The 49,899-nt window shown below is 60.9% G+C and carries 42 protein-coding genes, 8 tRNA genes and 1 pseudogene; 28 read left to right on the top strand and 23 right to left on the bottom strand.

Annotation, left to right across the window (positions count from 1 at the left end):
• Positions 1 to 315: pseudogene (locus GIW02_RS16580) on the bottom strand (hypothetical protein); the annotation flags it as partial.
• 371 nt (positions 316 to 686) lie between these two features.
• Here GIW02_RS16580 and GIW02_RS16575 point away from each other — a divergent pair.
• The 4 genes from GIW02_RS16575 to GIW02_RS16560 all read left to right on the top strand — a co-directional run bounded on the left by GIW02_RS16575 (position 687) and on the right by GIW02_RS16560 (position 1,101).
• Positions 687 to 762 (top strand) — tRNA-Glu (locus GIW02_RS16575).
• Between the two features lie 4 nt (positions 763 to 766).
• Positions 767 to 842: transfer RNA gene (locus GIW02_RS16570), tRNA-Gly, on the top strand.
• Positions 843 to 946: 104 nt separating this feature from the next.
• Positions 947 to 1,022, top strand: a tRNA-Glu gene (locus GIW02_RS16565).
• A 3-nt stretch (positions 1,023 to 1,025) separates the two neighbouring features.
• A tRNA-Gly gene (locus GIW02_RS16560) sits at positions 1,026 to 1,101 on the top strand.
• A gap of 91 nt (positions 1,102 to 1,192) precedes the next feature.
• On the opposite strand, the gene GIW02_RS16555 is transcribed toward GIW02_RS16560, so the two are convergent.
• Positions 1,193 to 1,984 (bottom strand): LuxR C-terminal-related transcriptional regulator, encoded by a 792-nt coding sequence (locus tag GIW02_RS16555; protein ID WP_236417336.1) that lies wholly within the window; start codon positions 1,982 to 1,984, stop codon positions 1,193 to 1,195.
• A gap of 138 nt (positions 1,985 to 2,122) precedes the next feature.
• Between GIW02_RS16555 and GIW02_RS16550 the strand changes: the two genes are divergently transcribed.
• A complete protein-coding gene (locus tag GIW02_RS16550) occupies positions 2,123 to 3,226 on the top strand; it encodes a polyamine ABC transporter substrate-binding protein (protein ID WP_236417338.1) in 1,104 nt (367 codons plus the stop codon).
• A gap of 54 nt (positions 3,227 to 3,280) precedes the next feature.
• Positions 3,281 to 3,526 (top strand): hypothetical protein, encoded by a 246-nt coding sequence (locus tag GIW02_RS16545; RefSeq protein ID WP_236417340.1) that lies wholly within the window; start codon positions 3,281 to 3,283, stop codon positions 3,524 to 3,526.
• Positions 3,527 to 3,573: 47 nt separating this feature from the next.
• Here GIW02_RS16545 and GIW02_RS16540 read toward each other — a convergent pair whose 3' ends face one another.
• Together GIW02_RS16540 and GIW02_RS16535 are read right to left on the bottom strand one after the other, a co-directional pair.
• Complete coding sequence (locus GIW02_RS16540; protein WP_236417342.1) at positions 3,574 to 5,313, bottom strand: dipeptidase; 1,740 nt, start codon at positions 5,311 to 5,313, stop codon at positions 3,574 to 3,576.
• A gap of 157 nt (positions 5,314 to 5,470) precedes the next feature.
• Positions 5,471 to 6,097: an alanyl-tRNA editing protein gene (locus GIW02_RS16535; RefSeq protein WP_236417353.1), complete on the bottom strand. Its 627-nt coding sequence runs from the start codon at positions 6,095 to 6,097 to the stop codon at positions 5,471 to 5,473.
• 89 nt (positions 6,098 to 6,186) lie between these two features.
• Between GIW02_RS16535 and GIW02_RS16530 the strand changes: the two genes are divergently transcribed.
• Positions 6,187 to 7,119 carry a LysR family transcriptional regulator gene (locus GIW02_RS16530; RefSeq protein ID WP_236417355.1) on the top strand — a complete coding sequence of 311 codons (933 nt, stop codon included), beginning with the start codon at positions 6,187 to 6,189 and terminating at the stop codon, positions 7,117 to 7,119.
• 129 nt (positions 7,120 to 7,248) lie between these two features.
• Here the strand turns inward: GIW02_RS16530 and GIW02_RS16525 are convergent, their stop codons facing one another.
• Both GIW02_RS16525 and GIW02_RS16520 read right to left on the bottom strand, forming a co-directional pair.
• Positions 7,249 to 7,656 carry a PA2817 family protein gene (locus GIW02_RS16525; RefSeq protein ID WP_236417357.1) on the bottom strand — a complete coding sequence of 136 codons (408 nt, stop codon included), beginning with the start codon at positions 7,654 to 7,656 and terminating at the stop codon, positions 7,249 to 7,251.
• Positions 7,657 to 7,730: 74 nt separating this feature from the next.
• Positions 7,731 to 10,178 carry an acyl-CoA dehydrogenase gene (locus GIW02_RS16520; RefSeq protein ID WP_236417359.1) on the bottom strand — a complete coding sequence of 816 codons (2,448 nt, stop codon included), beginning with the start codon at positions 10,176 to 10,178 and terminating at the stop codon, positions 7,731 to 7,733.
• Between the two features lie 191 nt (positions 10,179 to 10,369).
• Here GIW02_RS16520 and GIW02_RS16515 point away from each other — a divergent pair, with 191 nt between their 5' ends.
• The 4 genes from GIW02_RS16515 to GIW02_RS16500 all read left to right on the top strand — a co-directional run bounded on the left by GIW02_RS16515 (position 10,370) and on the right by GIW02_RS16500 (position 13,546).
• Positions 10,370 to 11,029, top strand: a complete 660-nt coding sequence (locus GIW02_RS16515; protein ID WP_236417361.1) for a transglutaminase-like domain-containing protein — start codon at positions 10,370 to 10,372, stop codon at positions 11,027 to 11,029.
• Positions 11,030 to 11,085: 56 nt separating this feature from the next.
• Positions 11,086 to 11,703, top strand: coding sequence for a glutathione S-transferase (locus GIW02_RS16510; protein WP_236417371.1), 618 nt, complete (start codon positions 11,086 to 11,088; stop codon positions 11,701 to 11,703).
• A gap of 134 nt (positions 11,704 to 11,837) precedes the next feature.
• Complete coding sequence (locus GIW02_RS16505) at positions 11,838 to 12,770, top strand: ABC transporter ATP-binding protein (protein ID WP_236417373.1); 933 nt, start codon at positions 11,838 to 11,840, stop codon at positions 12,768 to 12,770.
• The gene (locus GIW02_RS16500; RefSeq protein ID WP_236417375.1) at positions 12,767 to 13,546 is read left to right on the top strand and encodes an ABC transporter permease; all 780 of its coding nucleotides are present in this window, start codon (positions 12,767 to 12,769) and stop codon (positions 13,544 to 13,546) included. The genes GIW02_RS16505 and GIW02_RS16500 overlap by 4 nt, the downstream gene beginning before the upstream one ends.
• Positions 13,547 to 13,677: 131 nt before the next feature.
• On the opposite strand, the gene GIW02_RS16495 is transcribed toward GIW02_RS16500, so the two are convergent.
• The gene (locus tag GIW02_RS16495; protein WP_236417385.1) at positions 13,678 to 14,217 is read right to left on the bottom strand and encodes a TetR/AcrR family transcriptional regulator; all 540 of its coding nucleotides are present in this window, start codon (positions 14,215 to 14,217) and stop codon (positions 13,678 to 13,680) included.
• Positions 14,218 to 14,308: 91 nt separating this feature from the next.
• Here GIW02_RS16495 and GIW02_RS16490 point away from each other — a divergent pair, with 91 nt between their 5' ends.
• The 3 genes from GIW02_RS16490 (at position 14,309) to GIW02_RS16480 (ending at position 18,674) form a co-directional block, all read left to right on the top strand.
• A complete protein-coding gene (locus tag GIW02_RS16490; protein ID WP_236421946.1) occupies positions 14,309 to 15,508 on the top strand; it encodes an MFS transporter in 1,200 nt (399 codons plus the stop codon).
• A gap of 77 nt (positions 15,509 to 15,585) precedes the next feature.
• On the top strand, positions 15,586 to 16,734 hold the full coding sequence (locus tag GIW02_RS16485; protein WP_236412638.1) for a TDT family transporter: 1,149 nt from the start codon (positions 15,586 to 15,588) through the stop codon (positions 16,732 to 16,734).
• Between the two features lie 65 nt (positions 16,735 to 16,799).
• Positions 16,800 to 18,674 (top strand): MFS transporter, encoded by a 1,875-nt coding sequence (locus GIW02_RS16480; RefSeq protein ID WP_236412636.1) that lies wholly within the window; start codon positions 16,800 to 16,802, stop codon positions 18,672 to 18,674.
• Positions 18,675 to 18,783: 109 nt separating this feature from the next.
• On the opposite strand, the gene sugE is transcribed toward GIW02_RS16480, so the two are convergent.
• The 3 genes from sugE to rdgC all read right to left on the bottom strand — a co-directional run bounded on the left by sugE (position 18,784) and on the right by rdgC (position 21,246).
• A complete protein-coding gene (sugE, locus tag GIW02_RS16475) occupies positions 18,784 to 19,098 on the bottom strand; it encodes a quaternary ammonium compound efflux SMR transporter SugE (RefSeq protein WP_003237114.1) in 315 nt (104 codons plus the stop codon).
• 107 nt (positions 19,099 to 19,205) lie between these two features.
• Complete coding sequence (locus tag GIW02_RS16470; protein WP_236412634.1) at positions 19,206 to 20,171, bottom strand: bile acid:sodium symporter family protein; 966 nt, start codon at positions 20,169 to 20,171, stop codon at positions 19,206 to 19,208.
• Between the two features lie 154 nt (positions 20,172 to 20,325).
• Positions 20,326 to 21,246, bottom strand: coding sequence for a recombination-associated protein RdgC (gene rdgC, locus GIW02_RS16465; RefSeq protein ID WP_027607105.1), 921 nt, complete (start codon positions 21,244 to 21,246; stop codon positions 20,326 to 20,328).
• Positions 21,247 to 21,405: 159 nt separating this feature from the next.
• Between rdgC and GIW02_RS16460 the strand changes: the two genes are divergently transcribed.
• Both GIW02_RS16460 and GIW02_RS16455 read left to right on the top strand, forming a co-directional pair.
• Positions 21,406 to 21,481 (top strand) — tRNA-Val (locus GIW02_RS16460).
• A gap of 19 nt (positions 21,482 to 21,500) precedes the next feature.
• Positions 21,501 to 21,577 (top strand) — tRNA-Asp (locus GIW02_RS16455).
• A gap of 144 nt (positions 21,578 to 21,721) precedes the next feature.
• Here GIW02_RS16455 and GIW02_RS16450 read toward each other — a convergent pair.
• From GIW02_RS16450 to GIW02_RS16440, 3 genes are all read right to left on the bottom strand, one after another.
• Complete coding sequence (locus GIW02_RS16450; RefSeq protein ID WP_456361646.1) at positions 21,722 to 24,154, bottom strand: TonB-dependent siderophore receptor; 2,433 nt, start codon at positions 24,152 to 24,154, stop codon at positions 21,722 to 21,724.
• A gap of 78 nt (positions 24,155 to 24,232) precedes the next feature.
• A complete protein-coding gene (locus GIW02_RS16445) occupies positions 24,233 to 25,216 on the bottom strand; it encodes a FecR domain-containing protein (RefSeq protein ID WP_236412632.1) in 984 nt (327 codons plus the stop codon).
• A 6-nt stretch (positions 25,217 to 25,222) separates the two neighbouring features.
• Entirely contained in the window at positions 25,223 to 25,741 is a 519-nt protein-coding gene (locus GIW02_RS16440) for a sigma-70 family RNA polymerase sigma factor (protein ID WP_236412629.1), read from the bottom strand.
• A gap of 202 nt (positions 25,742 to 25,943) precedes the next feature.
• Between GIW02_RS16440 and GIW02_RS16435 the strand changes: the two genes are divergently transcribed.
• The 6 genes from GIW02_RS16435 (at position 25,944) to GIW02_RS16410 (ending at position 32,432) form a co-directional block, all read left to right on the top strand.
• Positions 25,944 to 26,019: transfer RNA gene (locus GIW02_RS16435), tRNA-Val, on the top strand.
• A 19-nt stretch (positions 26,020 to 26,038) separates the two neighbouring features.
• A tRNA-Asp gene (locus GIW02_RS16430) sits at positions 26,039 to 26,115 on the top strand.
• A gap of 323 nt (positions 26,116 to 26,438) precedes the next feature.
• A complete protein-coding gene (locus tag GIW02_RS16425; protein WP_236412612.1) occupies positions 26,439 to 28,022 on the top strand; it encodes a BCCT family transporter in 1,584 nt (527 codons plus the stop codon).
• Positions 28,023 to 28,108: 86 nt separating this feature from the next.
• Positions 28,109 to 30,118, top strand: coding sequence for a CocE/NonD family hydrolase (locus GIW02_RS16420; RefSeq protein WP_236412610.1), 2,010 nt, complete (start codon positions 28,109 to 28,111; stop codon positions 30,116 to 30,118).
• Positions 30,119 to 30,201: 83 nt separating this feature from the next.
• The gene (locus GIW02_RS16415; RefSeq protein WP_236412608.1) at positions 30,202 to 31,122 is read left to right on the top strand and encodes a LysR substrate-binding domain-containing protein; all 921 of its coding nucleotides are present in this window, start codon (positions 30,202 to 30,204) and stop codon (positions 31,120 to 31,122) included.
• A 29-nt stretch (positions 31,123 to 31,151) separates the two neighbouring features.
• Positions 31,152 to 32,432, top strand: coding sequence for an MFS transporter (locus tag GIW02_RS16410; RefSeq protein WP_236412606.1), 1,281 nt, complete (start codon positions 31,152 to 31,154; stop codon positions 32,430 to 32,432).
• 197 nt (positions 32,433 to 32,629) lie between these two features.
• Here the strand turns inward: GIW02_RS16410 and GIW02_RS16405 are convergent, their stop codons facing one another.
• Positions 32,630 to 34,141, bottom strand: coding sequence for an MFS transporter (locus GIW02_RS16405; RefSeq protein ID WP_236412604.1), 1,512 nt, complete (start codon positions 34,139 to 34,141; stop codon positions 32,630 to 32,632).
• 105 nt (positions 34,142 to 34,246) lie between these two features.
• On the opposite strand from GIW02_RS16405, the gene GIW02_RS16400 reads away from it, so the two are divergent.
• Positions 34,247 to 35,152 (top strand): LysR family transcriptional regulator, encoded by a 906-nt coding sequence (locus GIW02_RS16400; RefSeq protein WP_236412603.1) that lies wholly within the window; start codon positions 34,247 to 34,249, stop codon positions 35,150 to 35,152.
• On the opposite strand, the gene GIW02_RS16395 is transcribed toward GIW02_RS16400, so the two are convergent.
• Positions 35,149 to 36,315, bottom strand: coding sequence for a catalase family protein (locus tag GIW02_RS16395; RefSeq protein WP_236412601.1), 1,167 nt, complete (start codon positions 36,313 to 36,315; stop codon positions 35,149 to 35,151). The two genes, GIW02_RS16400 and GIW02_RS16395, sit on opposite strands and share 4 nt — an antisense overlap.
• Positions 36,312 to 38,120, bottom strand: a complete 1,809-nt coding sequence (locus tag GIW02_RS16390; protein ID WP_236412599.1) for a di-heme-cytochrome C peroxidase — start codon at positions 38,118 to 38,120, stop codon at positions 36,312 to 36,314. The genes GIW02_RS16395 and GIW02_RS16390 overlap by 4 nt, the downstream gene beginning before the upstream one ends.
• A gap of 246 nt (positions 38,121 to 38,366) precedes the next feature.
• Between GIW02_RS16390 and GIW02_RS16385 the strand changes: the two genes are divergently transcribed.
• The 4 genes from GIW02_RS16385 (at position 38,367) to GIW02_RS16370 (ending at position 40,725) form a co-directional block, all read left to right on the top strand.
• Positions 38,367 to 39,107, top strand: a complete 741-nt coding sequence (locus GIW02_RS16385) for an FKBP-type peptidyl-prolyl cis-trans isomerase (protein ID WP_236412597.1) — start codon at positions 38,367 to 38,369, stop codon at positions 39,105 to 39,107.
• A 360-nt stretch (positions 39,108 to 39,467) separates the two neighbouring features.
• Complete coding sequence (locus GIW02_RS16380) at positions 39,468 to 39,926, top strand: YkvA family protein (RefSeq protein ID WP_236412595.1); 459 nt, start codon at positions 39,468 to 39,470, stop codon at positions 39,924 to 39,926.
• Positions 39,927 to 40,018: 92 nt separating this feature from the next.
• Complete coding sequence (locus tag GIW02_RS16375) at positions 40,019 to 40,357, top strand: helix-turn-helix domain-containing protein (protein WP_236412593.1); 339 nt, start codon at positions 40,019 to 40,021, stop codon at positions 40,355 to 40,357.
• On the top strand, positions 40,354 to 40,725 hold the full coding sequence (locus GIW02_RS16370; RefSeq protein ID WP_005786715.1) for a hypothetical protein: 372 nt from the start codon (positions 40,354 to 40,356) through the stop codon (positions 40,723 to 40,725). Before GIW02_RS16375 ends, GIW02_RS16370 begins: the two co-directional genes overlap by 4 nt.
• Here the strand turns inward: GIW02_RS16370 and GIW02_RS16365 are convergent.
• A complete protein-coding gene (locus GIW02_RS16365) occupies positions 40,722 to 42,491 on the bottom strand; it encodes a bifunctional diguanylate cyclase/phosphodiesterase (protein WP_236412583.1) in 1,770 nt (589 codons plus the stop codon). The two genes, GIW02_RS16370 and GIW02_RS16365, sit on opposite strands and share 4 nt — an antisense overlap.
• 118 nt (positions 42,492 to 42,609) lie before the next feature.
• Entirely contained in the window at positions 42,610 to 44,691 is a 2,082-nt protein-coding gene (locus GIW02_RS16360) for a carboxy terminal-processing peptidase (protein WP_236412581.1), read from the bottom strand.
• A gap of 138 nt (positions 44,692 to 44,829) precedes the next feature.
• Between GIW02_RS16360 and GIW02_RS16355 the strand changes: the two genes are divergently transcribed.
• Positions 44,830 to 45,792 (top strand): zinc-binding dehydrogenase, encoded by a 963-nt coding sequence (locus tag GIW02_RS16355; protein ID WP_236412579.1) that lies wholly within the window; start codon positions 44,830 to 44,832, stop codon positions 45,790 to 45,792.
• Between the two features lie 134 nt (positions 45,793 to 45,926).
• On the opposite strand, the gene GIW02_RS16350 is transcribed toward GIW02_RS16355, so the two are convergent.
• The 5 genes from GIW02_RS16350 to GIW02_RS16330 all read right to left on the bottom strand — a co-directional run.
• Positions 45,927 to 46,580 carry an HAD family hydrolase gene (locus GIW02_RS16350; protein WP_236412577.1) on the bottom strand — a complete coding sequence of 218 codons (654 nt, stop codon included), beginning with the start codon at positions 46,578 to 46,580 and terminating at the stop codon, positions 45,927 to 45,929.
• A gap of 29 nt (positions 46,581 to 46,609) precedes the next feature.
• Positions 46,610 to 47,599: an ABC transporter ATP-binding protein gene (locus GIW02_RS16345; RefSeq protein ID WP_236412567.1), complete on the bottom strand. Its 990-nt coding sequence runs from the start codon at positions 47,597 to 47,599 to the stop codon at positions 46,610 to 46,612.
• Entirely contained in the window at positions 47,596 to 48,396 is an 801-nt protein-coding gene (locus GIW02_RS16340; RefSeq protein ID WP_236412565.1) for an ABC transporter permease, read from the bottom strand. Before GIW02_RS16340 ends, GIW02_RS16345 begins: the two co-directional genes overlap by 4 nt.
• On the bottom strand, positions 48,383 to 49,219 hold the full coding sequence (locus tag GIW02_RS16335) for an ABC transporter permease (protein ID WP_236412648.1): 837 nt from the start codon (positions 49,217 to 49,219) through the stop codon (positions 48,383 to 48,385). The genes GIW02_RS16340 and GIW02_RS16335 overlap by 14 nt, the downstream gene beginning before the upstream one ends.
• A gap of 5 nt (positions 49,220 to 49,224) precedes the next feature.
• On the bottom strand, positions 49,225 to 49,899 hold a 675-nt coding region (locus GIW02_RS16330; RefSeq protein ID WP_236421945.1), incomplete at its 5' end, for an alkaline phosphatase family protein.

Below are 49,899 nucleotides of genomic sequence, written 5' to 3'. Positions count from 1 at the left end.
GTTCACCGGGATCGACTCGCCCTGGGCTACCAGTGCAGTCAGCTCGGTGATGCGCGCTTTGATGGGGGCGCTGGTCTTGTTGAGGTTCAACAGGCGCTGGTTGACGTTGAGTTCCAGACGCGTCAGCAAGAGCTTGAGCGCCGGGGTCATCAATTGGCCGGGAAATGTCTCGGTGATTTCACCGCAACGGCGCAGGCGATCATTAAGCTCGATCTCGGTGCGCTTCTTTTCCAGCTTGTTGTTTTCCACCACGTGGTTCATGTAGCCAATGGCGATCAGTATTACGATCCCGGCTATTACCAGCAGGGTGATCATGAGTGGTGTCACCGGTGTGACCTCTTTATAGGGTTTACAGTGGAGTGTAGTGACTGGGCCATTCGGCGGATAGCGTTGATCGACCAGTTGCCCAGGTAGTTTCTTCTATATAGGTAAGGCGCTCCCTGCGTGGATGCACATTGCCATCATTTGCTACTGCGAACTATAGCGTCTTGTCAGACGCCAGAATATAGGCGCCAAAGCTCGGACGGGCAGAATCCGTGCCAGGGCCCGGAAACAGGGTCGAAGTCATTGATTTAAATAAATTTATCCTTGGGGGTTGACGACCTTTCAATCCATCCATAGAATGCGCGCCACTTACAGCGTAAAGCACACAGCGAAACGCGGTAGGGAGTGAATGTTGTACGTGTGTCCCCTTCGTCTAGTGGCCTAGGACACCGCCCTTTCACGGCGGTAACAGGGGTTCGAGTCCCCTAGGGGACGCCATATTGCGGGAATAGCTCAGTTGGTAGAGCACGACCTTGCCAAGGTCGGGGTCGCGAGTTCGAGTCTCGTTTCCCGCTCCAAATTTAAGCAGTGTTGCCCTCGGGCGGCACTGAGTGAAACCAGGGCGTAATCTTAGGATTTAATCTCTGGGCACTGAAATACACACCATGTGTTTCAGTAGCGTGTCCCCTTCGTCTAGTGGCCTAGGACACCGCCCTTTCACGGCGGTAACAGGGGTTCGAGTCCCCTAGGGGACGCCATTTGCGGGAATAGCTCAGTTGGTAGAGCACGACCTTGCCAAGGTCGGGGTCGCGAGTTCGAGTCTCGTTTCCCGCTCCATATTCAACGAAAACGCCGATCAGTGATGATCGGCGTTTTTGTTTGTGCGGGTTTTTATCCCGGGCCATGTTCCTGGGCATGCCACGCGCCTTCAGCTCAGCGCGTGGGCTTCCTGTTTCAGCATGAAAAATCGCGCAAACAGTTCGGATTGCGACTTGATGTTCAGCTTGTTGTAAATATTGCGCCGGTGCACCTTGATGGTTTCTGTCGAAAGCGACAATTTGCCGGCGATCTCTTTGTTGGAAAAACCACTCAGCAGCAGTTTCAGCACGTCCTTTTCGCGGGTGGTTATCTGTGTGCCCAACTGAATGATTGCTTCAGACCATGGTGGTGGCTCGCTGAGATTCTTGTCCAGGTCGTTCTCATAGCTCATGCGCTGATGCATCAGCGCCATCACCCAGGGCTTGATGATTTCAAGCGTGGTGATCTGCTCCGGGCTGAAGCGGACATTACTGCCGAAAGACATGCACAGTGTTCTGTCCGCGTCGAGTTGAACGTTGTACTGAACCTCGTCGGCGGTGATGTATTGGGCGAAATACTGATGGTAGTACTCCGTGGTCAGAAAATGCTCCGGCGCGATGTCTGACAAATGGAAAAAGCCACTCTGCGGGTTTTCACGGTTGGCGATATAAAACGGGTCGAGCAGATAAAGGCCTTTTACGTAGCGTTGCGTCAGTGCATCGACTTCCTCCGCATCCGCCACCTCGGTCACGCAGAGGACGTTCACGTGTTGATCGCTGAACACCAGAACCACCCAGTTATCGATCTGCACATATTCATTGACGACGCGTACCAGTGAACTCCAGAACGCTGGGCGATTGAGCTCCATGATCAGTTTGCCGACTGACCGATGCCAGGCCAGGTTGTGAAGATCGAGTGACATGTTCTACCCCTTTAGGGTTAGGGATTCTTGGCGCGGAGCTAAGTACTTGTAGGTATTTACTATTCAGCGATGCCGGGTATATTCACCCCCCAGTGAATGCAGGCCATGAGGGCCTGTTGTTTTGACAAGGATAGCTAGATGAGTCAATCACATTTGCGCGCCATTTTTTTTGCCGCGTTTGTCTGTGCAGGTGCAAGCCTGCCCGTTGAGGCCGCGCAACCACGGGTTAATCTGTACAACTGGTTCGGCTTGATCGCGCCAGAAACCCCCAAGGAATTCCAGCAGGCAACCGGCACCCGAATCCACATCGATGCCTTTGACAGTGCCGAGATCATGCAGAGCAAGGTCATGGCGGGGCGCACCGGGTATGACGTGGTGGTCGCCACCTCAAATGTCCTGCCCAGCCTGATCCAGGCGGGCGTCCTTGCACCGTTGGACCGCAGCCAACTGAGCAATTTTGCCCATATCGACCCCGACATGCTCGAACTGCTCGCGGCCAATGACCCGGGTAATCGCTATGCCGTCCCCTATTTGTGGGGCACGACCGGCATTGGTTATGACGTGGACAAAGTCAAAGCGGCATTGGGGGATGACGCCCCCGTGAACAGCTGGGACTTGATCTTCAAGGAAGAGAACATCAGCAAGCTCAAGTCGTGCGGCGTAGCGATGCTCGACTCTCCGAGTGAAATCATCTCGATCGCGCTGCATTATCTCGGGCTGCCAAGCAACAGCCAGAACCCTGAGGACTACCAGAAGGCCCAGGCGCTGCTGCTGAAAATCCGCCCTTACGTGCTGTATTTCGATTCATCCAGAACCGACGCCGACTTTGCCGACGGCAATATCTGTGTGGTCGTCGGGTGGGCGAGCGGGGCGCTGATGGCCAAGGCCATCAATGAGAAAAACAACACCGGACGCAAGATTGCTTACAGCTTGCCGCGCGAAGGCGGGCTGGTGTGGTCGGAAAATTTTGTGCTGCTCAAAGACGCGCCCCATGCAAAGCAAGGGCTGGCGTTCATCAACTACATGCTTGAGCCGCAGGTGATCGCCAAGACCTCCAACCACACGCTTTATCCGAATGCCAACAAGGACGCCACTGAACTTGTCGAGCAGACACTGCGAGACAACCCCTGGATCTACCCTGACAAGAAAACCCTTGCCACCCTGGTACCGCTTGAGCCGCTGCCGTTGAAGCTGGAGCGAATTCGCACACGTGTCTGGACCAAAGTGAAAAGTGGTACCTGACAGTTGTTTGCGCACCGTTCCGGCTTCATGACGTCCCAGACGAGGAGAAAAATCATGTGCCCAGACACTTACCCCTACCGCTCGGGGTTGGACGAAGACAAGGCGTACCAGGAGATTGAGGAACAGATCGGCCACTGTACGCCAGAGCAGGCCTGGGCCATGTATTTCGTTTCGACCGGGACGGTGCGTGAACACATTACGTTGGCGGTGATGGAGCATATCGGCAGGGGCAACAAGGCGCTCCTGTTTGAGTTCCCCGAGCTGGCCATGGTTGAACGCGGCGAGCGCCTTTCGGGCTGACCGCGCGCACACTTTGAGCCCGCCATTGCGGCGGGCTCAAGCGTCAATCAGAGCTTGGGCAGTTGCCCGATGCGGCTCATCATTTCCGTGACGATCTGCAGGTCCAGCAAGAACTGGTCAACGGTCTTGAACTCATTGTCAGTGTGCCCGGTGTACTTCACCTCCGGACGCGCCAGGCCAAATTGCACGCCATTGGGCAGTTCATGCACCGACGTCGCACCGGCCGAGGTACCGAACGTGTGTTCCATACCCAGGTTTTCGCTGGCCACGGCCAACAACGCCTTCACCCATTCACCTTCCGGGTTGCGGTACATCGGTTCGGCGATCGAGTAGGTAAAGCTCACGTTGACCTTGGTCTGCTTGTCCCAGGCGTTCAACTTGTCGGCAATTTCGGCCTTGAGCTTTTCCGGCGACTTGCCCTTGGGCACGCGCAGGTTTACCGCCAGTTTGAACGCTGTGTCATCCAGCCCGACAAAGGTCAGCGAGGTGGTCAGCGGCCCCATGAAATCATCGGAGAACCCGACGCCCAACTTGCCGCCCAGGTAATCCAGGCCCCAGTTGTCCGCCGCATAACGCGCGGCATCGGTGATGTGGTTGTGCTTGAGGGCGATCTTGCCGTCGACGCTGTGGATCAACCCAAGCATGCGCGCCACCGGGTTGATACCGGATTCCGGTTCAGAGGAGTGCGCCGACACGCCCGTCACCGTCAGCTTGACCTCTTTACCGTCGACCTTGGCCGCTACTTGGAAATCGCCGCCATTGCGCTTGGCGTACTCCGCACCGGCTGTTTGCAGGCTGGCGGCCAGCTCGGCCGGCTTGTCGCTGACAAACGTGGCAACGGAGGCCGATGGAATCTGATTGGTCGCCATGCCGCCGGTCATCGCGATGATTTCCGCCCCTTTGCCTTCACCCTTGCGGCGCGGGAAGGTGGCCATGACCGTGCCGTAGCCTTTCTCGGCAATCACTACCGGGTAGCCACCATCCAACGCCAGGTTGTACTGCGGCGTCGGGTTTTTTTCGAAGTAATAGGGGATTGCGTCGCCGGAGGTTTCTTCGGTGGTGTCCACCAGCAGCTTGAAGTTGCGCGCCAGCGGCAGCTTCTCTTCCTTGATGACTTTCATGGCATACAGTGCGACGACGATACCGTTTTTGTCGTCTTCGGTGCCACGGCCATACATGCGGTCGCCGATCAGTGTGACCTTGAACGGATCGAGCTTGGTGCCGTCTTTCAGGACCCAGTTTTCCGGCGTCACGGGCACCACGTCAGCGTGGGCGTGAATGCCGACCACTTCGTCGCTGCTGCCTTCCAGGGAAATCTCGTACACGCGGTTGTCGACGTTACGGAAGTTCAGGTTGAAGTCTTTCGCCAGGGCCTGGATCTTGCCCGCGATCTTGATGAACTCCGGGTTGTTGTACTGCGCCAATCCGTCCACGTTGAAGGTCGGGATTTCTACCAGCTCACGCAACGTTTCGAGCGCGGCCTTGCCGTATTTCACCCGCGTGTAGATGCCCAGCAGGCGATGGATTTCATTCTGTTGGTCGGCGCTCAGGGTTTTATTGTCGAGGAAGGCGCTGATCGCCGGGCCCACGTCGTGGGTTTTGCTCAGGTCGCCCTTGGCCAGGGTGCCGAGGAAACCGCGAAAGTCAGTGACGGTGCTTTGATTGAAGTGCTTGATGATTGCCGCGCTTTGGTCGGCAGTGATGTTGGCCAAGGCTGGTGTGGCAATGGCCGAAAGGCTGGCCGCGAACAGGGTGGCAGCCGCCAATTGCTTGAGTGGAAAGTGCATTGCTGAAGGCATTCCTTTGCAGGTGATGAGGAGGTGGTTTCTGACCGATGTGTCAGAAACATTTTCACACACTACCATCACCTTGCTTAGAAATGGGAGAGCCGAGAGTAGGAAATATCGCCACCAACACCCGCGGCGCTGAGCGCCCGCCCACTGTTTAGTCGAGGGTGTAACGCACCGACAGCGCGCCCTTTTTCTCCGACAGGCTGAGGATCGTCACCGCGCCCAGTTCGCTCAACGCCTGCACATGGGTGCCACCGCAGGCATACGCGGGCAGCGTGCCGAAGCCCACCGTGCGGGTGCCGTCTGCCAGCGCCATGTGGCGAGGATAGTCTGCCGCGATCCATTGGTTGACCTGCTGTTGAATGGCTTGGGCCTCCATCGCTTGTGCGGCTTCGCCACGGATGAAGGTGATCTTGCCTTCACCCGGCCAGTGGTGCGCCTTGATCGGCATCCAGCCCAGGCTTTCACCGACGTTGCCAATCAGGTGGCCGGCCGAATGCAAACGCGTGTGCAGGGCGCGGCGCGGTTCGTCGACGCACGCGCTGATCGGGCCGAGCGCTACCGGCTGTTGGACGTAGTGCACCACGCGATCGGCTTCCTGGGTGACACGCAATACTTTGCTGTCGCCGAGCCAGCCGGTGTCGAACGGCTGCCCGCCACCCTGGGGGTGGAAAATCGTCGACTGCAGGATTACCGCGTAGTGCTCTTCGTGGGCGGTACAGCTCAGTACGTCAAGCTCGGCGGTCAGGTGGTCGTGGGTGAAAAACAGGCGCTCGGTCATCATTTGCATCCGCATCAAAGTTCTGCGAGCAGTATAAATAGTGCGCTGTTGGGTGATAATCCACTCAGTTATCAATGGACCTGTGCGCTATGAGCATCAATCTTCCTTTGTCGCTGCTGGGCGAAATGGCGATTTTCGTCAACGTGGTGGAAGCCGGCAGTTTTTCCGCAGCGGCGCGGCAATTAAGCGTTTCGCCCTCGGCGGTGAGCCGAAGTATTTCGCGTCTGGAGCAGGCGTTGGCGATACGTCTGCTGCAACGCACCACACGCAAATTGCGCCTCAGCGAGGGCGGCGAAGAGGTGTTCAAGCGCTGCCAGGAGATGGTCAACGCGGCGCGTTCGGTGATGGACATCAGCGGCCATTTCACCCATGAGGCCGAGGGCCTGGTGCGGGTCAGCGTGCCCAAGGCGGTAGGGCGGTTTGTGGTGCATCCGCATATGCCGGAGTTCCTGCGGCGGTACCCCAAAGTGGATGTGCAACTGATTCTTGAGGACCGCCACGTAGACCTGATCGATGACAACGTCGATCTGAGTATTCGCATTACCGACAACCCGCCGCCAGGGCTGATCGGGCGACAGTTATTGCCTATCGAGCATCTGCTGTGTGCAACGCCGCAGTACCTCGCCGAGCACGGCACACCGGATCATCCCCATGATTTGCTGGAACACAGTTGCATCTACCTTGGCGAAACCCCAGGGGACTCGCGCTGGAAATTTCGCCAGGCCGGCAAGACGGTGACGGTGGGTGTGCGCGGGCGGTATGCGGCGAACCACACCGGCGTGCGCCTGGATGCGGTAGAGCAGCATGTGGGCATTGGCAGCTTGCCGTATTTCACGGCGCGGCATGCGCTGGAGGAGGGGCGGTTGGTGCAGGTGTTGCCAGCGTGGGACTTTATAGCGTCCTACCATGGCGAGGCATGGCTGCTGCACTCGCCGACGCGGTACCTGTCGCCCAAGTTGCGGGTGTTTATCGATTATCTGGTGGCGTGTATGGCGAAGGAGCCGACATTGCGTCGGCGCTAGGAATGCAGACCACTTGTGGGAGGGGGCTTGCCCGCGATTACGGTGTATCAGCTGAAAATGAGCTGACTCTCGCACCGCTACCGGGGGGGCAAGTCCCCTCCCACATTGTGTTTTGTAGTGTTCTGAAAATCAGTGCTTGCTTTGATCCTGGGGCATGGCCAGCAGCTGCTTTTCCTGGTTCCAGTCGAACGGTTCGTCGTTCAGTTCGGCTTCATGGCGACGCTCTTCCAGGGCCTGGTACAGGTCCAGTTCTTCGTCGGGCATGAAGTGCAGGCAGTCACCGCCGAAGAACCACAGCAGGTCGCGTGGCACCAAGTGGGCAATCTGTGGGTAGCGCAGGATGACCTGGCTCATCAGGTCCTGGCCCAGGTACTGGCTTTCGATCGGGTCTATCGGCAGCAGGGCGCGCAATTCGTCGAAGCGCTCCAGGAACAGGACGTGGCTTTCCTCGGGCACCTGTTCGGCTTCGCCGACGGCAACCAGGATGCTGCGCAGGTGGTCGAGCAAGACGAGGTGATCGGCAACGACGTTGGACACGAGATAAGTCCTCAAAGCAAAAACGGGCGCGAGAGTATATAGCTCAAGCGCCCGTAATTATAGGGTTGCCGGGATCAGCGCACCGTGCCCTCAGCCTGCAGCAGCTCTTCCTTGCTGAAATCATCCACGTCGATCACCTTGCGTCGCGCCGCTTCGGCGTCGCGCAGGGTTTGCGCTTCGGCCGGTTGCAGCACGCCGGCGTGCAGCGCCGCATCAATGGCATGCTCGCCGGCAGCCGGCTTGACCTGGCCGCTTTTGAGCGCACTGTGGAGTTTTTTCTGCAAAGGGTGGCTGGCGCCAAGCAGGTCGTAGGCCTGTTGCAGGGCCCCGACCGGATCTTCTGCCGATTGCGGGCGATAGCAGCCGGCCAGCAACTCTTCCAGAGTCGGATCGCCCTTGGCACGCCCGATTACCGCAGCCACTTGCGCATCCAGCGCGTCGGACGGCCCGGTGTGGCGACGGCCGAACGGGAACACGATCACCCGCAGCAGGCAGCCCAGCACTTTGTTCGGGAAATTGCTGAGCAGTTCATCCAGCGCACGCTCCGACTCGCCAAGGCTTTCTTCCATGGCCCAGGCGAACAGCGGTTCCAGATGGTCCGGCGAATCCAGGTCGTGATAACGCTTGAGTGCCGCCGATGCCAGGTACATGTGGCTCAGCACATCCCCCAGGCGCGCCGACAGGCGTTCGCGACGTTTCAACTCACCGCCCAGCAGCATCATGCTCAGGTCGGCGAGCAGGGCGAAAGCGGCGGCCTGGCGGTTCAGTGCGCGGAAGTAACCTTGGCTCAAGCGGTTGCCAGGGGCCTTCTCGAAGTGGCCGACGCCGAGGTTCAACACCAGGGTGCTGGCGGCATTGCTTACGGCAAAACCGATGTGTTGCATCAGCAGGCCGTCGAACTCCTTCAGTGCCTGGTCATGGTCCTCGCGACCGGCGAGGGCCATTTCCTTGAGCACGAATGGATGGCAGCGAATCGCGCCCTGGCCGAAGATCATCAAGTTGCGCGAGAGGATATTCGCGCCTTCCACGGTGATGAAAATCGGCGCGCCCTGCCAGCTGCGGCCCAGGTAGTTGTTCGGGCCCATGATGATGCCCTTGCCACCGTGCACGTCCATGGCGTGGCTGATGCACTCACGGCCGCGTTCGGTCAGGTGGTACTTGAGGATCGCCGACAGCACCGAGGGTTTTTCCCCAAGGTCGACCGCATTGGCGGTGAGCATGCGCGCGCTGTCCATCAGCCAGGCGTTGCCGCCGATGCGGGCCAGGGCTTCCTGGATGCCTTCGAAGGCCGACAGCGGCACGTTGAATTGCTCGCGCACCTGGGCGTACTGACCGGTTACCAGGCTGGTGAACTTGGCCGCGCCGGTGCCGACTGCCGGCAGGGAAATCGAGCGGCCGACCGACAGGCAGTTCATCAACATCATCCAGCCCTTGCCGAGCATCTCCTGGCCGCCGATGAGGAATTCCAGCGGGATAAACACATCCTTGCCGGAGTTGGGGCCGTTCATGAAGGCGGCGCCGAGGGGCAGGTGGCGGCGGCCGATTTCCACGCCGGGAGTGTCAGTTGGAATCAAGGCCAGGCTGATGCCCAGGTCTTCCTCTTCGCCCAGCAGGTGGTCCGGGTCATGCGCCTTGAAGGCCAGGCCCAGCAGGGTCGCGACCGGGCCGAGGGTGATGTAGCGTTTTTCCCAGTTCAGGCGCAGACCGAGGGTTTCCTTGCCTTCCCATTCACCTTTGCAGATCACCCCGGTGTCGGGCATGGCGCCGGCGTCGGAACCGGCCAGCGGGCCGGTGAGGGCAAAGCAGGGGATGTCATCGCCACGCGCCAGGCGCGGCAGGTAGTGGTTGCGCTGCTCGTCGGTGCCGTAATGCAGCAGCAGTTCGGCCGGGCCGAGGGAGTTGGGCACCATCACGGTGGAGGCCAGGTCGCCGCTGCGGGTCGCGAGTTTCATCGCAACCTGGGAGTGGGCATAGGCAGAGAAGCCCTTGCCGCCGTACTCCTTGGGAATGATCAGGGCGAAGAAACCGTGCGTCTTGATGTGTTCCCAGGCGGCGGGCGGCAGTTCCATCGCCTGACCGATTTCCCAGTCGCTGACCATGGCGCAGAGTTCTTCGGTAGGGCCGTCAATGAAAGCTTGTTCTTCCTCGGTCAGTTGGACCTTGGGGTAGGCCAGCAACTTGTCCCAGTCGGGGCGCCCACTGAACAGTTCGCCGTCCCACCACACGGTGCCGGCGTCGATGGCATCGCGTTCGGTTTCGGACATGGGCGGCAGGACTTTCTGAAACCAGCTGAACAGCGGCTTGGTGAAGTATTGGCGGCGCAGGTCCGGCAGCAGCAGCGGCGCGGCCACCACGGCGATCAACACCCAGAAGATCAGCAGCAGCCAACCCGGTGCGTGGCTCCAGGCGCCCATCGCCAGCAGGTAGACGGCGACCACACCCAGCGCGGGCAGGGGGGCGACGCGGCGGTGCGCGAGGTAGGCAATGCCGACCACCAGAACCAGTATCCACAACAACAGCATATTCAATCCTCCGTGAAACCAGGGGCGAAACCACCAGGGAGCTTAGTCGGCATCCGAACAAGCAGGGTGATCAGGGTGTTACAAGTTGTACTGGGAGCATCTGGCAGCAGGCGCCGACATTTGGCCGAATCGTCGTTATCTCCGTGGCAGACCTGTCGTTAAACTCCAGGCTCACCCCAGAGATCACGCTCATGGATACGTACCTGAGTCCCAGCCGCTTCATCGATAGTGACCACCCTGCGGTGGTGGAGTTCGCCGAAAAACATCGTGGAACCCGCGCGGATTTAAGTGACCAGGCAGTCAGTCTTTATTACGCCGTGCGTGAGGCGATTCGCTACAACCCCTACACGTTCAGCCGTGACCCAGACACCTTGAGCGCCAGCTTCGCCCTGGCCACCCGCGAGAGTTACTGCGTGCCCAAGGCCACCTTGCTTGCCGCGTGTGCGCGGCACTGCGGCATCCCCGCGCGTATCGGCTTGGCAGATGTGCGTAATCACCTGTCGACGCCCCGCCTGCTCGCATTGCTCAAGAGCGATGTGTTCGCCATGCATGGTTACACCGAGCTGTTTTTGCAGGGGCGTTGGGTCAAGGCCACCCCGGCGTTCAACCAGCAACTGTGCGAGCTGTTCGATGTGCCGCCGTTGGAGTTCGATGGGGTCAACGACAGTGTCTTTCACGCGTTCAATCGCCAGGGCCAGCGTTCGATGGAGTACGTGGTGGACCACGGGCAATTTTGCGACGTGCCCGAGGGATTTTTTTTCGCTCACATTCAGCGCTGTTACCCGCACCTGTTTGCCGAGGGCATGCCGCAATTGCTGGGCGATATGCACAGCGATTCAAGCCGCGGATGAACCGGCGTATGCTGCTGCCTTCATCAAGCCATGTACATCAACAATAAGGCGCGGTCATGCTGAAAATCTGGGGTCGTAAAAATTCATCAAACGTCAGGAAGGCACTGTGGTGCGCCGAGGAACTCGGCCTGGACTATGAGGCAATTGATGCGGGCGGGGCTTTTGGTGTGGTCGACACGCCGCAATACCGGGCGTTGAACCCCAATGGCCGGGTGCCGATGATCGAAGACGGCGACTTTGTGTTGTGGGAATCCAACACCATCGTGCGTTACCTCTGCGCCAAGCATGCGTCGGCTTTGTACCCGAGCGACCTGCAAACCCGCGCTAACGCGGAGAAGTGGATGGACTGGACCACCTCGACCATCGCCGAGCCGTTCAAGGCGGTGTTCTGGGGCATCGTGCGTACGCCTGCCGAAAAACAGAACTGGGACAGCATCAATGCTGGGCGTCAGGCCTGCATCGATGCATTCCGTACCGTCGACAAGGCGCTGGCCGAGCAGCCGTATCTGTCCGGCAGCGCGTTCGGCATGGGTGATATCCCCTTGGGCTGCTTTATCTACGCCTGGTTCGAAATGCCCATCGAACGGCCGGCAATGCCCCATCTGGAGGCCTGGTACCAGCGCCTGCAGCAACGCCCGGCGTACCGCAAAGCCGTGATGACCGCGTTGACTTAATACTGACTATTAATACGAGCGACTGTACTTGTGCGGCGCAGGCAAGCACCATGCTTGCCTTGCGCAGCCGTTGAACTATGCGCGCTGCGCCCTCATCTATTCTTTCTGTTCCCTTCTTTGGTGCGTATTCCGATATGAGTTCCGCTCTGTCCATCCGGCAGCTAACCAAAACCTACGGCAACGGTTTCCAGGCCCTGAGTGGTATCGATCTGGACGTTGCCGAAGGTGACTTCTTCGCCTTGCTCGGCCCCAACGGTGCCGGCAAATCCACCACCATCGGCATTCTCTCGACCCTGGTCAACAAGACCAGCGGCACGGTGAATATCTTCGGTCACGACCTGGACAAATCCCCGGCGGCGCTCAAGCGTTCCATCGGTGTGGTGCCCCAGGAGTTCAACTTCAACCAGTTTGAAAAGACATTCGACATCGTCGTGACCCAGGCCGGCTACTACGGCATCCCGGCAAAAATCGCCAAGGAACGTGCCGAGCAGTACCTGACCCAATTGGGCCTGTGGGACAAGCGCGATGTGCCGTCGCGTTCGCTGTCCGGCGGTATGAAGCGTCGCTTGATGATTGCCCGCGCGCTCGTCCATGAGCCGCGCCTGCTGATCCTCGATGAGCCCACCGCCGGTGTGGATATCGAGTTGCGTCGTTCGATGTGGACCTTCCTCACCGAGCTGAACGAGAAGGGCATCACCATCATTCTCACCACCCACTACCTGGAGGAGGCTGAGCAGCTGTGCCGCAATATCGGCATCATCGACCATGGCACCATCGTCGAGAACACCAGCATGCGTAACCTGCTGGGTCAGTTGCACGTGGAGACCTTCCTGCTCGACCTGAAAAACAACCTGTCGGTGCCGCCGCAATTGCTCGGCTACCCCAGCCGTCTGGTGGACAGCCATACCCTGGAAATCCAGGTGGACAAAGCCATGGGCATTACCGCGCTGTTCACTCAGTTGGCGGCCCAGAACATCGAAGTGCTGAGCCTGCGCAACAAAACCAATCGCCTTGAGGAGTTGTTCGTGTCCCTGGTGGAGAAAAATCTGGCGAAGGTGGCGTTATGAGTTCCGAACTGCAACCCAACCTCGTCGCGCTACAAACCATCGTTTATCGCGAAGTGAAGCGCTTTACCCGGATCTGGCCGCAGACCCTGCTGCCGCCGGCGATCACCATGGTCCTGTATTTCGTGATCTTCGGTAACCTGATCGGCCGGCAGATTGGCGATATGGGTGGTTTCACCTACATGGAATACATCGTGCCGGGCCTGATCATGATGTCGGTGATCACCAACTCCTACGGCAACGTGGTGTCCAGCTTCTTCGGCAGCAAGTTCCAGCGCTCCATCGAAGAACTGATGGTGTCGCCGGTGTCGCCGCACACCATTCTGATCGGCTACACCCTGGGCGGCGTACTGCGCGGCCTGATGGTGGGCGTGATCGTGACCTTGCTGTCGCTGTTCTTCACGCACCTGCAAGTGCATCACCTCGGCCTGACGATTCTGGTGGTCGTACTGACGGCGACGATTTTTTCGCTGCTGGGGTTCATCAACGCAGTGTTTGCGCGCAACTTCGATGACATTTCGATCATCCCGACGTTCGTGCTCACGCCGCTGACCTACCTGGGCGGGGTGTTCTACTCCATCACCTTGCTGCCGCCGTTCTGGCAGACCGTGTCGTTGGCCAACCCGGTGCTGCACATGGTCAACGCCTTCCGCTACGGCATCCTCGGCGTGTCGGATATCAAGATCAGCGTGGCGATCACCTTCATGATCGTGGCGACCGTGGTGCTGTACATCGGCTGTGCGAAGCTGCTGGTGAGCGGGCGCGGGATGCGTACCTGACTCAACGGATGTACGCGGTCAAAAATGTGGGAGGGGGCTTGCCCCCGATAGCGATCTGTCAGTCACTCATGCACTGACTGATCCACTGCTATCGGGAGCGAGCCCCCTCCCACATTTGTATTGGCGTAACGTCAGGAATTGAGTGCCAGTTCGATCAGCCCATGCAGCGCTTCCACCGTCAGCGGCTCGGTCGAGAACAGAATGCGAAACACTGTGGGCGCTGCGATCAGGTTGATCAAATGGTCCACGCTCGGTGGCACCGGGTCCGGATAGCGATCGACAATCGCCTGCAGCTGTCCACTCAAGATGCTCACGCAGTACCCCGGCGTGACCATGCACTGCAGGTCGCGCATCATGTTGCGACCCGGCTCGGAACTCATCTCATCCAGATACTGCTCGGCCCAAGCCTGCAAGTCGCCGCGCAGGCTGCCGGTGTTGGCTGGCTCACTGTCCGGGCGCATGCGTGCCAGGGCCACATCCGCGAGCAGCACACCAAGGTCGCCCCAGCGCCGGTAGATGGTGGAGGGCGTAACCCCTGCGCGTGCGGCAATCATCGGCACGGTAACGCTGGAGCGCTCATGAGTTTCCAGCAAATCACGTACGGCCGAATGAACGGATTCTTGTACCCGGGCACTACGGCCCCCCGGGCGGAGGCCTTCTTTTATCGCCATGTTTGCGACCTTAACACAAAGAATTTGCTTTAAGCGCTGGCCGGTAGCACACTCCGCAAAAGCAAAATATTAGCTTTAGCAGAGCGTGCCCATGTCCAGCCTCACTTCACATCGTTCCAGCCTGGTGTTCCTGGCGATCACCTTGCTCACGTTTCTTGCGGCCTCCAGTGCGCCAACGCCCTTGTATCACCTGTATCAGGAAGGCCTGCATTTTTCCGCCGGCATGCTGACGCTGATCTTCGGCGTCTACGCCTTGAGCCTGTTGGCGGCGCTGTTGACCGTCGGCTCGCTGTCGGACCACCTGGGCCGCAAGCCGGTGATTTTTGCTGCATTGGCCCTGAATATGTTGGCGATGTTGCTGTTTATCAATGAGAGCAGCGTGGCCTGGCTGCTCGCCGCGCGCACCGTGCAAGGGTTTGCCACCGGCATGGCCACCGCCGTGTTGGGCGCAGCACTGCTCGACACCGACCGCCAGCAAGGCCCGCTGGTCAACAGCGTGGCGCCGTTGCTGGGCATGGCGTGCGGCGCGATGGGCAGCAGCTTGCTGGTGGAGTTTGCGCCGCTGCCGACCCAATTGATCTACTGGACCTTGCTGCTGCTGATGCTGTTGCAGGCCTTGTACGTATGGCGCCTGCCGGAAACCGTCAGCCGTATGCCTGGCGCGCTGGCGTCGCTGCGTCCGACCTTGCACGTGCCTCCTCAGGCGCGGCGGGCTTTGTGGCTGGCGTTGCCGGTGGACGTGGCGGTGTGGGCGATGGGTGGGTTTTACCTGTCCCTCGCGCCTTCGCTGGTACGCGCAGCCACCGGTTCGACCTCCAACCTGATCGGCGGTGGCCTGGTAGCGGTGCTGACCGTGAGTGGGGCGCTGATGATTTTCACCCTGCGCAATCGCCCGGCCGACAAGGTGTTGCGCCTGGGTGCCGGGTTGCTGGCCCTCGGTGTGGCGTTGATCCTGACCGCTGTACACAGCGCCAGCCTGCCGTTGTTTTTCATCGCCACGTTGATCGCCGGCAGCGGCTTTGGTGCAGGTTTTCTCGGTGCGTTACGCAGCGTGGTGCCACTGGCATTGCCCCATGAGCGCGCGGGCTTGATGTCGGCCTTCTATGTGCTGAGCTACCTGGCGTTCTGCCTGCCGTCGTTGCTGGCGGGCAATTTGATTCGCAGCGTGGGTTTGATCGCCACCACCGATGGTTACGGCGCGGTGCTGATCCTGTTGGCCTTGGGTGCCCTGGCTGGGCTGCTGTGGAAAGAGCGGCGCCTGGCTTATATTGGTAAAACAGATAACAGTTAGAGATATTACCCGTTATATAGATATTCGATCAGGTTCTACCATGGGCTCAACCTCATGCGAGGAAGAGGATTGCCATCATGACCTGCTCGACTACCATCAGCTACAGACCCCTGAGCCACCTGACCCGTCCCCGGGAAGTGATTCGCCAGTTCACCCCCAACTGGTTTGCCGCGACCATGGGCACCGGCGTGCTGGCCCTGGCCCTAGCGCAATTGCCGGTCAACCTGCCCGTGCTGCACACCCTTGCCGAAGGCTTGTGGCTGTTCACCATTGGCTTGTTCATTCTGTTCAGCGCCTTGTATGCCGCGCGTTGGGTGATGTTTTTTCACGAAGCGCGGCGGATTTTCGGGCACTCCACCGTGTCGATGTTTTTCGGCACCATCCCCATGGGCCTGGCCACGATTCTCAACGGTTTATTGCTGTTCGGCCTGCCCCGCTGGGGCGACGACGTGATCGCGCTGGCCCAGGCCGTGTGGTGGCTGGATGTGGCAATGGCCCTGGCCTGCGGTGTGTTGATCCCGTTCATGATGTTCACCCGCCAGGAACACAGCATCGACCAAATGACCGCCGTTTGGCTGTTGCCGGTGGTGGCTGCCGAAGTCGCGGCGGCCAGCGGTGGTTTGCTCGCGCCCCATCTGGCCGACGCCCATTCACAGCTGGTGATGCTGGTGACCAGCTATGTGTTGTGGGCGTTTTCGCTGCCGGTGGCGTTCAGCATCCTGACCATTCTGATGCTGCGCATGGCTTTGCATAAACTGCCCCACGCCAACATGGCCGCCTCGAGCTGGCTGGCCCTCGGCCCCATCGGCACCGGTGCCCTTGGCATGTTGCTGCTCGGCGGCGACGCACCGGCGATTTTTGCCGCCAACGGCCTGCCGGGTGTCGGTGAAATGGCCAACGGCCTGGGCCTGGTGGCGGGCATTACGCTGTGGGGGTTTGGCCTGTGGTGGATGCTGATCGCGGTGTTGATCACCCTGCGTTACCTGCGCGCGGGTATCCCGTTCAACCTTGGCTGGTGGGGCTTCACCTTCCCACTGGGGGTTTACGCCCTGGCCACATTGAAACTGGCGAGCCTGCTGCACCTGGGGTTCTTCAGCGTATTCGGCAGCGTGTTGGTGATGGCATTGGCGCTGATGTGGCTGATCGTGGCCAAGCGCACGCTGCAGGGCGCCTATAAAGGTGAGCTTTTTGTTTCGCCGTGCATTGCGGGGCTAGCGAATAAGTAAGCAGGATTAGGTAAAGTCGTGGCCTGACTCTCTATAAGCCTTCAGGCCACGCAGGAACACGGACGATGAGCCACCCCTCACAATTCACCTTGCTGCGCACACGGCGCTTCCTGCCGTTTTTCATCACCCAGTTGCTGGGCGCGTTCAACGACAACATCTTCAAGCAATCGCTGATTCTGGCGATTCTCTACAAGCTCAGCATCGACGGTGACCGCGCCATCTGGGTCAACCTGTGCGCGTTGCTGTTTATCCTGCCGTTCTTCCTGTTTTCGGCACTCGCCGGGCAGTTTGGCGAGAAGTTCAACAAGGACGCCTTGATCCGCGCGATCAAGGTCGGCGAAATCGTGATCATGGCCGTCGGCGCCACGGGGTTTCTGTTCAACCACCTGGAGCTGATGCTGCTGGCGCTGTTTGCCATGGGCACACACTCGGCGCTGTTCGGCCCGGTGAAGTACTCGATCATGCCGCAGGCCCTGCACGACGATGAGCTGGTGGGCGGTAATGGCCTGGTGGAAATGGGCACGTTCCTGGCGATCCTGGCCGGCACTATTGGCGCCGGGATCATGATGTCGTCCACCCATTACGCACCGGTGGTGGCGGTGGCGATTATCGGCGTGGCGGTGTTGGGTTACCTGGCCAGCCGCAGTATTCCGCGCGCGGCGGCGTCTACGCCGCAGCTGCGCTTGAACTGGAACATCTTCAGCGAGTCCTGGGCCACATTGCGCCTGGGCCTGGGGCAGACCCCGGCGGTGTCGCGCTCTATCGTCGGCAACTCGTGGTTCTGGTTTGTCGGCGCGATCTACCTGACACAGATTCCGGCCTACGCCAAGGAGTGGCTGTACGGCGATGAAACCGTGGTGACGCTGATTCTCACCGTGTTCTCGGTGGGGATCGCCCTCGGTTCGATGCTCTGCGAAAAACTCTCCGGGCGTAAGGTGGAAATCGGGCTGGTGCCTTTCGGTTCCTTTGGCCTGACCGTATTCGGCCTGTTGCTGTGGTGGCACTCCGGCGGCTTCCCGCAGAATGTGCAGGCCAACGACTGGCTGGCGGTGCTCGGTTACGGCCAGGCCTGGTGGGTGTTGTTCGATATTCTCGGCCTGGGCGTGTTCGGCGGCTTTTATATTGTGCCGCTGTACGCCCTGATCCAGTCGCGCACCGCCGAGAACGAGCGGGCGCGGGTGATTGCCGCCAACAACATCCTCAATGCGCTGTTCATGGTGGTGTCGGCGATCGTGTCGATCCTGTTGCTGAGCGTCGCCAAGCTGTCGATCCCCGAGTTGTTCCTGGTGGTCTCGCTGCTGAATATCGCGGTGAACACCTACATCTTCAAAATCGTCCCCGAGTTCACCATGCGCTTTATGATCTGGCTGCTCAGCCATTCCATGTACCGCGTGGAGCATAAAAACCTCGACCTGATCCCGGATGAGGGCGCGGCGCTGTTGGTGTGCAACCACGTGTCGTTTGTCGATGCACTGCTGATTGGTGGCGCGGTGCGTCGGCCGATTCGCTTTGTCATGTACTACAAGATCTACCGCTTGCCGGTGTTGAATTTTATCTTCCGTACCGCCGGGGCGATTCCGATTGCCGGGCGTAACGAGGATATCCAGATCTACGAAAAGGCCTTCACGCGGATCGCCCATTACCTCAAGGAAGGCGAGCTGGTGTGCATCTTCCCGGAAGGCAAGCTGACGGCTGACGGCGAGATGAACGAGTTTCGCGGCGGCGTGACGCGCATTCTGGAAGAGACGCCGGTGCCGGTGATTCCGCTGGCGTTGCAGGGGTTGTGGGGGAGTTTCTTCAGCCGGGACCCGAACAAGGGCTTCTTTCACCGGATCTGGTCGCGGGTGGTGTTGGTGGCGGGGGAGCCGGTGTCTGTTGACTTGGCGACACCTGCGCAGTTGCAGGAGCGGGTAGGGGGGTTGCGCGGGGGTGTCAGGTAGCCAGGTGTTGAATGTGCTGGCCTCATCGGGGGCAAGCCCCCTCCCACATGTTGATTTGTGAACACCTTCAAAATGTGTGAGGGGGCTTGCCCCCGATGGCGGTAGTGGCCTAGGTGCTGATCTTGAGCCCAATGAGCCCGCAAATGATCAACGCCACACTGGCCAACCGAAACAGCGCCATGGATTCCCCAAACAGGATAATCCCGGCGATCACCGTGCCCACGGCACCCACGCCGGTCCAGATGGCATAGGCGGTGCCCAGCGGCAGTTCCTTCATGGCCAGCCCGAGCAGGCCGAGGCTGATGGCCATGGCGGCAATCGTCAGGGCGGTGGGCAGGGGTTTGCTGAAACCGTCGGTGTACTTCAGGCCGACGGCCCAGCCGACTTCAAACAACCCGGCAAAAAACAGAATGATCCAGGACATGCTGACCTCGCTTCTTCAGGCGGGGTCGTCCCCGGATTGTGCGCCTCGACAGCGTCGCGGGGTCGTCCCCGCGAAGCTCGGTAGAGTGCCTAAAACGGCTCGAACGATCAAGTTTGCGCGGTGTTCTCCACAGCGCGGCGGTCTTCCTTCTCGCTCATGCGGCGGAAGTAGGTCGACAGCAGTGCCCCGGAAATATTGTGCCAAACGCTGAACAGCGCGCTCGGCACCGCCGCCAACGGCGAGAAGTGCGCGCTGGCCAGTGCCGCGCCCAGCCCGGAGTTCTGCATGCCCACTTCCAGCGCCAGCGACTTGCGCTGGGCCAATGGCAGCTTGAACACGCGGCCGGTGAAGTAGCCCAGCAGGTAACCGAAGCTGTTGTGCAGCATCACCACGGCCATGATCAACAGGCCGGACTCGGCGATCTTCGCCTGGCTGGCGGCAACCACCGCCGCGACGATGATCACAATGCTGACCACCGACACCAGCGGCAACACCTCCACCGCATGCCGCACCCGCTCGCCGAGCACGCGTTGCGCGACCACGCCGAGCACGATAGGCAGCAGCACCACCTGCAGGATCGACCAGAACAACTCCATGAACGACACCGGCAACCAGGCCGACGCCAGCAACCAGATCAGTGCCGGCGTGAGCAGCGGGGCGAGGAGGGTGGTGACGGCGGCGATGGCCACCGACAGCGCCAGGTCGCCACGGGCCAGCCAGGTCATCACGTTGGACGAGGTGCCGCTTGGGCAGCAGCCGACCAGGATCACGCCGACGGCAATTTCCGGCGGCAGGTGAAACGCCTGGCACAGCAGCCAGGCCACGCCCGGCATGATCACAAAGTGCGCAACCACGCCCAGGGCCACACGCCATGGGTGGCGGGCGACCTCGGCGAAGTCTTCGAGTTTGAGGGTCAGCCCCATGCCGAACATCACCAGGCCCAGCAGCGGGACGATGGCGCTTTTCAGGCCGATGAACCAGCTCGGTTCAAGGAAGGCGACGACGGCGAAAATCAACACCCAGTAGGCGAAGGTATTGCCGACGAAGCGGCTCAAGGCGGCGAGTGCGCGCATGGGGATGTCCTTGTTATTAGGTTCTTGAAGTGCAAATGCAATCAAATGTGGGAGGGGGCTTGCCCCCGATGACGGTGTGTCAGCCCCTGCAGAGTTGGCTGATCCACTGCAATCGGGAGCAAGCCCCCTCCCACCTTTTGATCTTCGCAGGGCTTTAGATGCCTTGTGGGGTTTCTTCACCACCCAACGCTTCGATCAGCGCCGGCAGGAAGTCGCCGAAGGTCAGCATCATCAGGGTAAAGCTGGCGTCCAGTTGGCCCAGGGCCTCTTCGCCGCCGTCCTGTTCTGCCTGGTCTTGCAGCAGGTCTTCGAACTTGAGGCGCTTGACGGTCATCTTGTCGTCGAGCATGAAGGACAGCTTGTCCTGCCAGGCCAGCGACAGTTGGGTCACGACTTTGCCGGTGGTCAGGTGCAGTTGGATCTCTTCGCCGGTCAGGTCCTGGCGCTTGCAGCGCACAATCCCGCCATCTTCGTGGGTGTCGCGCAGTTCGCATTCGTCGAGGACGAAGAAGTCATCGGCCGGCTTCTGAGTGGTGACCCAGTCGGTCATGATTGCGGTTGGCGCGGTTTTCACCGTCAGTGGGCGTACCGGCAGGGTGCCGATCACTTCACGCAGGGTCGACAGCAAGTCTTCGGCGCGCTTGGGGCTGGCCGAGTTGACGAGGATCAGGCCCTGTTTCGGCGCGATGGCGGCGAAGGTCGACGAGCGACGGATAAAGGCGCGGGGCAGGAAGGCCTGGATGATTTCATCCTTGATCTGGTCGCGTTCCTTCTTATAGACCTTGCGCATTTGCTCCGCTTCGATCTCTTCGACTTTCTCTTTGAGTGCATCGCGCACCACGCTACCCGGCAGGATGCGTTCTTCCTTGCGCGCAGCGATCAGCAGGAAGTCACCGCTGACGTGAACCAGGGGAGCGTCTTCACCTTTACCGAAAGGTGCGACGAAACCGTAAGTGGTCAACTCCTGGCTTGCACACGGGCGTGCCAGTTTGGTGGCCATGGCCGCTTCCAACGCCTCGGCATCAACAGGCAGATCTTGGGTCAGGCGATAGATAAGCAGGTTCTTGAACCACATGGGGTGAGTCTCTCCTTTATACAAAGGGGGGCATTATTCTCTTGATAGCGCCTCAGGCCAACCCTGCCTAAGCCATTGGAAGCTATCAAAAAAAAGATTTAAGAAAGTGCTTGCCAGACCCAGGGTCGCTCCGTAGAATGCGCGCCACACCGAAGCGAAGGGTGATTAGCTCAGCTGGGAGAGCGTCTGCCTTACAAGCAGAATGTCGGCGGTTCGATCCCGTCATCACCCACCATTCGCTTTATGTGTTACGCGCAGCGGTAGTTCAGTCGGTTAGAATACCGGCCTGTCACGCCGGGGGTCGCGGGTTCGAGTCCCGTCCGCTGCGCCATATTCGGTAACCTGGAACACTGAACGCCAGGTCACCACAAGAAGCCCGCTCATTGAGCGGGCTTTTTACTGTCTGGGGTGTGCAAACGCCAAAAAACGCCGCCGATCATTTCCGATGATCGGCGGCGTTTTTGTTAGGGCCGGGTCAGAAATCCCAGCGCGTGCTGAGCATGAAGTTGCGTGGCTCACCATACGCCGCCGACTTATAGAAGCCGATGTTGGTGTAGTAGGACTTGTCGAAGATATTGTTGACGTTCAGCGTCGCCGACACGTTCTTGGTGATCTGGTAGCGCGTCATTACGTCCACCAGCCAATAGGCGTCCTGGGAGAATTCCTCGTTACGCAGGCGGGGCGTGTTGTAGACGTCTTGCCAGCCGACGCTCTGCCAGCGCACGCCACTGCCGATGGTCAGCTTGTCCAGGTTGCCCTTGAGTTTATAGGTGGTGTACAGGCTGACCTGGTCCTCGGGTTCAAAGGTGGAAATCTTCTCGTCCTTGTCATCCCGCACGATCTTGTGGGTGTAGCCCGCCTGCACCTGCCAGCCGGGCGCCAGTTCGCCGGTCATCTCCAGCTCATAACCTTTGGTCACCGCCTTGGTGCCCTTGAACGCGTAGTTGGTCGGGGTCGGCTTGAGGTTGTTGTAGTCGTCATCGGGCAGCGAGCGGTTGGTTTCGTGGATCTCGAAGTAGGCGGCGCTGGCATTCAGGCGGCCGTCGAAGAAATCGGCCTTGAGGCCCAGCTCGTAGTTCTGCCCTTCGTCCGGCTCAAGCAGCTTGTTCTGTCGGTCGCGGTTGTAGCTTTCCTGGGGCATGAAGATGTCGGTGTAGCTGGCGTAGACCGAGTAGGTGTCGTTCAGGTCGTAGATTGCGCCGACATACGGCACGAAGCGCCCGGACTCGCGGTAGTTGGGGTTGTAGCCGGTGACCTGGTAGTTGACCACCCGCCCGCCGAGCAGCAGCTTGAGGTCATCGGCCAGGTTCAGGCGGGTTGTCATGTACACCCCGGTCTGGCGCACAGTGTCATCGATCAGCAGCTGCGCCTTGCCCCAGTCCGGGATCGTCGCGTGGCCGTGCCAGTTATTGAAGTCGACGATGTTGGGGGACAGGTTCCAATAGCCTTTGCCTTTCCACTCGGAAGCGCTGATCGAGCCACCCAGCACCAGTTCATGCTCACGGCCGCCGAGGTCGAACGGGCCGCTCACGTAGAGGTCGGCGGAGTCGCTGACGGTTTCCCCGGTGTACTTGCCGGAGGTGAGTTGTGCGGTGCCGTCCGGCTGGGGTTCTTCGCCCTGGATCGAGCCCATCAACGCGTGGTAACCGTTGATCTTGTGGTCCAGTTGCAGCTTGGTCACCCAGCCATTGCCCAGGTCATGTTCGAGCATGGCGAACACGGTGCGGGTGTATTGCTCCCAACTGCTCCAGTCGGCGGCGTTGTTGAACGAGCGCTTGACGTTGTTGAGTTCGCCCCTGGAATTGATCAGCGGGAAGCTGCCCGACCAGGAAGAGCCTTTTGGCAGGCTGTCCTGGTAATCGCCACCGACGGTCAGCAGGGTATCGGGTGACAGGTCGAATTCGACGATGCCGTAGTACGTCGGGCTCTGGCGCGAGTAGTGGTCCATGAACGAATGCTTGTCCTGATACGCCGCAACGGCGCGGCCGCGCACATTGCCGCTGTCGGTCAGCGGGCCGCTGACGTCCAGTTCGCTGCGGTAGTTGTCCCAGGAGCCGGCGCCAAGGGAGGCATGCCCCTGGAACGTTGCGGTCGGTTTCTTGCGCACCAGGTTGATCGTGGCGCCGAGTGAGCCGGCACCGGTGAGCAGGCCGGTGGCGCCCTTGAGCACCTCGACGCGGTCGTAGATCGCCATGTCGCTCAGGGTATTGCCCGCCGAGTAGGCCACGTTGCGGGCCGTCGACGGGATGCCGTCGTACTGGAAGTTGTTGATCGAAAACCCGCGGGCGTAGTAGTTGCTGCGCTCGGTATCAAAGGCCGAAACGGTGATGCCGGGCGTGTGGCGCATCACATCGTCGAGGTTGTTCAGGCCAAAGTCATCCATGTGCTGGCGGGTCACCACCGTCACCGACTGCGGGGTTTCCTTGGGGGTCAGCACCAGGCGGGTGGCGGTCGCAATGCTGCCAGGGGTGTAGGAGCCGCTGCCCTCGGTGACGTTACCCAACTGGTTGGCGGTGACTTGGGTGGGGCCCAGTTCCATGCTGCCGTTGCCGGCGACGGGGGCCGGTTGCAGTGCATAGCCCTGATCGCCCTTGACCGCGCGGTAGCCGCTGCCTTGCAGCAAGCGGTCGAAGCCTTCCTGTATGCCCACGTTGCCTTTGAGGCCCGGGCCGTTGAGGCCTTCCACCTCATGGGACTGAAACACGATGGCGACGCCTGCCTGCTGGGCGAAGCGATTGAGCGAGCTGCCCAGCGGCCCGGCCGGGATGTCATAACCCTGGGTGGCGACGTTGAGCGGCTGCGCCTGGGCCAGGTTGGCGTTCATCACGCCTGCGCTGAGTATGGCCAGGGACAGCGGCGCACTTTTCAGCAGGCCAAAGCGACCGCGAGGGTAGGAAGGGGTGTGCATGGCGGAGGCAATCCTTTAGTTGTCGAATTACCTTGCTTGACGGGCAGCCTCGGAAAAACCGGAAGCAAATGCGAATAATTATTTTTTGGAGTTGGTTGTGGGCTCTACCACGATCAGCCATGGCGTGAAGTTACGGACCTTGATCGGCAAGGTCTGCGCCAGTAATTGCAGGGCCTGGTCGCTGTCATCCAGGGGGATGACGGCCGACACGCGCAAGTTTTGCAGGGCGGCGCGATCAAATTGCAGGTGCCCGGAGCGGTGCCGCGCAATCTCATCCAATACCTGGGGCAGGGGACGGTTCTCCACCACCAGTTGATGGCGGCGCCAGGCTTCGTTGATGCTGGCTGGGTCGATAGTGCCAGCCAGGCGCACGCTGTTCGCACTCATCAGCGCCCGCGAGCCGGCGTCCACTTCGAGCGTTTGTTGGGCGTTGGCACTTTGCGCGGCCACGCGCGATTGCAGCATGCTCAACACCGTCACATCGCCTTCACGCTTGACCACGAACCGCGTGCCCAGTGCACGCAAGGTGCCCTGAGGCGTCTGCACGATAAAGGGCCGTGTACTGTCGTGGGCCACTTCCACCAGGATCTCGCCTTGCAGCAGTTCGATACGGCGCTGTTGGGCGTCGAAATGCAGGTTCGCCGCGCTGATGCCGTTCAGGGTCAGCGTCGAGCCGTCCGCCAATTGCAGGGTGTACCATTGGCCGGGGCCGTTGCGTACATCGGCCATCCATTGTTGTGGGTATGGGCTGACCAGCAGCGCCGCCGCCGGCAAGGCCAGGCTGCCCGCCAGCAGCAGGGCACGCAGCGTGTGCGTGCCGCGCCGGGGTTTCGAATGGGCAAACGCTGCGCTCAACGCCGCCCGCGCCGGGGCTTTTTTGCCGCGCAGGGCCTGCATCCTGGCGATCACGGCTTCCATGCGCGCGGCGGCCGCCGCGTAGTGGGGGCCTTGTTGTTTCCAGCCTTCGAACGCCGCGCGCTGAGCGTCACTCAGTTCACCTTCGTGCAAGCGCAGCAGCCATTCGGCGGCCTGTTCTTCGATCTGTTGGTGGGCGTCGGGCATCGGGGCTCAAGTATCCATACTGTGACCGCAGTGCATCAGCGCCTGGATCAGGTATTTGCGCACGGTTCGTTCCGACAGCTTGAGTTGCCGGGCGATCTGTTGCTGGGTCATTTCTTCGAGGTAATACAGCACGAACGCCTCGCGGGAGTAAACGTGCATGCCTTCCAGGAGAAAGGCGATCTGTTCGAGGGCTTCGAGGGTGGTGTGGATCTGCTCCGGGGACTGGTAGCCCTCAAGCGCGTCCACCGTCAGCGCCAGTTCCTGCAGGTACGCGTGTTCAATCTGTTTGCGCCGCGCCTGGTCGATGATCAGGCGCCTGGCAGTGGTGCTCAGGTAGGCCCTGGGCTCACGAATGCCGGCGACGCATTCGCGCGTGTTCAGGATGCGGGCAAAGGTGTCCTGCGCGAGGTCGGCGGCGTTCTGTCGGCAGCCCAGCTTGCGCCGCAGCCACGTCAGTAGCCAGCCATGGTGCTCGCTGTAGAGCTGGGTTATTTCCCGTTGGAATGGCGGTTCACCCACTGACATAGACGCGGCTCAAGTGTTATTGAGAATGGTTTCTAATTGTGGGCCCAAGCATCGAGTAAACGCAATAGACTCGCGTTTGCGCGCCCAGAAGCCCGTTTTTACTGGGGTTGCGCGTTGTTCGAGAAAATATTTCAAATAAATTGCATTTAAATCAACACATTGCGAATTTTTGGTATATGATGCCGCCCACACCGAAAGTGAAGGGTGATTAGCTCAGCTGGGAGAGCGTCTGCCTTACAAGCAGAATGTCGGCGGTTCGATCCCGTCATCACCCACCATTCGCTTTATGTGTTACGCGCAGCGGTAGTTCAGTCGGTTAGAATACCGGCCTGTCACGCCGGGGGTCGCGGGTTCGAGTCCCGTCCGCTGCGCCATATTCGGTAACCTGGAACACTGAACGCCAGGTCACCACAAGAAGCCCGCTCATTGAGCGGGCTTTTTTTTGCCTGCGATTTGACCTTCCTGCGCGCGGGTGTTGTGCACTGCAGAGTCGTGCTGAACTGTGCTGGTGCGTCATGACGTGGGGGAATACCCCCATGCACATTGGTCGATTGCGCCTCTTGCCGCTTAAACGGTTATCTATAGCCACGCGAAGACTTCCAGGCGAGCTACCGGCAGCAGGACGCTGCGGTGCCCGCTCTCTATAAATAATGGCCTTTCAAGGCAATAAAAATAGTCTGCAAGGGGATGGCACTGTATGAAATATCCATTGCGTGCGTTGGTGTTCTGGCCAACGTTCCTGATTCTGCTGGCGGCGGTGATCGCCAGCTATATCGATCTGAATGCGTTTCTTGCGGTCAGCAAACAGCTCAATAGCGTGATCCTCAACAACTTCTCATGGTTGTTCAGCGCCGGCTCGTTCGCCATGGTGGTGTTGACCGCAATCGTCTACCTGTCGCCGCTGGGCAAGGTGCGCATCGGGGGTGAAGACGCCCAGCCATTGCTGAGCAAATGGCGCTGGTTCATGGTGGCGCTGTGCACCACGCTGGCGGTGGGGGTGTTGTTCTGGACCACCGCCGAGCCGCTCTACCATCTCTATGGCCCGCCCACCAGCCTGCCGATCGAAGCGGGCAGCGCTGCCGCGAAGAGCTTTGCGATGTCGACGATGTTCCTGCACTGGACCATCACCCCCTACGCGATCTACCTGGTGCCGTCGCTGGTGTTTGCGCTGGTGTTCTATAACCGTCGCAGTCGCTTCTCCATCGGCGCCATGCTCGAGCCCCTGCTCGGCGAGGCGCGGGTGCGCCGTTATGCCGGGTTGATCGACACCCTGGCGATGTTCGCCCTGGTGGCCGGCATGGCCTCGTCCCTGGGCACTGGCGCGCTGACCCTGTCGGGCGGCTTGAGCCAGTACATCGGCGGTGAAACCACGCCATTTCGCCTGGCGATCATCATCGCAGTCATTGTGATCACCTTTGTTGCGTCGGCGGCCAGTGGCTTGCAGCGCGGCATTGTGATGCTGTCGTCGTTCAACACCTGGATCATGCTGGCCCTGGGGTTGTTCGTGCTGTTGTGCGGGCCGACCCTGTACATGTTCAGCCTGGGCGTCGAGTCCCTGGGCATTTATCTCGACACCTTCTTCAGCCGCAGCCTGTTCACCGGCGCCGCCAGTGGCGACACCTGGCCGCAGAGCTGGACGGTGTTCTACTGGTCGGTGTGGTTTGCCTGGGCACCGGTGAGCGCGTTGTTCCTCGGCAAGATCGGGCGTGGCTACACCGTGCGCGAATTCATCCATATCAACATGCTGTACCCGGCGCTGTTCACCGCGATCTGGATCTGCATCTTCTCTGGCACCAGCCTGTACTTCGATGCCCTGGGCGATGGCAGCCTCAACCGCGTGCTGAACGAGCAGGGCGTGGAGCATGTGCTCTACCAGATGTTCCAGCAATTGCCGGCCAGCGGCCTGATGATCGCGTTCCTGTTGTTCGTCGCCTTCATCTCGTTTGTGACGGCAGCGGACTCTAGCACCGACGTCATCGCCAACCTGTGCAGCAAGGGCGTCACGGCCGATTCCGACCTGGATGGCAACCCGACGCTGAAAATCGTCTGGGGCGTGATCATCGGTACGGTGTCGTGGGTCATGGTCGCCTTCGTCGGCGTCGACGGGGTGAAGATGCTCTCCAACCTCGGCGGTTTGCCCGGGATGATCCTCGTGTTGCTCGCCAGTACCTCGCTGATCTTCTGGCTCAAGGACCCCACGCTGCTGGAGGTGAAAAATCAGCCGCCGGTTCCGCAGGCCGACACCCAGGACGCCGGCGCTGTGCCGCAATTCGCCCGCTAAGCCCTCACCTCTGTGTGTCTCCCCAGGCGCTCCCCAGCCGAGCGCGGGGAGTCGTTTGTTCGCAATAAATGCGTTTGGAGTTACCGATGGAAATCGTTACCGAATTTGCCTACAAGGTCCGTGAAATCGAGCATTGCCTGATCCCTCTCAAGGATGGCACCCAACTGGCCGCGCGCATCTGGCTGCCCGACGTCGCAGGTTCGCAGAGCTTCCCGGCGATCCTGGAATACCTGCCGTACCGCAAGCGTGACGGCACTGCCGTGCGTGATGCGCTGACCCACCCATGGATGGCGGGGCAGGGCTATGTGTGTGTGCGCGTGGACATGCGTGGCAACGGCGAATCCCAAGGGCTGATGGCCGATGAATACCTGTTGCAGGAACAGGAAGACGCCCTCGAAGTGATCGACTGGCTGTGCAGCCAACCCTGGTGCGATGGCAACGTCGGCATGATGGGCATCTCCTGGGGCGGCTTCAACGGCCTGCAAGTCGCGGCGCGCCAGCCTGAGGCGTTGAAGGCGATCATCACCCTGTGCTCCACCGATGACCGCTTTGCCGACGACATCCATTACAAAGGCGGCAACCTGCTGATGGAGAACTTTGGCTGGGCCGCGACCATGCTCAATTTCAGCGCGGCGGTGCCCGACCCGCTGCTGGTCGGTGACGACTGGAAAACCCTCTGGCAGCAGCGCCTGGACGCTATGCCGCTGCTCGCCGAAACCTGGCTGCAACACCAGACCCGCGATGACTATTGGCGTCACGGTTCGGTGTGTGAGGATTATTCGGCGATCAAGGCCGCGGTCTACGCCGTTGGCGGCTGGGGCGATGCCTACCGCAACACAGTGTCGCGCCTGATGGAGCACCTGCCAGGGCCCAAGAAGGCCATGATCGGTCCGTGGATTCACAAGTACCCACATTTTGCCGTGCCCAATCCGGCCATTGGCTTCCTGCAAGAAGCCAAACGCTGGTGGGATCACTGGCTCAAGGGCATCGACAATGGGGTGATGGATGACGCCGCCTGTACCTTTTACCTACAGGATATTCTGCCGCCCAAGGGCAGTTACGCCGAGCGGCCCGGCATCTGGGTGCAGACCTCGGGGTGGCCCGACCCACAGGTGCAGTGGACCGATTACAGTCTTGATGAGCGCGGCCTCTCGCCCGGCAAGCAGGCGTTGGCTACCGCACGCAGTGTGTGCTCACCGCTGACCACCGGGCTGCATCAGGGCGAGTACTGCGCCATCTGGTTTGGCCCCGACGGGCCGACGGACCAACGCCGCGATGACGCCAACTCACTGTGCTTCGACTCCCAGCCGCTGACCGAGCCCCTGGCGCTGTTGGGGGATGCGCGGCTGACACTGCGCCTGGCCAGCGACACCGCCTGCGGGCAATTGGTGGCGCGCCTGAATGCGGTGGCGCCGGACGGGCAGGTCACGCAGATCAGTTACGGCGTGCTCAATCTCACGCTGCGCGAGGACTTTTCCCAGGTCACGCCGGTGGTGCCGGGTGAGCCGATGGACGTGCACCTGAACCTGGACCACGTCGGCATGCGCCTGCCGGCCGGCTACCGTTTGCGCCTGGCCCTGAGCACTGCGAGCTTCCCCCTGCTGTGGCCCAGCCGCGAGCTGACCACCCTGACCTTGCTGCCGAGCCTGCAGTGTCTGCAACTCCCGGTCTTTACCGGCGACGCGGTGGAATGCCCGTTCGAGGCGCCGCAATCGGCGACCCCGGCCGCCCTGGAGATCCTGCGTGCCGCTGCGCCAAAACGCACGTTGATCGAGGACGTGGGCAGTGGCGAGGTCTGTGTGAAGATCGAGGACGACCTGGGCGCGATGCGTTTTACCGATCACGGCCTGGCGGTGGATCAGCGTTGCACCGAGCAATACCGCACCCTGCCGTGGGACCCGCTGTCGACCCGCGCCGATATCCAGTGGCACTACTGTGTGAGCCGCGATGCCTGGGCCGTGGAGGTGGAAAGCCGCCTGAGCGTGCACGCCGATGCCGAGTGGTTCTACGTGGAGGCGGAGCAGACGGCCTGGCAAAATGGCCAGTTGGAACACCGTCGGCAATGGAGCAAACGCGTGGCCAGGGTCGCGCTGTGAGTGAGCAACTGGCAGGATGCTTGCCCACGTGATCTCTGCGGGCCTGGGTAAAGCTGGGCCCGTTCTGCCATTGGAACCCGTTCATGTCGCGCCGAAACGTCGATCTTCCGCCACTCAACTGCTTGCAGACCTTTGAAGCGGCTGCCCGCCATTTAAGTTTTACCCAGGCAGCCCAGGAACTGAATCTGACGCAAAGCGCCGTCAGCCGGCAGGTCAAGCGCCTGGAAGACGACCTGGCGCGCCCACTGTTTTACCGGCTGGCCCAAGGGCTGAGCCTGACCCCGGCAGGGGTGCGTTACTTTCGCACCATCCAGCGGCTGTTGCGCGAACTCGACCGTGAGTCCGCCGAGTTGCGTCGGCGCGGTGCCGATCGCCAACTCACGCTGGCCAGTACGCCGACCATCAGCTCTATCTGGCTCGCCGGCCTGCTGCCGGCGTTTCAGCGCGAGCATCCCGACCTGGATATCCGCATCCTGTGCAGCGAAAGCCCGAGCCACCTGGATGTGAACGAATACGACCTGGGCCTGTTCTACCACCTCGACGAGCTGCCGGCGCCGCACGGTCTGGAGCTGTCGCCGGTGTTCGCCAGCGAACAGGTCATCACCGTGTGCAGCCCCGGCTATGTCGAGCGCCACGGTCCGATTCGCGACCTGCAACACCTGCTTTATAACCACACGTTGCTGATCGTCGAGGACCACTACCACGACTGGCTGACCTGGACCGACTGGTTCGCCGACGCCGGCGAGCACTACCACACTCCGCGCCATGCGTTGCGCACCAACAGCTATCAACTGTTGATGCAGTCGGCGGTGATGGGGCACGGTGTCGGCCTCGGCTGGAAGAGCCTGCTGGAAGGCGAACTGGCGGCCGGGCGCCTGCAAATGGCCTTGCCCCACACCATGCACAGCCGTGGCCGCTTGCACCTGATGCAACCCCATCACCGCAACCCGCCACCGGCGGCGCGTAGTTTTCGCCAATGGTTGCTGGCCCAGGCCAGCCGCTGAATACCCTTCTCTCACCGTCGACCGCCACCATGAACCTGACCTTCCTGACGTTCCCCGCGCTGTACAGCGCAACCATTCTGATGCTCACCGGCAACGGGCTGTTTTTCAGTTTTATCGGCCTGCGCCTGAGCAGCCAGGGCATCAACGAGGTGTGGATCGGCGCGCTGACGGCGGCGTACTACGGCGGCATGGTCTGCGGCGCCAAGTTCGGGCATCGCATGATTGCCGGGGTCGGGCATGTGCGCTCATATGTGGCCTGTGCCGGGGTCGCCACGATCATTGTGTTGCTGCATGTGCTGTTCGAGCAGTTGGAATTCTGGCTGGCGCTGCGGTTCGTGATGGGCCTGGTGATGATGAACCAGTACATGGTCATCGAAAGCTGGCTGAACGAGCAGGCCGAAAACAACCAGCGCGGTGCGGTATTCGCCGGCTACATGGTGGCGGTGTCCCTGGGGTTGATGCTGGGGCAGGGCGTGTTGATCTGGCGCCCGGAGCTGGACTTCAAACCGCTGATCATCGTCGCCATCTGCTTCGCTGCATGCCTGTTGCCGGTGACCATGACCAAGCGCCTGCACCCGGCCAAACTGGTGGCGGCGCCGCTGGAGGTCGGGTTTTTCTGGCAGCGTGTGCCCCAGGCGCTGACCACGGTGTTCGTGACCGGGCTGATGATCGGCGCGTTTTACGCCCTGGCGCCAGTATTTGCCACGCGCAATGGCCTGAGCACTGCCCAGGCCGGGACCTTCGTCGCGGTGTCGATCTTTGCCGGGCTGTGCGGCCAGTGGCCGATTGGCTGGCTGTCGGACCGCATCGATCGCTCACGGCTGATTCGTGCCTGCGCCCTGGCCTTGGGGCTGGTGGTGATTCCGCTGTGGGGGCTGGTGCAACTGCCGTATGCGCTGTTGTTGGTGTTCGGCTTTCTCAGCGGTTTGCTGCTGTTCACCCTGTACCCCTTGGCGGTGGCGCTGGCCAACGACAACGTCGAACAACCCCGGCGTGTGCCATTGAGCGCGATGATGCTTGCCACCCACGGCATTGGTGCCAGCCTGGGGCCGATGCTCAGCGGTGCGCTGATGAACAGCTACGGCCACGGTGCGTTCTACATGTTGTTTTCGGCCTGCGCGCTGTTGCTGATCTGGCGTGTGCAGCCCAAGAACGTCACCGGCGAATACCTCGTGGAAGGCGCGCCGCTGCACCACGTGGCCATGCCCGAACACCCGATGGGGGCCATGGCCGCCGTACTCGACCCACGGGTGGACGAAATTCCCGAGGAGTTGGTGATCAACGAACCAGCGCCCGACAACCAAGCATGAACGCTAGCGGTTTTTCTTCTTGCGAATCTGGCGTGTGGCCAGGTGCTCGAAGCAAAACGAGGCAGTGCCGAACACGGCGATAAGGGTCAATACGAGCATGCCAAGGGTTGAGGTTTCCACGGTGATTTCCTACGTGATGGGGTAGGCGTTCACCGTAGAGGCCTGGCGAAAACTGCTCAATAGACCCGACGCAAACCTTACGGCGCCGCACCGGTTGTTACGCACTCTTTACGCGCGGTGGCCACATCACCCTGGCGGCCCAGGAACACATAGACGATCACGGCCGTCAGCAAGGTGAACAGCGCCAGCCACTGCAGCAAGGTATTGAACCCGGCACTGTAGGCCGAGCGCAGTACTTCCAGCGGAATCTGGCCGGCATGCTGCAGGTCGCCCATGACCAGGTGCCGCGCGATGTCTGACACGTCGCTGGAGGCGGTGGCGAGACGCAAGTGGTGCGCCACCAACGCACTCAAGACCGCCACCGTGATCGCCAGCGCCACCCCTTCACTGGCCACCCGGGTGGTGTTGAAAATACCGGCTGCCATCCCGGCTCTCTCCTTGGGCACCACGCTGAGCGCCAGGCCATCCATCAAGCCCCACGGGATGGCCGCGCCGGCCCCAACCAACAACATGGCGGCGAGAGTCTGCCAGTGCGCGGCACCCGTCAGCGCACTCAGCCAGTACAGGCCGCTCGCCGCCATTACAAAACCGAGTGTGCAAAGCCGCCCGGCCGACCACCAGCGCGTCAGGGTTGCGGCAAGCATCGGCACCACCAGCATCGGCGCGGACAGCGCGAGCATGGTGAGCCCCGCGTCAAACGCGCTGGCGCCTTCGACGCCGATCAGGCGGATCGGCAGCAACACGATCAACACGATGTAGCAGTAGCAGGTGCCAATGGGCAGTATCTGCACGCCGACAAAGCGCGGGAACCGAAACAGCTGCAACTCGAGCATGGGCTGCTTGGCGCGTGTCTCCACCCAGATAAACAGCCCGCCCAGCAGCGCGGACACGCCCAGCAACGCCAGGGTCAGCGGCGCATCCCAGCCGTGCTCCGGGGCCAGGATCACTGCGCTGGTAAAGGCCACCAGCAAGGCGGAGAACGTCAGCACGCCGGGGGTGTCCAGGCGCTGTGCGTTGGCGTTGCGGCTTTCGCGCAGGGTCGGCCAGGCGAACCCCAGCGAAACGATTGCCAGCAGCGCCGTGAACAGAAAAATCCCGCGCCAGCCCAGCCATTCGATCAGCAGCCCCGACAACAGCGGGCCGAACGCCAGGCCAACGCCGAACGTAGTGCCCAGCAGGCTGAACGCACGGGTGCGCGCATGCCCTTCAAACTCTTGGGCCAGCGCCGCGGTACCGCCGGCCAACGCAGCGGCAGCGGCCACGCCTTGCACCGCGCGCTGCAGGTCCAGCCAGAGCATATCGGGCGCCCCCGCCAGCAGCAGCGAGGCAAGCGCAAACAACCCTATGCCGCCGATGAACAGGCGCTTGCGCCCGTACAGGTCGGCCAGGCTGCCGGCCGCCATCAACAGGCTGCCGAAACTGAGCATGAAGGCATTCGTGATCCAGGCCAGTTGCGTGGGGCTGGCCGCGAAGGCCTGGCCAATAAACGGCGTGGCGACGGCGCCACCGGTGAAGCTCATGGGCAGCACCAGGGCCGCCAGGCAAATGGCGGCGAGGATAATCTTCGCCGACCGGGTAGGCGTGTTCATGGGGGGCAGTCCTCGAAAGTGGTTAAATAACTCTATTGAGGATGCAATCGCAGATAAACAGGCTTACATTCCACTGATAATGAACCCATAGGATCTAATGCCAGGATGGACAGCCTCAGTGGCGAAATCGCCTTCGTAAAAACCGCCGAAGCGCTCAGCTTTGTGGCCGCGGCCCGTGCGTTGGGGATTTCCGCATCGGCGGTGGGCAAGAACGTCGCCAAGCTGGAAGCCTCGCTGAATGTGCGCTTGTTGCAGCGCAGCACGCGCAAAGTCAGCCTGACCGCCGAAGGGCAATTGTTTTACGAGCGTTGCCGCAAAATCCTCGATGACCTGCAAGACGCGCGCGCGATGCTCAGCGATGCCGTGCAAGCACCCCGGGGCAAGTTGCGGGTGAGCCTGCCCACCATCGGCTATCGCTTCCTCATGCCGCACATGGCGATGTTCAGAAACGCCTACCCGCAGATTGAGCTGGAGCTGGATTTCAATGACCTGCTGGTGGACGTGATCGAGGAAGGCTTCGATGTGGTGATTCGCAGCGGCAGCCTGGCCGATTCGACATTGATGTCGCGCAGGCTCGGGCCTTTCCGATTCGTGCTGTGCGCCTCGCCGGGTTACTTTCAGCGCAAGGGCAAGCCCCGGGCGGTGCATGAGCTGGAGCAACACGAGTGCCTGCGTTATCGCTTCGCGACCACCGGTAAAATCATGGACTGGACCTTGTCCTCCAACCCTGCGTTTACCCAGTTGCGTCTGCCCACCGCGATGACCTTGAACAACATGGAAGCCATGCTCACGGCCGCGACCGATGGGCATGGCATTGCCTTTGTACCGGACTTCCTGGCCCGCCAGGCCTTGGCCGAAGGGCGCCTTGACAGCGTGCTGGACGAGGCCTGCAGCGAGCAGGGCCAGTTTTGGGCGTTGTGGCCGTCCAGCCGGCACCTGTCACCGAAAATCCGCGTGTTCGTGGACTTTGTCGCGCAGCATCTGTTTCCCGCGTCCGTCACCCAAGGCTAAGGCGCGTTGCGGCTGTGGCGGTAATCGCTGACCGCTTCGTACACCGCTTTGCGCAGGCGGTTGATGCCGCCAATGGGCCGATGCGCCGCGACGCCGAACCAGGGGTTGAACGACTGGTTGTCGCACGCCAGGTTCTGTTCAGGCGTATCAAAATCCTGCGCCGGCACCCGTACCCTGGCCACCGTTTCAAACGGCGCATCGTGCTCCTTCCATTCGATGCTGGTGTCTTCGATCGGCATGAATTTCTGCGGGTTCTGCCGTTGGATCTGCAACACGAAGCACGCCGGCACACGGTCGGTGGAGAGTTGCTGGCTCAAGGCGCTGCGCAGGAAATTCGGCAGGTCCTGATTCTGCGTGGGCAGTGCATATTCCGGGCAGCTTTGCGGGTCGGGCGCAACACGGAACTTGGCGTTGGCCGCGCCGAACTTGTAGGGCGATACCGAAAAGTAAGTGGTTTGCGTCGGGCTGGCCGGCGCGGGTGCCAGGGTCGCCAGGGCGATAGACAAGTGGCGTATCTGCCAGGTGCGCGGGTCGACCTTGGGGAAGAACGCCAGGACCTTCTTGCCGTCCGCTTGCGCGCCGATGTTCTGCGCGTATTCCGCCACATCGCTGACAAAGAAGTTCGGGTGGCTGAACATCACTAAGTCCTGTTCCGTGCGGCTTTGCTGGTCGGCCAGTAGCTGTTTGCCCGGTACATCGAGCAGCTTGAGCGCCATGCCCCGTGCATCGCGGATGCTGTCGAACTGCGGGTAGGCGTTGCCGTTGGACAGCCGCATCATGGCTTGCCAGGTCTTGCCCGGCTCGGCGAATACGCCCTGGCGCAAGGCCGGGTCAAGGTCCGGCAGCACACTGACTTGGGCCTTCACGCAGCCATGGGCCTTGGCGTGTGCATCACGCAGGTAGCGCGTGCCTTCACGGTCCTGGTCGACGATGCGCACCGCCGTCTGGATGATGCCTTGGGTCATCGCCGCTTCACCCGCCGGGATCTGCTCATCGGCGGACACCGGGCCGCTGTGCTGCCAGGCGTACCAGGCGGTTGCGGCCAGCCAGCCGAGCAGCCCCAGGCCGACCAGCCACAGCAGGGTTTTGCCGAGAAACGCGCCGAGGCGCAGCCAGAGGCGGGCGAGCAGGGAGCGTTGGTTGTTTTCGGATCGGATAATCATGGCAATTGTTGCTCCAGTGGGCCGCCCAGCACTTTCAGGTATTCCAGCAGCGCCCAACGTTCCTGCGGTAGCAGGCCACGGCCGATGACGCCGTTGCCCCGTTGGCCAGCGCGGAATTCATGACCGCTGTTGTGGTTGCCGGTAATTTTGGTATCGAACAGGAAGGCATTCTTGAACGCGCCGGTTTCAAACCCGAGGTGGCGCGGGTCATAGGCGAAGGTGCCTTTATAGAAGGTGGTGCTGCGCTCGTCCTGGGGCGAAAGCAGTTGGTAGATCGTCGGCACCGAACCGTTATGCAGGAAAGGCGGGGTGGCCCACACGCCCGCCAGCGGACGCGCCTTGTAGGCGCGCAACTCGCGCACGCCAATGGGCAGGCCGTAGCCGTCCATGCGCGGGCGTTCCGCCGGGGTAACGCCGGCGGCGCGGTAGGCGTGGTCTTCGACGAAGGCCGTGACGTAGGCCAGGCCCTTGGCCACCGAGATGTTTTTCAGATCCAGCGGCTCGGTCGGCGTGGGGTGCAGTTCGACGTTGAGCTTGGCCAGTTCCGCCGGGTCCCATCGCAGGGCGCTGAGGTCGTAGCGCTGGTCGGCAATGTTATTGGCAGTGCCGGGGTCGGTGCCGATGTAGTCCACTGCAAGCATCTTGAGGTGCTGCACCGGGCGGCCACCTTCCTGGGAAACGGTGGGCACGTGACAGCCGGCGCAGTTCTCGGCGAACAACGCGCGGCCTTGGGCGGCGAGAGGCTTGTCGACGGCGCCGAACAGGTCTTGGGGCCAGGTCGGTGGCTTGAGGCGTTGCAGGGTTTCTTCGATCAGGTTGAGGTCGCGCACCCGCACGCTCGACGGGTAGCGCGCAGCGCCCTGGAGCGGCTGGCCGGCGCTGTCGAAAAAGCTCAAAGTGGCGCCTACGCCGAGGGCTTCGCCGATATTGCGCGCCATCGGTTGTTGGGCCGAGCCATTCCATTGCACCCAGTCAAACGTCCAGATATCCCACAGCTGCGGGTAGTCCACCGGAGCATTGCCCACGCGATAGTTGTCCGGTGAAATCGCGTCGCCGAAGCTGGCATTGGCAATACGGCCGAACGCGTCGGTGCGGCCCGGGCCTTCCTGGGTCGGGTAGAGGCCGCGATGGGTGTCGTTCCAGGCGACTTTAAGGAATGCGTTCAGCGATTGCTTGAAGTCCAGGCGCAATTGGCCGTGCTCGGCAGCGTATCGGTCCCCGAGCACCGTGCGCGCGAAGCGCTCAAATTTCCACGGGTTGTAATAGGTGGCGGCGAGGCTGGCGACCAGGGCTTGGCCGAAACTGCCACCGCGCACGGTCGGTACGCTGGAGGGCAGCACATGCTGTGCGGAGCCGCCGTCGATACGCAGGGCCTGGCCTTTATAGTGCAGCTCGCCGGTATGGCAGGCGGCGCAGGTGATATCCAGGTATTGGACCGAGCTGCCGGCGTTTGTGTGCCGGGTGAAACCGACGGGCAAGTTGCCGGGGTTTTGCGTGGTGGGTACTTGCTTTGGGTCGATCAGAAAACCAAAGCGCGCCAGGTACTCAGGGGCTGCGAAGCGCTGCTCGGAGAACGGCAGTTCCAGGGCGGTGAACCAGTCGTAATGCAGACCCTTCACTTGGGTGCCCTGGGGCGTGAAGTAGTAGGTCTGGCGGTCGGCGGCACTCCATTGGTCCTGGTAGTGCACCTGCTGCACGGGCACGTAGGCCGGGAGTTTGGGGTTGACGGTGTAGTAGAGCAGCACCGCCAGCGTCAGGCCGAAAATGACGAATATCGTCACTAAAACACGGGAAAAAATGCGCAAGATAACTATCCTTGTCGAGTTGTGGCGTTTTTATGCCATTGAGCTGCAGGTGTGGCAAGTAGCCAGCAGTCTGCATGCATAGGGCCCACGATCCATCGCGGGCCTCCATAATGAATGAAAATGCGTTTAAACACGTGAACTTATCGGAAGTTTCCTGCTCACATGCCGGTAGCCATTGGTCGTGGCCGCCTGATAAGCTCGCGACTTTATTCGAATGCCCTTTTGGCGCATGAACAAGGAAATAGCATGAAACAGCATCGGTTGGCGGCGGCGGTGGCCCTGGTTAGCCTGGTACTTGCGGGTTGTGATTCGCAGACCAGCGTAGAGCTGAAAACCCCGGCGCAGAAAGCTTCCTACGGCATCGGCCTGAACATGGGCAAAAGCCTTGCTCAAGAAGGCATGGATGACCTGGATTCCAAAGCAGTAGCCCAGGGCATCGAAGATGCCGTCGGCAAAAAAGAGCAGAAGCTCAAAGACGACGAACTGGTTGAAGCGTTTGCCGCACTGCAGAAGCGTGCTGAAGAACGTATGACCAAGATGAGCGAAGAGTCGGCATCCGCCGGCAAGAAATTCCTCGAAGACAACGCCAAGAAAGACGGCGTCGTCACCACTGCTTCCGGTCTGCAGTACAAGATCACCAAGAAAGCCGATGGTCCTCAGCCTAAGCCGACCGACGTGGTCACTGTGCACTACACCGGCAAGCTCACCAACGGCACCACCTTTGACAGCTCCGTGGATCGCGGTAGCCCGATTGACCTGCCGGTCAGCGGCGTGATCCCGGGTTGGGTCGAAGGCCTGCAACTGATGCACGTCGGCGAGAAGGTCGAGCTGTATATCCCGTCCGACCTGGCTTACGGCGCACAGAGCCCGAGCCCGGCGATTCCAGCCAACTCCGTGCTGGTATTCGACCTGGAACTGCTGGCCATCAAGGACCCAGCCAAGGCTGAAGCCCCTGACGCACCTGCTGCACCTGCCGCCAAGAAGTAATCGGCGCTTGAGCACCCAACGCCCCGTCTTGACGGGGCGTTGTTGTTTCTGCGATTGGCTGGGTTCAAGTGGCAAGGGGCCTTGTTCCCTTGAGCTGTCGTGGCAGCTTATTGGAGCTTGTGCAGATCCAAACGAACGTCCGTAGCGGGCAACAGTCTGATATAAGACTCGAGCACGGGTAGCCGCACATCAACGCCAAGTCAATGAAATCTTGGGTTTTTTTAATGTGCGCAAAAAATGCCCGATCTGACTGCGAGCCTTGTAATCCGTGGCTTTCAGCCTAGAAAACAGGCTCTGTTCACAAGGTTATCCACAATTTGTGTGGATAACCTTTTCTGTCGCATGGAACTGGAGTGACGAATGAAACCACCCTTCAATTTCACCCGTTTCCTGCCCATGGCAGCACGCCTGCTGGGCCGTAGCCGCTTGCCGACCTTGTTATTTGCCGTCGCCGCCAAAGGCTCAAGCCAGGGCAACCGCCTGGGTAAACTCAAGGACGATCTCAGGTTGCTTCAGGCGCTGTGCCTGGCGTACTGGCGCGGCGAGTACCGGGCGATCAGCCCCAAGGCGCTGATTTCGGTGGTGGCGGGGCTGATGTACTTCCTCAGCCCGATTGACGCGATACCCGACTTCATCCCCATGTTCGGCATGCTCGATGACATCGCCGTGCTGGCGTGGGTCATGAAGACCCTGGACGGCGAGCTGAGCGCCTTTCGCGCCTGGCGCGAGGCCCAGCGCCCGGAAAAGCTCGCCGTGGTCGAGCGCCTGCCTGCCACGCCCGCCTTGCTGGCCAAGGAAAACCCGCAAAAAAACGCATGACACGCCTATCCCCTGCGACCTTTGTGGCTGTTAGGATTACACTCCTAAGGAAAGAGCTTACTCAGTAAGTGTTGTTATCCTACGGGGCAGTCATGGATATTCAGATAATTTCACGCAATGGCGAACCCGAATACGCGGTTTTGCCATGGGACCAGTACCAGGCGCTGCTAAAAGCTGCCGGTCAGCCACACTCCGCACCGTCTCCATCTGCTCCTGCCCAAGCCGCGCCGGCCCAGGACCTGCGTCCGCTCGCCGACCTGTGCGCGTTACGCGAAGCCAAGGGCCTGGCTATCGAAACCCTGGCGCGTACCGTGGGGATCAGCCCCTCGTACCTTGGATTGATCGAAAGTGGTGAACGCCAGCCGGATGCGGCCATCCGCCGTAGCCTGGCATGGGAATTGGGGATTACAGGGTGGAGGGATGAATCTTGAGCCTACGTATCAGCCGTCAACACTGGGATGGGTTGCTCAACGAGCTGGACCAGGCGCGCCGCCAGCGCCATCTGCTGACGTATCGCGCGCTGCTGGAGCGCCTGCAATTCCCCACGCCGGCCATGCAAACCCTGGCCGCCGCCCTGGAACACCTGGCCGCACTGGACGCCAAGGCCGAGCAGCCGTTGCGCAGCTCTCTGGTGATCAGCCAGGGCGCCAGCCGCTTGCCACGTACCGGTTTCTTTGAATGCGTAGAGCGCCTCGGGCGTTTCAGCGGGCCATCCGATGGCGTAGCTGCCGCCTCCTGGCACGCCTCGGAAGTGGTGCGGGTGTTCGAATACGAGTACCCGGAATCCGCTGAGGCCTAAAGGGCTTGGGGCAGGCTGTCCATGCAGTCGATCACATGGATGCTGTAGCCCGCCACGTCCTTGGCATGGTGCTTGGCCTGCGACGCCAGCTCCGCCAACTGGCTGGCATCGAGTTGTCCACAGGCCTGTGGATATAAATGCACCACGCCGATGGACAGCGACAGTAACGCAAACTCCTGGCGCACACCCTGGCGGTTCAACGCCACGAAACAGCCAGCCTCCAAGTGTTCGGCCCGGTAGAACCGGCGGCATTGGGTATGGAAGTCATCAAGCAACTGGTTGAGGCGTTTGCGCCAATCCTGCGGGCCCAGCACCAGTAAAAAATCGTCGCCACCAATATGCCCGACAAAGTCGCGGCTTGGGTCGACCCGGTCGTTCAGGCACTGCGCCAGGCACAGCAACACCTCATCCCCACGCCCATAGCCGTAGATATCGTTGAACGGCTTGAAGCTGTCGATATCCACGTAGCAGATCACCGATTCGCGCTGTTGCTGCAACAGCCGCGTGAGGCACTGCTGGATCGGCACATTGCCCGGCAGCAGGGTAAGCGGGTTGGCGTAGCGAGCCTGCTGGATCTTCAACTCGGTGATCAGCTTGAGTACATCGATGACCCGGCCCAGCCCCAGGTAGTCACCGTTGAGCGTGATGATGAAGTCTTCTTCGATGCGCTGCCGCGCACGGCTGGTCAACAAGCGACTGACCTGCTGCAGGGATTGGCTCAACTCCACGGCCAGAAAGTCATCGCTCATCAGGCGGCTGATAGGTTTGCGCGCGAACAAGTCGGTGGCGAACGGCTTGAGCAACGCGTCCGACAGCGAGTGCCGATGCACGATGCCGATCGGGTGGCCACGTCCATCCAGCACGGCCAGCGAATTGAGGTTGGCCTGGCGGCGGAACGACTCGAGCACTTGGGCGGTAGCCGTGTCCTGGTCCACTGCCGGTTGTTCGTTGAGCAGGGCGCTGAGGTCGCTGCCTTCTTCGCTCAGGGCGATATTGGCGTTGTCCGGCTTGGGCAGCATCAGGCGCGCTTCCTGTGGCGGGTGCTCCTGAGGCCGGCAGAGCAGGTAGCCCTGGACCAGGTCCACACCCATCTCCGTAAGCACCGCCAGCTCTTCCGGCAGCTCGATGCCTTCGGCAATCACCTGGGCGCGGGATGCCCTGGCGATCTGCAGGATCGAGCCGACGAACTCGCGCTTGAGCGCGTCCTGGTGAATGCCGTCGATAAAGTGCCGGTCGATCTTCACGTAGTCCGGGCGCAATTCCGACCACAGCCGCAGGCTGGAATAGCCGGCGCCGAGGTCATCCAATGCGATGGCAAAGCCCATGTTGCGGTAATGGTGCAGGGCGGTTTGCAGCAGGTCGAAATCGTCGGTGGGTGTCTGCTCGGTGAGTTCGATCACCACCTGGCTAGGCGGGATGCCCACATCGCGCAGCAGCTGCAAGGTGCGCCCGGGTTGGTGCGCCGTCTCCATCAGGGATTCCGGCGAGATATTGAGAAACAGCTTGCCCGGCAGCTTCTGGTCGCTGAAGCGTCGGCACGCGCTTTCGCGACAGGCCATCTCCAGTTCACTCAAACGCCCCGCATGGCTGGCCACGGAGAACAGCGCGACGGGGGAGTGCAAAGGGCTGTTGGACGGGCCCCGGCTGAGGGCTTCGTAGCCGAGGATGCGCCGTTCGGACAGGCAGATGATCGGTTGGAACAGGCTGTGCAAACTGCCTTGAGCCAGGATTGAGCCCAATGCATTCAGCTGTTCGGTCATGGTCATGGCGATCTCAGTCGAAAAAAAAGGACCGCAGGCGGTAAGCCTGCGGTCCTTCATTTCACGACAGAATGATGTCTATATGATGACACTCCGGGGAGCGATCACATTAAATCGCCATCATTTACTGCTTGGCCACCTGCTTGCTGATTTTCAGGTAGTCCAGCAGGATCCGGCCAGTCTCGGCCAGGTAGGCGTCGTCTTCCGGCTTGGTTTTTTCAGCTTCTGCCGGCAGCGCATCTTCGTCTTCTTTCTTCAGCTCCTTGAGTGGATCTTCACCCTTGGCCTTGCGGCGGATGTTCTCCAGTACCAGTTGCTTGTTCTCGATGTCGGAGTGCTGCGCACGGCGGTCCACTTCGTTGAGGCTGACGGTTTTTTCTTCCATCAGCTTCTTGGCCAGGGCCAGCTTGTCGCGGATAAACACGAACTCGGCATCCTTGGCGGAGCGTGTGTCGTGGTCAGCCTTCAACTGCGCCAGGAATGGCTTGAACGGGTCCGACGCGGGCTTGATCGCAGGGCGGATGGTGTCCCACGGCATGGCTTCCGGCAGGGCGCTTTCGCCGATTTCCTTGGTGTCGATGATCGACGGGAAATCGATGTCCGGCAACACACCCTGATGCTGGGTGCTCTGCCCGGAAACCCGGTAGAACTTGGCCAACGTCAGTTTAAGCTCGCCATGGTTCAGCGGCTGGATGGTCTGTACGGTGCCTTTGCCGAAGGTCTGGCCGCCGATGATCAGCGCGCGGTGGTAGTCCTGCATGGCACCGGCGAAAATCTCCGAAGCCGAGGCCGAGAGGCGGTTGACCAGCAACGCCATCGGGCCTTTGTAGAACGCGCCTGGGTTCTCGTCTTCGAGCACGTCGACACGGCCGTCAGCGTTGCGTACCAACACGGTCGGGCCCTTGTCGATAAACAGGCTGGTCAGCTCGGTGGCTTCCTGCAGGGAACCGCCGCCGTTGTTGCGCAGGTCGATGACCACGCCGTCGACTTTTTCCTTCTGCAGCTCGGTCAGGATTTTCTTCACGTCACGGGTGGTGGACTTGTAGTCCGGGTCGCCGGCACGGAAGGCCTTGAAGTCGAGGTAGAAGGCCGGGATTTCAATCACGCCCAGCTTGTAGTCCTTGCCATCCTGCTTGAGGTTGAGGACTTTCTTCTGTACAGCCTGGTCTTCAAGCTTCACCGCTTCACGGGTGATGGACACGATCTTGCTGGTCTGGTCGTTCGGCGCATTGGTGTGCGGAATCACTTCCAGGCGCACCACGCTGCCTTTCGGCCCACGGATCAGCTTGACCACTTCGTCCAGGCGCCAGCCGACCACATCGACCATCTCTTTGTCGGCCTGGGCCACACCGATGATCTTGTCGGCCGGAGCGACCTGCTTGGTCTTGTCTGCCGGACCTGCCGGCACCAGACGTACGATCTTGACCTGGTCATTGTCGCTTTGCAGGACGGCACCGATGCCTTCCAGCGACAGACTCATGTTGATATCGAAGTTTTCCGCGTTATCTGGCGACAGATAATTGGTGTGCGGGTCGTAGGACATCGCGAAGGTGTTGATGTAAGCCTGGAAGATATCTTCGGCGCGGGTCTGGTCCAGACGTGCCAGCTGATTCTTGTAGCGCTTGGTCAACAGCTCCTGAATCGCCTTGGGCTCTTTGCCCGCGATCTTGAGACGCAGCACTTCGTCCTTGACGCGTTTGCGCCACAGGTCGTCGAGTGCGGCGGTGCTGGTCAGCCAAGGGGCGTCCTTGCGGTCCACCAGAAGGGTTTCCTTCTGGGTGAAGTCGAGCTTGTCGACGCCTTTGTTCAACTCAGCCAGGGCGAAATCCAGACGCGCTTTGACGCGGTCCAGGTAACGCTTGTAGATGGTGAAACCAGGCTGCAGGTCGCCGCTCTTGAGGAAGTCGTCGAACTGGCTCTTCCACTTGTCGAACTCAGCGATATCGCTGGCCAGGAAGTAGCTGCGCGATGGGTCCAGCAGCTTGAGGTAGCTGTCGTAGATGATCACCGAGCGAGCGTCGTCCAGCGGCGGCTTGCTGTAGTGATGGCGCTTGAGCAACTCGACAACGTTAAGGCTGGCAATCACCTCATCGCGATCCGGCTGAAGGTTGTCCCAGCTGTTGGCTGCGAACGTATTGGTCGACATCGACGCGAAGCCGAGACCAATGAAAAGAGCGAGGGCGGTGCTGGGGAACAAATGCTTCATGCTGATTCGACGCGGGGGCAATTGATAACGCATATTAGGCCGTCTTTGAGGGAGCCGGTTCCATATGGTCCGGTCGCATAATGCAAAAAGCCCGGCGATACAGCTACGGGCTCAGTCCAGACTCACTATGGAGGCACTGTGAAAGCATTGCAAGGCGTTGACGGTCATGTGGAGTGGTTGGAAGAACCCGGCCTGACCTGCGATGTAGGCCAAGTTCGCATTCGCGTGGCGGCTGCGGGCCTCAATCGCGCCGATTTATTGCAGCGTGCGGGGCTGTATCCGCCACCGCCAGGCGCCAGCCAGGTGCTGGGCCTGGAGTGTTCCGGGGTGATCAGCGAAGTCGGCGCGGGCGCGTCATGGCAGGTCGGCGATCGTGTCTGCGCGTTGCTGGCCGGTGGCGGCATGGCCGAAGAAGTGGTGGTGGATGCGCGGCATGTGCTGGCGGTGCCGGAGGGTTTGTCACTGGTCGACGCGGCAGCATTACCTGAGGTGTACGCCACGGCGTGGCTCAATCTGTTTCAACTGGCGGGCCTCAAGCCCGGCGAAAAAGTCTTGCTGCATGCCGGCGCCAGTGGCGTGGGTTCGGCGGCGATCCAGCTGTGTAATGCGTTCGGCAGCCCTTGCTGGGTCAGCGTCGGCTCGGCGGAGCGTCTGGCTTACTGCGAAGCGTTGGGCGCCCAGGGCGGCGTGGTGCGCACCGACGGGCTCGAAGGCCTGCGGGATTTCGGGCCGTTCGATGTGATCCTCGACCCGGTGGGCGGCAACTATGCGGCGCTGGATCTCAAGCTACTGGCCCTGGATGGTCGCTGGGTGTTGATCGGCCTGATGGGCGGCCGTGAGGCACAACTGGACCTGGCCCAGGTGCTGGGCAAGCGTATTCAGTTGCTGGGCTCGACCCTGCGCAGCCGCAGCGATCAGTTCAAGGCAGACCTGTTGAGTGATCTGAGCCAGCACGTGTGGCCGCTGTTTGTTGAGGGCCGCTTGAGCCCGCAGTTGGCCAAGACCTTCCAGATCAAGGACGCCGAGGCGGCGTTTGAAACACTGGCGACGAATCAGATTTCCGGGAAGCTGGTGTTGGTGATTGACGAAAGCCTGAGCTGAAGTGGAAAGCGGTTAAAAATGTGGGAGGGGGCTTGCCCCCGATAGCTGTGTGTCAGATGAAATATTCTTCACTGAAACACCGCTATCGGGGGCAAGCCCCCTCCCACATTTGATTGCATTTCAATTCAAGTAAGTCAGATCCAGTGGTGGATTGGCCAGCCTGCCTGTTCGGCGTGGGCGCGCAACACCGGGTCCGGGTTCACCACTTGCGGGTGATCCACCTTGAGCAACAACGGCAAATCATTACGCGAGTCCGAATAGAAATACGCCCCCTCCAGGCTTTCACCTTCCTGCTCCAGCCATTCCAGCAACCGCGTGATTTTGCCTTCGCGATAAGTCAGTACACCCACGGTGCGGCCGCTGTACACGCCGTGGCTGACCTCCAGATCAATCCCCAGCACTTCATCGATGCCGATACGCGCCGCAATTGGCGTGACCAGGTGCGTGCCCGACGCGGAGATCACCAGGATGCGGTCGCCATTTGCGCGATGGCGCGCGATGGTTTTGGTGGCGTCGCTGTAGATCAGCGGCTCAATCACGTCCTCGACCCACGGCTCCACCAGGTGGTCGATTTCTTCCGGGGTGCGGCCGATCATCGGCTCCAGGCTGAAGTCCATGAAGTCTTCCATGGCCAGCTTGCCTTGGCTGTAGGCGTCCATCAGCTCGTCGTTACGGCGCATGAACGACTCGCGGTCGACCCAGCCCAGACGGCCCATCTGCTCGCTCCACAGGGTGGCGCAGTCGCCATGGATCAGGGTGTCGTCCAGATCAAAAATTACCAATGCCATCCGTTACGCTCTCTCATCAAATCGTTGCATCAGGCTACTTCACACAACGCACTGGGGTCGATGGAAAGTGCCAGGCGCTGGCCGTCGGGGTGCAGATCGTCCGCCGAGCGGTTGAGCACGTCCACCACCAATTCCACGCCACGGGCCTCGATGCGATAACGAATCACGTTGCCCAGCAGGCTATGGCTGCGCACTAGGGCGTCAAGCTCGCCGCTGCGGCTCAACTCGATGGCCTCCGGGCGAATCGCAATGCGCCCGCTGATCGGCCGTTGCAGCAGTTGGCTGGCCTTGTCCGCATCCAGCAGGTTGTAGTTGCCGATAAACCCGGCGGCAAATACGTCGACCGGCGCGGTGTACAGGGTTTCGGCGTCGCCGCTCTGCACGATCTTGCCCTGGTTCATCAGGAAAATGCGGTCCGACATGGTCAGCGCTTCTTCCTGATCATGGGTCACGAAAATCGTGGTCAGCCCCAACTCGCGCTGGATCTGACGGATCTGTTCGCGCAGGTGCTTGCGAATCCGTGCATCCAGCGCCGACAGCGGTTCGTCCAGCAGCAACAGGCGTGGGCGGGTCACCAGGGAGCGGGCGAGGGCCACGCGCTGGCACTGGCCGCCGGACATCTGGTGCGGGTAGCGCGCGGCCAGGTCCTTGAGTTCCACCAGTTGCAGAACTTCCTGCACGCGCTTGTGGCTGTCGTCTGCGTTGACCTTCTGCATGCGCAGGCCGAAGGCGACGTTCTGCTCCACGGTCATGTTGGGGAACAGCGCATAGCTCTGGAACACCATGCCGATGTGCCGCTTCTGTGGGCTCAGCGGAACGATGTCCTGCCCATCCAGCAGAATTTTCCCACTGTCTACCGAGGTCAGGCCGGCGATGCAGCGCAGCAAGGTGGACTTGCCGCACCCGGACGGGCCGAGCAGGGTGACGAACTCGCCCTTGGCGATTTCGCAGTTGATATCACTGAACACCGGCGTGCCGGAGTAGCCCTTTTGCAGGTGTTGGACGCTGACGAAGCTCATTGGCTTTTGTCCTTGTTCAAGATATTGGCGGCCCAGGTCAGCACCAGCACAAAGAAGAAATAGGAGATCACGACGGCACTGGTGAAGTGGCCGCTGCTGTTGCGCATATTGTTGAGGTACACCTGCAGCGTCTCGTAGCGGGTGCCCACCAGGATGTTGGCGAACACGAACTCACCGAACAGGAACGAGAACGACAGCAGCAGCGCCACCATCAGGCCTTTGCGCAGGTTGGGCAGCACCACGAAGATCGCTGCTTGCCAGGTACTGGCGCCGAGCAGTTGCGAGGCGTCCATCAGGTCACGCAGGTTGATGGCCTGCAGGTTGTTGGTGATCGCCCGGTACATGAACGGCAGGGCCACGGTGAAATAGCAGCCGATCAGAATCCACGGCGTGCCCACCATCGCCAGCGGCCCGGAACCGTAGAGTTGCAGCAGGCCCACTGACGACACCACCGGCGGCACCGCGAAGGGCAGCAGGATCAGGATGTTCATCAGCGCATCGAGTTTGGGGAAGTGGTAATGCACCACGAACAGCAGCGGCAGAATCAACACCACCGAGAGAATCAGCGCACCCACGCACACCAGCAGCGACTGGCCGAACGCGGCCAGAAAGCGTGGGTCGCTCCACAGCTGCACGTACCATTTCACGGTAAAGCCGGACGGCAGGATAGTCGCCGACCAACTGCTGGCAATCGAGTAAACGAACGTGCCCAGCAGCGGCAACACCAGGATCAGAAACAACAGGTACACCACCACGCGGTGGTAGACGGAGGCCGGGCCGGCTTCAGCGCGAGACATGGTAGCTCCTCTTGAGCAGCAGTTGATGGACCACGGTGACCACGGTCATCAGCGCCACCAGCACCACGGCCAGGGCGCTGGCCATGTTCGGGTCCAGCGATACATCGCCGGACACCAGCCCCGCGATACGGATCGGCAATACGTTGAAGTTGCCCGTGGTCAACGCATACACCGTGGCATACGCGCCTAGGGCATTGGCCAGCAGGATCACGAAGGTGCCGAGCAGGGCCGGCGTGAGCACCGGCAGGCCGATGTGCCGCCAGAATTGCCAGCCGTTTGCCCCGAGCAGCGACGCCGATTCGCGCCAGTCTTCGCGCAGCGCATCAAATGCCGGGTAAAGCAGCAGTACGCCGAGGGGAATCTGAAAGTAGGTGTAAAGGATGATCAGGCCAGTCTTGGAGTACAGGTTGAAGTCCTGAATGATCCCCGCTTGCTTGAGCATGATGGTGATGCTGCCGTTGAACCCCAGCAGAATGATGAACGCGAAGGCCAGGGGCACACCGGCAAAGTTGCTGGTCATGTTGGCGAAGGCGGTGACGAAGTTGCGCAGCGGTGAATCCACCCGGCGCAGCGAGTAGCTGCCCAGCGTGGCGATGATGATCCCGAAAACGCTTGAGTAGAAGCTGATCTCCAGGCTGAACTGGATCGCCTGCAAGTAGAACTTCGAGCTGAAGATACGCGTGAAGTTGTCCACGCCCCAGCCGGACTCTTCGGTTTGCAGGCTGTTGATCAGCACCCACACCAGCGGGGCGATTTCGAACACGATGAAGAACAGTGCGAAGGGCACCAGGCACAGCAGGGCCAGCCATTTGCCGCGGGTCATGGCATTCACTTGAGCAACTCCCGGCACACAGGTTTGTCGTGGGGCACGCCCAACAGTTCGCAGACGGTGCCGCACAGGTCGGTCTGTTTCGGGGCGGCGTCGGGGTTGAGGCTGAAGGCTTCGCCGAGGACGAACAGCGGAACTTCACGTTCCTCCGGCAGCAGGCCGTTGTGGGAGCGGTCGTTGTTCATGCCGTGGTCGGCGGTCACCAGCACCTGGTATCCGGACTCGAGCCAGGCTTGCAGGTAATCGGCCAGGATGATGTCGGCCGAGCGTGCGCTGTTGCGGTATTGCGGGGTGTCGAGGCCGTGCTTGTGGCCGGCGTCGTCGATATTCATCGGGTGCACTACCAGCAAGTTCGGCGCGTGTTTGAGCCGCAGGCTTTCGGCGTCGGCAAACAGGTGTGAATCCGGGTAATGGTCATTCCAGTAGAAATGCCCGTGCTGGATCGCCAGCGCCGTGTCATCGGTATGCCGGTCGCGAGCGGCGAGAAAGGGCGTGCGGTTATACAACTCGCTGACCCAGTGATACGCCGCCGCTGCCGTGGTAAGGCCGGCGTCGGTGGCGTAATGGAAAATACTGCGCTGGTTGGACAGGCGCGAAACGTTGTTGTGCACGATGCCGCTCTGGATCGGTGGCACGCCGGTGAGGATGCATTCATACAGCGGGCGGGACAGGGC

It is taken from the genome of Pseudomonas syringae, from assembly GCF_021606685.1.
GTDB lineage: Bacteria > Pseudomonadota > Gammaproteobacteria > Pseudomonadales > Pseudomonadaceae > Aquipseudomonas > Aquipseudomonas syringae_R.
Note: the sequence above shows the minus strand (reverse complement) of the source record. Positions and strands in the feature narration are given on the sequence as shown.

Excerpts from the sequence above, each read along its gene's own strand:
- GIW02_RS16445 (WP_236412632.1), bottom strand. The coding sequence starts at position 25,216 with ATGCCCGACGCCCACCAACAGATCGAAGAACAGGCCGCCGAATGGCTG.
- GIW02_RS16490 (WP_236421946.1), top strand. The coding sequence starts at position 14,309 with ATGTCCAGCCTCACTTCACATCGTTCCAGCCTGGTGTTCCTGGCGATC.
- GIW02_RS16335 (WP_236412648.1), bottom strand. The coding sequence starts at position 49,219 with ATGACCCGCGGCAAATGGCTGGCCCTGCTGTGCCTGGTGCCCTTCGCA.
- rdgC (WP_027607105.1), bottom strand. The coding sequence starts at position 21,246 with ATGTGGTTCAAGAACCTGCTTATCTATCGCCTGACCCAAGATCTGCCT.
- GIW02_RS16360 (WP_236412581.1), bottom strand. The coding sequence starts at position 44,691 with ATGAAGCATTTGTTCCCCAGCACCGCCCTCGCTCTTTTCATTGGTCTC.
- GIW02_RS16535 (WP_236417353.1), bottom strand. The coding sequence starts at position 6,097 with ATGACCGAGCGCCTGTTTTTCACCCACGACCACCTGACCGCCGAGCTT.
- GIW02_RS16470 (WP_236412634.1), bottom strand. The coding sequence starts at position 20,171 with ATGCGCGCACTCGCCGCCTTGAGCCGCTTCGTCGGCAATACCTTCGCC.
- GIW02_RS16480 (WP_236412636.1), top strand. The coding sequence starts at position 16,800 with ATGAGCCACCCCTCACAATTCACCTTGCTGCGCACACGGCGCTTCCTG.
- GIW02_RS16550 (WP_236417338.1), top strand. The coding sequence starts at position 2,123 with ATGAGTCAATCACATTTGCGCGCCATTTTTTTTGCCGCGTTTGTCTGT.
- GIW02_RS16545 (WP_236417340.1), top strand. The coding sequence starts at position 3,281 with ATGTGCCCAGACACTTACCCCTACCGCTCGGGGTTGGACGAAGACAAG.
- GIW02_RS16385 (WP_236412597.1), top strand. The coding sequence starts at position 38,367 with ATGAAACAGCATCGGTTGGCGGCGGCGGTGGCCCTGGTTAGCCTGGTA.
- GIW02_RS16395 (WP_236412601.1), bottom strand. The coding sequence starts at position 36,315 with ATGATTATCCGATCCGAAAACAACCAACGCTCCCTGCTCGCCCGCCTC.
- GIW02_RS16410 (WP_236412606.1), top strand. The coding sequence starts at position 31,152 with ATGAACCTGACCTTCCTGACGTTCCCCGCGCTGTACAGCGCAACCATT.
- GIW02_RS16365 (WP_236412583.1), bottom strand. The coding sequence starts at position 42,491 with ATGACCATGACCGAACAGCTGAATGCATTGGGCTCAATCCTGGCTCAA.
- GIW02_RS16375 (WP_236412593.1), top strand. The coding sequence starts at position 40,019 with ATGGATATTCAGATAATTTCACGCAATGGCGAACCCGAATACGCGGTT.
- GIW02_RS16415 (WP_236412608.1), top strand. The coding sequence starts at position 30,202 with ATGTCGCGCCGAAACGTCGATCTTCCGCCACTCAACTGCTTGCAGACC.
- GIW02_RS16380 (WP_236412595.1), top strand. The coding sequence starts at position 39,468 with ATGAAACCACCCTTCAATTTCACCCGTTTCCTGCCCATGGCAGCACGC.
- GIW02_RS16340 (WP_236412565.1), bottom strand. The coding sequence starts at position 48,396 with ATGTCTCGCGCTGAAGCCGGCCCGGCCTCCGTCTACCACCGCGTGGTG.
- GIW02_RS16420 (WP_236412610.1), top strand. The coding sequence starts at position 28,109 with ATGGAAATCGTTACCGAATTTGCCTACAAGGTCCGTGAAATCGAGCAT.
- GIW02_RS16350 (WP_236412577.1), bottom strand. The coding sequence starts at position 46,580 with ATGGCATTGGTAATTTTTGATCTGGACGACACCCTGATCCATGGCGAC.
- GIW02_RS16555 (WP_236417336.1), bottom strand. The coding sequence starts at position 1,984 with ATGTCACTCGATCTTCACAACCTGGCCTGGCATCGGTCAGTCGGCAAA.
- GIW02_RS16540 (WP_236417342.1), bottom strand. The coding sequence starts at position 5,313 with ATGCACTTTCCACTCAAGCAATTGGCGGCTGCCACCCTGTTCGCGGCC.
- GIW02_RS16510 (WP_236417371.1), top strand. The coding sequence starts at position 11,086 with ATGCTGAAAATCTGGGGTCGTAAAAATTCATCAAACGTCAGGAAGGCA.
- GIW02_RS16345 (WP_236412567.1), bottom strand. The coding sequence starts at position 47,599 with ATGAGCTTCGTCAGCGTCCAACACCTGCAAAAGGGCTACTCCGGCACG.
- GIW02_RS16440 (WP_236412629.1), bottom strand. The coding sequence starts at position 25,741 with ATGTCAGTGGGTGAACCGCCATTCCAACGGGAAATAACCCAGCTCTAC.
- GIW02_RS16505 (WP_236417373.1), top strand. The coding sequence starts at position 11,838 with ATGAGTTCCGCTCTGTCCATCCGGCAGCTAACCAAAACCTACGGCAAC.
- GIW02_RS16425 (WP_236412612.1), top strand. The coding sequence starts at position 26,439 with ATGAAATATCCATTGCGTGCGTTGGTGTTCTGGCCAACGTTCCTGATT.
- GIW02_RS16500 (WP_236417375.1), top strand. The coding sequence starts at position 12,767 with ATGAGTTCCGAACTGCAACCCAACCTCGTCGCGCTACAAACCATCGTT.
- GIW02_RS16495 (WP_236417385.1), bottom strand. The coding sequence starts at position 14,217 with ATGGCGATAAAAGAAGGCCTCCGCCCGGGGGGCCGTAGTGCCCGGGTA.
- GIW02_RS16405 (WP_236412604.1), bottom strand. The coding sequence starts at position 34,141 with ATGAACACGCCTACCCGGTCGGCGAAGATTATCCTCGCCGCCATTTGC.
- GIW02_RS16450 (WP_456361646.1), bottom strand. The coding sequence starts at position 24,154 with ATGCACACCCCTTCCTACCCTCGCGGTCGCTTTGGCCTGCTGAAAAGT.
- GIW02_RS16520 (WP_236417359.1), bottom strand. The coding sequence starts at position 10,178 with ATGCTGTTGTTGTGGATACTGGTTCTGGTGGTCGGCATTGCCTACCTC.
- GIW02_RS16530 (WP_236417355.1), top strand. The coding sequence starts at position 6,187 with ATGAGCATCAATCTTCCTTTGTCGCTGCTGGGCGAAATGGCGATTTTC.
- sugE (WP_003237114.1), bottom strand. The coding sequence starts at position 19,098 with ATGTCCTGGATCATTCTGTTTTTTGCCGGGTTGTTTGAAGTCGGCTGG.
- GIW02_RS16400 (WP_236412603.1), top strand. The coding sequence starts at position 34,247 with ATGGACAGCCTCAGTGGCGAAATCGCCTTCGTAAAAACCGCCGAAGCG.
- GIW02_RS16485 (WP_236412638.1), top strand. The coding sequence starts at position 15,586 with ATGACCTGCTCGACTACCATCAGCTACAGACCCCTGAGCCACCTGACC.
- GIW02_RS16515 (WP_236417361.1), top strand. The coding sequence starts at position 10,370 with ATGGATACGTACCTGAGTCCCAGCCGCTTCATCGATAGTGACCACCCT.